At 60.7% G+C, this 57,671-nt stretch carries 46 protein-coding genes; 17 read left to right on the top strand and 29 right to left on the bottom strand.

Going from position 1 to position 57,671, the window contains the following annotated elements:
• Nucleotides 1–57: 57 nt before the first annotated feature.
• The 3 genes from ACTJK7_RS24825 to ACTJK7_RS24815 form a co-directional block, all read right to left on the bottom strand.
• On the bottom strand, nucleotides 58–1,302 hold the full coding sequence (locus tag ACTJK7_RS24825) for a lipoprotein-releasing ABC transporter permease subunit (RefSeq protein ID WP_108562847.1): 1,245 nt from the start codon (nucleotides 1,300–1,302) through the stop codon (nucleotides 58–60).
• Nucleotides 1,303–1,365: 63 nt separating this feature from the next.
• Nucleotides 1,366–2,049, bottom strand: a complete 684-nt coding sequence (gene lolD, locus ACTJK7_RS24820; RefSeq protein WP_162831788.1) for a lipoprotein-releasing ABC transporter ATP-binding protein LolD — start codon at nucleotides 2,047–2,049, stop codon at nucleotides 1,366–1,368.
• 7 nt (nucleotides 2,050–2,056) lie between these two features.
• Nucleotides 2,057–3,307, bottom strand: coding sequence for a lipoprotein-releasing ABC transporter permease subunit (locus ACTJK7_RS24815; RefSeq protein ID WP_011335182.1), 1,251 nt, complete (start codon nucleotides 3,305–3,307; stop codon nucleotides 2,057–2,059).
• A 94-nt stretch (nucleotides 3,308–3,401) separates the two neighbouring features.
• On the opposite strand from ACTJK7_RS24815, the gene ACTJK7_RS24810 reads away from it, so the two are divergent.
• A complete protein-coding gene (locus ACTJK7_RS24810; RefSeq protein WP_007968195.1) occupies nucleotides 3,402–3,983 on the top strand; it encodes a PilZ domain-containing protein in 582 nt (193 codons plus the stop codon).
• A 14-nt stretch (nucleotides 3,984–3,997) separates the two neighbouring features.
• Nucleotides 3,998–4,720 carry a glycerophosphodiester phosphodiesterase gene (locus ACTJK7_RS24805; protein WP_064381085.1) on the top strand — a complete coding sequence of 241 codons (723 nt, stop codon included), beginning with the start codon at nucleotides 3,998–4,000 and terminating at the stop codon, nucleotides 4,718–4,720.
• Nucleotides 4,721–4,762: 42 nt separating this feature from the next.
• On the opposite strand, the gene sthA is transcribed toward ACTJK7_RS24805, so the two are convergent.
• Nucleotides 4,763–6,157: a Si-specific NAD(P)(+) transhydrogenase gene (gene sthA / locus ACTJK7_RS24800; RefSeq protein ID WP_007953019.1), complete on the bottom strand. Its 1,395-nt coding sequence runs from the start codon at nucleotides 6,155–6,157 to the stop codon at nucleotides 4,763–4,765.
• A 197-nt stretch (nucleotides 6,158–6,354) separates the two neighbouring features.
• Entirely contained in the window at nucleotides 6,355–7,404 is a 1,050-nt protein-coding gene (locus ACTJK7_RS24795) for an FAD:protein FMN transferase (RefSeq protein WP_234420581.1), read from the bottom strand.
• A gap of 53 nt (nucleotides 7,405–7,457) precedes the next feature.
• On the opposite strand from ACTJK7_RS24795, the gene ACTJK7_RS24790 reads away from it, so the two are divergent.
• Nucleotides 7,458–8,750 (top strand): MFS transporter, encoded by a 1,293-nt coding sequence (locus tag ACTJK7_RS24790; protein ID WP_085654378.1) that lies wholly within the window; start codon nucleotides 7,458–7,460, stop codon nucleotides 8,748–8,750.
• A 65-nt stretch (nucleotides 8,751–8,815) separates the two neighbouring features.
• Here ACTJK7_RS24790 and ACTJK7_RS24785 read toward each other — a convergent pair whose 3' ends face one another.
• On the bottom strand, nucleotides 8,816–10,279 hold the full coding sequence (locus ACTJK7_RS24785) for a glyceraldehyde-3-phosphate dehydrogenase (protein ID WP_011335187.1): 1,464 nt from the start codon (nucleotides 10,277–10,279) through the stop codon (nucleotides 8,816–8,818).
• Nucleotides 10,280–10,633: 354 nt separating this feature from the next.
• On the opposite strand from ACTJK7_RS24785, the gene mfd reads away from it, so the two are divergent.
• Genes mfd through ACTJK7_RS24770 form a run of 3 tightly spaced genes read left to right on the top strand, consistent with a single transcriptional unit; the run spans nucleotide 10,634 to nucleotide 17,362 of the window.
• Complete coding sequence (gene mfd, locus ACTJK7_RS24780) at nucleotides 10,634–14,083, top strand: transcription-repair coupling factor (protein WP_108562849.1); 3,450 nt, start codon at nucleotides 10,634–10,636, stop codon at nucleotides 14,081–14,083.
• 10 nt (nucleotides 14,084–14,093) lie between these two features.
• Nucleotides 14,094–14,660, top strand: a complete 567-nt coding sequence (locus tag ACTJK7_RS24775; protein WP_007953029.1) for a CsiV family protein — start codon at nucleotides 14,094–14,096, stop codon at nucleotides 14,658–14,660.
• Between the two features lie 11 nt (nucleotides 14,661–14,671).
• Nucleotides 14,672–17,362, top strand: a complete 2,691-nt coding sequence (locus ACTJK7_RS24770; protein ID WP_440780717.1) for an SNF2-related protein — start codon at nucleotides 14,672–14,674, stop codon at nucleotides 17,360–17,362.
• Nucleotides 17,363–17,476: 114 nt separating this feature from the next.
• Here the strand turns inward: ACTJK7_RS24770 and ACTJK7_RS24765 are convergent, their stop codons facing one another.
• The 3 genes from ACTJK7_RS24765 to ACTJK7_RS24755 form a co-directional block, all read right to left on the bottom strand.
• Entirely contained in the window at nucleotides 17,477–18,214 is a 738-nt protein-coding gene (locus ACTJK7_RS24765; protein ID WP_007953033.1) for an S-methyl-5'-thioinosine phosphorylase, read from the bottom strand.
• 12 nt (nucleotides 18,215–18,226) lie between these two features.
• On the bottom strand, nucleotides 18,227–19,225 hold the full coding sequence (gene nagZ / locus ACTJK7_RS24760) for a beta-N-acetylhexosaminidase (RefSeq protein WP_169432674.1): 999 nt from the start codon (nucleotides 19,223–19,225) through the stop codon (nucleotides 18,227–18,229).
• A gap of 170 nt (nucleotides 19,226–19,395) precedes the next feature.
• Nucleotides 19,396–20,103, bottom strand: coding sequence for a TetR/AcrR family transcriptional regulator (locus ACTJK7_RS24755; protein WP_064381100.1), 708 nt, complete (start codon nucleotides 20,101–20,103; stop codon nucleotides 19,396–19,398).
• Nucleotides 20,104–20,333: 230 nt separating this feature from the next.
• On the opposite strand from ACTJK7_RS24755, the gene lexA reads away from it, so the two are divergent.
• Together lexA and sulA are read left to right on the top strand one after the other, a co-directional pair.
• On the top strand, nucleotides 20,334–20,942 hold the full coding sequence (gene lexA / locus ACTJK7_RS24750; RefSeq protein WP_007953044.1) for a transcriptional repressor LexA: 609 nt from the start codon (nucleotides 20,334–20,336) through the stop codon (nucleotides 20,940–20,942).
• Nucleotides 20,943–20,952: 10 nt separating this feature from the next.
• Nucleotides 20,953–21,426 carry an SOS-induced cell division inhibitor SulA gene (gene sulA / locus ACTJK7_RS24745; protein ID WP_064381103.1) on the top strand — a complete coding sequence of 158 codons (474 nt, stop codon included), beginning with the start codon at nucleotides 20,953–20,955 and terminating at the stop codon, nucleotides 21,424–21,426.
• 86 nt (nucleotides 21,427–21,512) lie between these two features.
• Here sulA and ACTJK7_RS24740 read toward each other — a convergent pair whose 3' ends face one another.
• From ACTJK7_RS24740 to ACTJK7_RS24710, 7 genes are all read right to left on the bottom strand, one after another.
• Nucleotides 21,513–21,746, bottom strand: a complete 234-nt coding sequence (locus ACTJK7_RS24740) for a hypothetical protein (protein ID WP_007953047.1) — start codon at nucleotides 21,744–21,746, stop codon at nucleotides 21,513–21,515.
• 106 nt (nucleotides 21,747–21,852) lie between these two features.
• Nucleotides 21,853–22,377 carry a DUF6586 family protein gene (locus ACTJK7_RS24735; protein WP_108562851.1) on the bottom strand — a complete coding sequence of 175 codons (525 nt, stop codon included), beginning with the start codon at nucleotides 22,375–22,377 and terminating at the stop codon, nucleotides 21,853–21,855.
• Nucleotides 22,378–22,551: 174 nt separating this feature from the next.
• Nucleotides 22,552–25,182, bottom strand: a complete 2,631-nt coding sequence (gene topA, locus ACTJK7_RS24730; RefSeq protein ID WP_108562852.1) for a type I DNA topoisomerase — start codon at nucleotides 25,180–25,182, stop codon at nucleotides 22,552–22,554.
• 114 nt (nucleotides 25,183–25,296) lie between these two features.
• A complete protein-coding gene (locus ACTJK7_RS24725) occupies nucleotides 25,297–25,533 on the bottom strand; it encodes a DUF1653 domain-containing protein (RefSeq protein ID WP_007953059.1) in 237 nt (78 codons plus the stop codon).
• Nucleotides 25,534–25,632: 99 nt separating this feature from the next.
• Nucleotides 25,633–26,808: an acetyl-CoA C-acyltransferase FadA gene (gene fadA, locus ACTJK7_RS24720; RefSeq protein ID WP_007953060.1), complete on the bottom strand. Its 1,176-nt coding sequence runs from the start codon at nucleotides 26,806–26,808 to the stop codon at nucleotides 25,633–25,635.
• A gap of 29 nt (nucleotides 26,809–26,837) precedes the next feature.
• Nucleotides 26,838–28,985, bottom strand: a complete 2,148-nt coding sequence (gene fadB, locus ACTJK7_RS24715) for a fatty acid oxidation complex subunit alpha FadB (RefSeq protein ID WP_064381107.1) — start codon at nucleotides 28,983–28,985, stop codon at nucleotides 26,838–26,840.
• 540 nt (nucleotides 28,986–29,525) lie between these two features.
• On the bottom strand, nucleotides 29,526–29,963 hold the full coding sequence (locus tag ACTJK7_RS24710) for a hypothetical protein (protein ID WP_064381109.1): 438 nt from the start codon (nucleotides 29,961–29,963) through the stop codon (nucleotides 29,526–29,528).
• 103 nt (nucleotides 29,964–30,066) lie between these two features.
• Between ACTJK7_RS24710 and ACTJK7_RS24705 the strand changes: the two genes are divergently transcribed.
• Complete coding sequence (locus ACTJK7_RS24705) at nucleotides 30,067–30,504, top strand: universal stress protein (RefSeq protein WP_064381112.1); 438 nt, start codon at nucleotides 30,067–30,069, stop codon at nucleotides 30,502–30,504.
• Between the two features lie 77 nt (nucleotides 30,505–30,581).
• Here the strand turns inward: ACTJK7_RS24705 and ACTJK7_RS24700 are convergent, their stop codons facing one another.
• The gene (locus ACTJK7_RS24700) at nucleotides 30,582–32,504 is read right to left on the bottom strand and encodes an ATP-binding cassette domain-containing protein (protein WP_064381114.1); all 1,923 of its coding nucleotides are present in this window, start codon (nucleotides 32,502–32,504) and stop codon (nucleotides 30,582–30,584) included.
• A gap of 215 nt (nucleotides 32,505–32,719) precedes the next feature.
• Here ACTJK7_RS24700 and ACTJK7_RS24695 point away from each other — a divergent pair, with 215 nt between their 5' ends.
• Nucleotides 32,720–34,648 (top strand): transglycosylase SLT domain-containing protein, encoded by a 1,929-nt coding sequence (locus tag ACTJK7_RS24695; RefSeq protein WP_440780716.1) that lies wholly within the window; start codon nucleotides 32,720–32,722, stop codon nucleotides 34,646–34,648.
• 93 nt (nucleotides 34,649–34,741) lie between these two features.
• On the opposite strand, the gene ACTJK7_RS24690 is transcribed toward ACTJK7_RS24695, so the two are convergent.
• Entirely contained in the window at nucleotides 34,742–36,535 is a 1,794-nt protein-coding gene (locus ACTJK7_RS24690; RefSeq protein ID WP_440780715.1) for an ABC transporter transmembrane domain-containing protein, read from the bottom strand.
• A 259-nt stretch (nucleotides 36,536–36,794) separates the two neighbouring features.
• Here ACTJK7_RS24690 and ACTJK7_RS24685 point away from each other — a divergent pair, with 259 nt between their 5' ends.
• Nucleotides 36,795–36,974: a PA1571 family protein gene (locus tag ACTJK7_RS24685; protein ID WP_085654383.1), complete on the top strand. Its 180-nt coding sequence runs from the start codon at nucleotides 36,795–36,797 to the stop codon at nucleotides 36,972–36,974.
• A gap of 57 nt (nucleotides 36,975–37,031) precedes the next feature.
• Here the strand turns inward: ACTJK7_RS24685 and pdxB are convergent, their stop codons facing one another.
• Nucleotides 37,032–38,174, bottom strand: a complete 1,143-nt coding sequence (pdxB, locus tag ACTJK7_RS24680; RefSeq protein ID WP_440780714.1) for a 4-phosphoerythronate dehydrogenase PdxB — start codon at nucleotides 38,172–38,174, stop codon at nucleotides 37,032–37,034.
• A 179-nt stretch (nucleotides 38,175–38,353) separates the two neighbouring features.
• Between pdxB and ACTJK7_RS24675 the strand changes: the two genes are divergently transcribed.
• Entirely contained in the window at nucleotides 38,354–39,763 is a 1,410-nt protein-coding gene (locus ACTJK7_RS24675; protein WP_041475594.1) for an MATE family efflux transporter, read from the top strand.
• Between the two features lie 50 nt (nucleotides 39,764–39,813).
• On the opposite strand, the gene tusA is transcribed toward ACTJK7_RS24675, so the two are convergent.
• Both tusA and rlmM read right to left on the bottom strand, forming a co-directional pair.
• Nucleotides 39,814–40,065 carry a sulfurtransferase TusA gene (gene tusA / locus ACTJK7_RS24670; RefSeq protein WP_007953079.1) on the bottom strand — a complete coding sequence of 84 codons (252 nt, stop codon included), beginning with the start codon at nucleotides 40,063–40,065 and terminating at the stop codon, nucleotides 39,814–39,816.
• Between the two features lie 65 nt (nucleotides 40,066–40,130).
• Nucleotides 40,131–41,204 (bottom strand): 23S rRNA (cytidine(2498)-2'-O)-methyltransferase RlmM, encoded by a 1,074-nt coding sequence (gene rlmM / locus ACTJK7_RS24665; RefSeq protein WP_323151128.1) that lies wholly within the window; start codon nucleotides 41,202–41,204, stop codon nucleotides 40,131–40,133.
• Between the two features lie 221 nt (nucleotides 41,205–41,425).
• Between rlmM and acnA the strand changes: the two genes are divergently transcribed.
• On the top strand, nucleotides 41,426–44,167 hold the full coding sequence (gene acnA, locus ACTJK7_RS24660; RefSeq protein WP_440780713.1) for an aconitate hydratase AcnA: 2,742 nt from the start codon (nucleotides 41,426–41,428) through the stop codon (nucleotides 44,165–44,167).
• Between the two features lie 353 nt (nucleotides 44,168–44,520).
• On the opposite strand, the gene ACTJK7_RS24655 is transcribed toward acnA, so the two are convergent.
• Nucleotides 44,521–45,009 carry an SRPBCC family protein gene (locus ACTJK7_RS24655; RefSeq protein ID WP_007953087.1) on the bottom strand — a complete coding sequence of 163 codons (489 nt, stop codon included), beginning with the start codon at nucleotides 45,007–45,009 and terminating at the stop codon, nucleotides 44,521–44,523.
• A 196-nt stretch (nucleotides 45,010–45,205) separates the two neighbouring features.
• Here ACTJK7_RS24655 and ACTJK7_RS24650 point away from each other — a divergent pair, with 196 nt between their 5' ends.
• Together ACTJK7_RS24650 and ACTJK7_RS24645 are read left to right on the top strand one after the other, a co-directional pair.
• Nucleotides 45,206–46,126 carry an ADP-ribosylglycohydrolase family protein gene (locus tag ACTJK7_RS24650; RefSeq protein ID WP_323151130.1) on the top strand — a complete coding sequence of 307 codons (921 nt, stop codon included), beginning with the start codon at nucleotides 45,206–45,208 and terminating at the stop codon, nucleotides 46,124–46,126.
• A 55-nt stretch (nucleotides 46,127–46,181) separates the two neighbouring features.
• The gene (locus ACTJK7_RS24645) at nucleotides 46,182–46,586 is read left to right on the top strand and encodes a lysozyme inhibitor LprI family protein (RefSeq protein WP_323151131.1); all 405 of its coding nucleotides are present in this window, start codon (nucleotides 46,182–46,184) and stop codon (nucleotides 46,584–46,586) included.
• A 139-nt stretch (nucleotides 46,587–46,725) separates the two neighbouring features.
• Here the strand turns inward: ACTJK7_RS24645 and ACTJK7_RS24640 are convergent, their stop codons facing one another.
• The 3 genes from ACTJK7_RS24640 to ACTJK7_RS24630 are packed head-to-tail and all read right to left on the bottom strand — an operon-like array spanning nucleotide 46,726 to nucleotide 50,326.
• Nucleotides 46,726–47,751: a histone deacetylase family protein gene (locus ACTJK7_RS24640; protein WP_064381128.1), complete on the bottom strand. Its 1,026-nt coding sequence runs from the start codon at nucleotides 47,749–47,751 to the stop codon at nucleotides 46,726–46,728.
• A 3-nt stretch (nucleotides 47,752–47,754) separates the two neighbouring features.
• Complete coding sequence (locus ACTJK7_RS24635; RefSeq protein ID WP_323151132.1) at nucleotides 47,755–48,993, bottom strand: Zn-dependent hydrolase; 1,239 nt, start codon at nucleotides 48,991–48,993, stop codon at nucleotides 47,755–47,757.
• Nucleotides 48,994–49,015: 22 nt separating this feature from the next.
• A complete protein-coding gene (locus tag ACTJK7_RS24630; protein WP_323151133.1) occupies nucleotides 49,016–50,326 on the bottom strand; it encodes an MFS transporter in 1,311 nt (436 codons plus the stop codon).
• Nucleotides 50,327–50,488: 162 nt separating this feature from the next.
• On the opposite strand from ACTJK7_RS24630, the gene ACTJK7_RS24625 reads away from it, so the two are divergent.
• Entirely contained in the window at nucleotides 50,489–51,424 is a 936-nt protein-coding gene (locus tag ACTJK7_RS24625) for a LysR family transcriptional regulator (RefSeq protein ID WP_064381135.1), read from the top strand.
• Here the strand turns inward: ACTJK7_RS24625 and ACTJK7_RS24620 are convergent.
• The 3 genes from ACTJK7_RS24620 to ACTJK7_RS24610 are packed head-to-tail and all read right to left on the bottom strand — an operon-like array spanning nucleotide 51,418 to nucleotide 54,397.
• Entirely contained in the window at nucleotides 51,418–52,347 is a 930-nt protein-coding gene (locus tag ACTJK7_RS24620) for a 2-hydroxyacid dehydrogenase (RefSeq protein WP_108562866.1), read from the bottom strand. The two genes, ACTJK7_RS24625 and ACTJK7_RS24620, sit on opposite strands and share 7 nt — an antisense overlap.
• On the bottom strand, nucleotides 52,344–53,099 hold the full coding sequence (locus tag ACTJK7_RS24615; RefSeq protein WP_011335215.1) for a class II aldolase/adducin family protein: 756 nt from the start codon (nucleotides 53,097–53,099) through the stop codon (nucleotides 52,344–52,346). The genes ACTJK7_RS24620 and ACTJK7_RS24615 overlap by 4 nt, the downstream gene beginning before the upstream one ends.
• A complete protein-coding gene (locus ACTJK7_RS24610) occupies nucleotides 53,096–54,397 on the bottom strand; it encodes an MFS transporter (protein WP_108562867.1) in 1,302 nt (433 codons plus the stop codon). The genes ACTJK7_RS24615 and ACTJK7_RS24610 overlap by 4 nt, the downstream gene beginning before the upstream one ends.
• A gap of 144 nt (nucleotides 54,398–54,541) precedes the next feature.
• Here ACTJK7_RS24610 and ACTJK7_RS24605 point away from each other — a divergent pair, with 144 nt between their 5' ends.
• A complete protein-coding gene (locus ACTJK7_RS24605) occupies nucleotides 54,542–55,501 on the top strand; it encodes a LysR family transcriptional regulator (protein ID WP_064381145.1) in 960 nt (319 codons plus the stop codon).
• 12 nt (nucleotides 55,502–55,513) lie between these two features.
• On the opposite strand, the gene mrdA is transcribed toward ACTJK7_RS24605, so the two are convergent.
• Nucleotides 55,514–57,406 carry a penicillin-binding protein 2 gene (gene mrdA / locus ACTJK7_RS24600; protein WP_011335218.1) on the bottom strand — a complete coding sequence of 631 codons (1,893 nt, stop codon included), beginning with the start codon at nucleotides 57,404–57,406 and terminating at the stop codon, nucleotides 55,514–55,516.
• Nucleotides 57,407–57,671: the final 265 nt, after the last annotated feature.

The raw sequence follows: 57,671 nt of genomic DNA, 5'->3' as shown, positions 1-57,671 counted from the left end.
CGCGGAGCGTCCGTTGATGCATTCCCACGCGGAGCGTGGGAACGAGCATCAGGATGCTTAGGAATAACGCAACGCGTGCGCCGGTTCGATCTTCGCCGCCCGCCACGCCGGGTAAACGGTAGCCAGGAAGCTGAGGAAGAAGCCCGCCGAGCAGATCAGCAGCACGTCGCCGCCCTGCAATTCCGATGGCAGGTTGCTAACGAAGTACACATCCGAACTGAAGATGTGCTGCCCGGTCACTCGCTCGACCCAACCGACCATCTCACTGACATTCAGCGCAGCAATCACGCCCAGCACGCCACCAATGATGGTGCCGACGATGCCGATCACCGTGCCCTGCACCATGAAGATCGCCATGATCTGCCGTGGTGTGGCGCCGATAGTGCGCAGGATCGCAATGTCCGCGCCCTTGTCGTTCACCACCATGATCAGGGTCGCGATGATGTTGAACGCCGCCACCGCGACGATCATCAGCAGCAACAGGCCGATCATCGTTTTTTCCATCTTCATCGCGCTGAACAGGCTGCCCTGGGTGTGGGTCCAGTCGTCCGCCTTGAAGTCGGCGCCGAGGCCGGAGGCAATGTCCGACGAAACCTTCGGCGCGGCGTACAGATCCTTCACCGCCAGACGCACGCTCTGCACCTGATTCGGCTCCCAGTGCTGCATGGTGGCGGCGTCGGAGACGTGGATCAGGCCCATGGAACCGTCGAGTTCGGCTCCGACCTTGAACACGCCGACCACGTTCAGACGCTGCATGCGCGGGGTGATGCCGCCCGGTGCGGTGCTGACTTCCGGCACGATCAGGGTGATCTTGTCGCCGACATTGAGACGGAAACGCCGGGCGGTGATTTCACCCAGCACTACGCCGAATTCACCCGGTTTCAAGGCATCGAGACGGCCCTGAACAATATGCTGGGCAACGATCGACACCTTGCCTTCCTGGGCCGGATCGACACCGCTTATCTGGATCGGCTGCATCATGCCCTTGTAGGACAGCATGCCTTCCATCTCGGTGAACGGCACGGCGGCCGTCACTTCCGGGTTCTTCATCGCGGCGGCGGCCACTGGCTGCCAGTCGTCGATCGGCTTGACGCCGACGATGGTCGCGTGCGGCACCATGCCGAGGATGCGCGAGCTCATTTCACGCTGGAAGCCGTTCATCACCGACAGCACCACGATCATTGCCAGCACGCCGAGGGCGAGGCCGATCATCGAGGTCATCGAAATGAACGAAACAAAGCGATTGCGGCGCTTGGCGCGGGTATAGCGCGTGCCGATAAAGATCGATAACGGTCTGAACATTCGCTGGGGCACCGTATAAAAATAAAAGACCCGATGCCTTTTCAGGCACCGGGTTTCAAGCCGTCAGATGGGGGTCAGGCAACCTTCCTGCAGCTGCAGGACGCGGTCCATCTGGCGAGCCAGGTTCATGTCGTGAGTCACCACCAGAAACGCCGTGCGCATCGAAGTGCTGAGTTCCAGCATCAGATCCTGAATGCCTTCGGCGGTGTGGGAGTCGAGGTTGCCGGTCGGCTCATCGAGCATCACCAGCCCTGGATTGTTGACCAGAGCACGGGCGATGGCCACACGCTGGCGTTCGCCACCGGACAGCTCTGCCGGTTTGTGCTCCAGACGATGGCCCAGACCCACTCGCTCCAGCAAAGCGGTGGCACGCTGACGGGCTTCCGGGATCGCGGTCTTGCCGATCAGCAGCGGCATGCAGACGTTTTCCAGCGCGGTGAATTCCGGCAGCAGGTGATGGAACTGGTACACGAACCCGAGGGCGCGGTTACGCAGCAGGCCACGCTTCTTCTCGCTCAGCGCTGAGAGTTCTTCACCGTCGAGCCAGACACCGCCCTTGGTCGGCGTGTCGAGACCGCCCAGCAGGTTGAGCAAGGTACTTTTGCCCGAACCGGATTTGCCGACGATCGCCACCCGCTCACCCGGATGCAGCTCCAGTTGCAGGTTGGCCAGCACTTCCACCGACTCCGGGCCTTCCTCGTAGGATTTGCCCAGGTTGCGGCAGCTCAAGATTGCTTTTTCACTCATGCCCGACTCACTCATAACGTAGCGCCTCCGCCGGCTGGGTGCGCGCGGCACGCCAGGCTGGATACAGGGTGGCGAGGAAACTCAGGACCAACGCAGCGGCGCAGACCATGACCACGTCCTGGCTCTGCACCTGCGACGGCAGGTAATCGATGAAATACACGTCGGCGTTGAGGAATTTGTGTCCGATCACGCCTTCGAGGGCCGAAATCGCGGCGCTGACGTTCAGCGCGGCGAAGATCCCGACCACGGCGCCGATGGCCGTGCCGACCACGCCGATCACCGTGCCTTGCACCATGAACGTGCGCATGATCGTGCCCGGTGTGGCGCCCAGTGTGCGCAGAATGGCGATGTCGCCCTTCTTGTCGTTCACCACCATCACCAGCGTGGAAATGATGTTGAACGCCGCCACGGCGACGATCAGCAGCAACAGCAGGCCGATCATGGCTTTTTCCATGCGGATCGCCTGATACAGGTTGCCGTGGGTACGGGTCCAGTCGCGGGCGTAGTAACGGTCTTCGCCGAGGCGCTGGGCGATGTTCCACGCTTCACGCGGCGCCTGGAACAGATCGTCGAACTTCAGGCGCAGACCCTGGACCTGATCAGGCTTCCAGCGGTGCATCTTCGCCAGATCCTGCAGGTTGGTGACGCCCAGATAGCCGTCCAGTTCGCCAGCGCCGACATGGAAGATGCCGACCACAGTGAAGCGCTTCATGCGCGGGAACATCCCGGCCGGGGTCACACTGACTTCCGGTGCGACGAAGGTGATCTTGTCACCGATGCCCACGCCGAGCTTGGTCGCGGCCTTGTCGCCGATCACGATGCCGAAGCTGCCCGGCGTCAGATCGTCGAGTTTGCCCTGCTTCATGAAGTTGTCGATGATCGAGACGTTGCGCTCCAGCGCAGGGTCGATGGCATTGAGCAACACCTTGGACACCTGGCCGTTGTTGGTCAGCAACCCCTGCATCTGGGTGAAAGGCGCGACGGCCGCCACCTGCGGGTTCTGCTTGACCTTGGCGGCCAGGCTCGGCCAGTCGTTGATGGCCTCACCGGACTCGATGGTCGCGTGGGGCACCATGCCCAGCACGCGGGTGCGCATCTCATGATCGAAGCCGTTCATCACCGACAGCACCACGATCATCACGACCACGCCAAGGGCGAGCCCGATCATCGAAGTCAGGGAAATGAATGACACAAAATGATTGCGACGTTTTGCACGGGTATAACGCGTGCCGATAAATACGAAGAGAGGTCTGAACATGTCGGGGCTTGTTCGGAGGGAAAAGGAACGTCCTTGTGGCGGGGGTCGATAACCAGCTTTACACTCAGACCACCGCCGCTACCATGGGTTCGCCATGTCGACATTAGATGAAGAAGATCGCCGCGAATACTACCGTATCGAGGACATGATCGCACTGGAAATTCGGCCCCTGTCCGCTCCCGAAGCCGCAGGCCAGGAAGTGTTGCAGGATGCTTCTCCACTGTTCAACCTGCTCAGCGAACTGCACCTGAGCGAATTCGAGTCGCAGCACCTGCTGCGCCAGATCAGCGAACGCGACCGCGCCATCGCGGCGTTCCTGAAATCCCAGAACAAACGCATCGACCTGCTCAGCCAGGTGGTCGCCCTGACCGTGCTCGGCCATATCGGCGAGCCGCAGCCAGTGATCATCTCCGAGGGCGGCATCGACTTTCAGCACCCGACCCCGATCGCCACCGGCGCTCACCTGTCGGTGAAACTGGTGCTGATGCCCCAGGCCCTCGGCCTGTTGCTGCGCGCCCGCGTGACCCATTGCGACCGCAAGGGCGACGGCTACGACGTCGGCACCGAGTTCGAGCACCTGACCGACGCCCAGCGCCAGTTGCTCGCCCGCTATATCTTGCAGAAGCAGGCCCAGGAACGACGTCTGGCCCGCGAACAGAACGAATCAGGCATCTAAATTAAGGAAGAACCGTGACCCTTATCTACGGCCACCGCGGCGCCAAGGGCGAAGCACCGGAAAACACCCTGAGCAGCTTTCAGGAATGTCTCAAGCACGGCGTACGCCGTTGCGAGCTGGACCTGCACCTGTCCAAGGACGGCGAGTTGATGGTCATCCACGACCCGACCCTCAAGCGCACCACCGACCGGCGCGGCAAGGTGGTCGAGCACACCGCCGCCGAGCTGGTGACCTACGACGCGCGCAAGGGCGGCCCGGGCTGGATCAAGCCATGCCCGATTCCAACGCTGGAAGAACTGTTCGAAAAGTGTGATTTCGAGCACTGGCAGCTGGAAGTCAAAAGCGCTTCGCGCACCCGCGCCGCGACCACCGTGCTGGCGATCCGTGAAATGGCGGTCAGACACGGACTGCTCGACAAGGTGACGATCACCTCGAGTTCGCGGGAAGTGTTGAAGGCTGCGCTGGATCTGGTGCCCGACGTATCACGCGGCCTGGTGGCCGAGTACGCCTGGCTCGACCCGCTGAAGGTCGCGCAAAGTTACGGTTGCGAGATTCTGGCGTTGAACTGGACGCTGTGTACGCCGGAACGCCTGCAAAAGGCGCAGCGTCAGGGGCTGCATGTGTCGGTGTGGACCGTCAACGAGCCTGCGCTGATGCGCAGACTCGCCGACTTCGGCGTTGACAGCCTGATTACAGACTTTCCCGGTTTGGCCACTGCCACCCTCGGGAATGGCTGAAATCGGTCTCCCCGGCCGGCTCAGGCCACCGGCCGGAGCCCGTCAAAAAAGCCGGTTGAGGCCGTCGTACGCCGCTACCCGATAGGCTTCGGCCATGGTCGGGTAGTTGAACGTCGTGTTGACGAAGTACTTCAGGGTGTTCAGTTCGCCCGGCTGGTTCATGATCGCCTGACCGATGTGCACGATCTCCGACGCCTGATAACCGAAGCAGTGAACGCCCAGCACTTCCAGGGTTTCACGGTGGAACAGGATCTTCAGCATGCCTTGCGGCTCGCCGGCGATCTGTGCCCGCGCCATGCTCTTGAAGAACGCCTTGCCCACTTCGTACGGCACTTTGGCCTGGGTGAGCTCCTGCTCGTTCTTGCCGATCGAGCTGATCTCAGGAATGGTATAGATGCCGGTCGGCACGTCATTCACGAAACGCCAGCTGCCATTGTCGACGATGCTGCCGGCGGCCGAACGGCCCTGGTCGTGGGCGGCACTGGCCAGGCTCGGCCAGCCGATCACGTCACCGGCGCCATAGATGTTCTGCACACAGGTGCGGTAGTTCTCGTCGACTTCGATCTGGCCACGGCTGTTGACCTTGACCCCGATGTTTTCCAGACCCAACTGGTCGGTGTTGCCGGTACGACCGTTGCACCAGAGCAAGGCGTCGGCCTTGATCTTCTTGCCGGACTTCAGGTGCAGGATCACGCCGTTGTCCACGCCTTCGACGCGGTCATATTCTTCGTTGTGACGCACGGTGATGTTGTTGTTGCTGAAGTGGTAGCTCAACGCCTGGGAAATTTCCGAGTCGAGGAAGCTCAGCAACTGACCGCGGTTGTCCACCAGTTCGACCAGCACGCCCAGACCGCTGAAGATCGAGGCGTATTCACAGCCAATCACGCCGGCGCCGTAAACGATCAGTTTGCGCGGGGTGTGGCCGAGGCTGAGGATGGTGTCGCTATCGTAGATACGCGGGTGGTGGAAATCGATGTCCGCCGGGCGATAAGGACGCGAACCGGTGGCGATGATGATGTGCTTGGCCACCAGTTTCTCGACCACGCCGTTGGCGCAGACCACTTCGATGGTTTGCTCGTCGGCGAAGCTGCCGGTGCCAAAAAACACGTCCACACGGTTACGAGCGTAGTAGCCGGTACGCGAAGCGACTTGTTTGGAGATGACTTTCTCGGCGCTTTTCAACACGTCCGGAAAGGAGAACCAGCGCGGCTCGCCGATCGCCCGGAACATCGGGTTGGTGTTGAACTGCATGATCTGCCGCACCGAATGACGCAGGGCCTTGGACGGGATGGTGCCCAGGTGGGTGCAGTTGCCGCCGACCTGGCGACGGCTGTCGACCATCGCCACCTTGCGCCCTGCTTTGGCGGCGTTCATTGCCGCGCCTTCTCCCGCCGGGCCGGAACCCAGCACCACCACGTCGTAGTTGTAGACAGCCATGCGTACTCCTCAGAACAGGCCGCGGTGCCAGCAGCACCGGCGGCTAAATCACGCCGAACGACGGCGCGAAGGAACAATTGGGGGCCAGTAGAAAACCCGGACACAGTCTATAGAAGCGTCAACGCCGCGCACATTAACCCTTGGTCGCGTCGTAGGCTACTTTTGCCTGCACTACAACGCCAGCTTTCGTACTGTTCTCAGTCAACTTTTGCACGACTGAGCCGTTCAAAAGCGTGACTGGTGCGTGTGACGAAACCTGTATCGGCACGAATCACAAAGAATGCACCAATGTCGTGTTTTTCGGCATAGTCCCAGGCCCTTTCAGGCCCGAGAATCAGCAACAGAGTCGATAGTCCATCAGCCATCAGCGCTGAAGGATGAATCACCGTGACCGACGCCAGGTCATGTAGGACGGGCGCACCGGTCCGGGCATCGAAAGTGTGGGAATAGCGCCGGCCATCCTGCTGAAAATAGTTGCGGTAGTCACCGGAGGTGGACAGGCCGTAGCCATCCACATTAATGACGCGCTCTGCCACCTGCTGATCGTCTTGCGGTTCTTCCAGAGCGATACGCCACGGCGAACCATCAAGCTTCTTGCCGGACGCCTTGAGCTCGCCGGTGGCTTCCGCGAGATAGTCATGGATGCCCAGGGCCTCGAGCCGCGCAGCAATGGTGTCGACCGCGTAACCGGCGGCGATGCTGTTGAAATCCACCTCGACCGCCGCATCCTTGCACAACCGGTCGCCGTCGATGTGCAGGTGTTGATGACCGACTCGCTGGCGCACTTCGGCCAGCGCCGCCTTATCCGGGACTTTTTCTTCCCGCCCCTGCGGGCCGAACCCCCACAGATTCATCAGCGGTTCGACGGTGAGGTCGTAGGAGCCTTCGCTTTGTTGCGACAGCTGCTCGCCCACACGGACCAATTGAAGGATCGGCGCGGGCATGACCTGACAGCGATCAGCCGGCAATGCGTTGAAGCGCGAGATGTCGGAGTCTGCGCGGTAAGTCGACATCTGCCGGTCGACATCCGCGAGGATTTTTTCCACTTCGACACGCACCTCCTGCGGCGCAGGCAGATTGGCGTGGCGCACGTACTTGATCGAATAGGTGCTGCCCATCGTCGGGCCGTCGAAAGTCTCCAGGGAATCACCGTTGCCGCAGCCGGACAAAAAAACGCTCAGCAGCACGAGAATCCCCCAGCGTCCAGTTAACAATTCTTCATCTCCCCGCAAAACCGCGCCGGCCATTATGGGCTACGAGCGCAACGCTTTCTTACAAGATTTAGAGCGAGTACCTACCCATGTCCTCCACGACCGGCAAAGGCAAGGCGATTTTTCGCGTTGTCAGCGGCAACTTTCTCGAGATGTTCGACTTCATGGTCTACGGCTTCTACGCCACGGCCATTGCCAAGACCTTCTTCCCCACCGACAGCGCCTTCGCATCCCTGATGCTTTCTCTGGCCACTTTCGGCGCCGGCTTCCTGATGCGTCCGTTGGGGGCGATTTTTCTCGGTGCCTATATCGACCGTCATGGCCGCCGCCAGGGCTTGATCATCACGCTGGCCCTGATGGCGGCCGGCACCGTGCTGATTGCCTGCGTGCCGGGCTACGCCACCCTTGGGGTTGCCGCGCCACTGATCGTGCTGTTCGGCCGCTTGCTGCAAGGCTTCTCGGCCGGTGTGGAACTGGGCGGCGTGTCGGTGTATCTGGCGGAAATCGCCACGCCGGGCCGCAAGGGCTTTTTTGTCAGCTGGCAGTCCGCCAGCCAGCAAGCCGCCGTGGTGTTCGCCGGCCTGCTCGGTGTCGGCCTCAACCATTGGCTGAGCCCCGAGCAGATGGGCGAATGGGGCTGGCGTGTGCCGTTCCTGATCGGCTGCATGATCGTCCCGGTGATTTTCGTCATCCGCCGATCGCTGGAAGAAACACCGGAGTTCCAGGCGCGTAAACATCGCCCTACCCTGCAGGAAATCGTCCGCTCGATCGGTCAGAACTTTGGCATCGTCATCGCCGGCATGGCGCTGGTGGTCATGACGACGGTGTCGTTCTACCTGATCACTGCCTACACACCGACCTTCGGCAAGGCGGAATTGCACCTGTCGGACTTCGATGCGTTGCTGGTGACTGTGTGCATCGGCCTGTCGAACTTCTTCTGGTTGCCGGTGATGGGCGCAGTGTCCGACAAGGTCGGGCGTAAACCCCTACTGTTGGCGGCGACGATTCTGGCGATCCTGACCGCTTATCCGGCGCTGTCGTGGCTGGTGGCGAACCCGAGCTTCAGCCATTTGCTGATCGTCGAATTGTGGCTGTCGTTCCTGTACGGCTCGTACAACGGGGCAATGGTGGTGGCGCTCACCGAGATCATGCCGGTAGAAGTTCGTACGACCGGATTCTCGCTGGCCTACAGCCTGGCGACCGCAACCTTCGGCGGATTTACGCCGGCGGCCTGCACTTATCTGATCCATGTGCTGGACAACAAGGCGGCACCGGGGATCTGGCTCAGTGGTGCAGCGGTATTGGGCCTGATCGCCACGCTGGTGCTGTTCCGTGGCAACAGGCACGAACTGCGCACGGCACAAGCCGCCATCCCCCGCTAAGGCAAATCGCGCACAAACAAAAACGCCCCGACCAAAGTCGGGGCGTTTTCATTTGCAGCTAAGGCTTAGCGCGGGAACGCTGGCGGGTTTACACCGGCCATGTCTTCCATTACGCGAACCACCTGGCAGCTGTAACCGAACTCGTTGTCGTACCAGACGTACAGAACAACGCGGTTGTCCTGAACGATGGTCGCTTCAGCGTCGACCACACCGGCGTGACGCGAGCCCACGAAGTCGGTCGAAACCACTTCCTGCGAATTGACGAAGTCGATTTGCTTGTGCAGATCGGAGTGCAGCGCCATGTAACGCAGGTACTCGTTCATCTCTTCACGGGTGGCGGCTTTCTCGAGGTTCAGGTTGAGAATGGCCATCGACACGTTCGGCGTCGGAACACGGATCGCGTTACCGGTCAGCTTGCCGGCCAGCTCAGGCAGGGCCTTGGCAGCAGCGGTGGCAGCACCGGTCTCGGTGATGACCATGTTCAGCGCGGCGCTACGGCCACGGCGATCGCCCTTGTGGAAGTTGTCGATCAGGTTCTGGTCGTTGGTGTACGAGTGAACGGTTTCGACGTGACCGTTGATGATGCCGAACTTGTCATTCACGGCTTTCAGCACCGGCACGATGGCGTTGGTGGTGCAGGAAGCGGCGGACACGATCTTGTCGTCAGCAGTGATTTCGTTGTGGTTGATACCGTGAACGATGTTCTTCAGCTTGCCCTTGCCAGGCGCGGTCAGAACAACGCGGTCGATACCCGGACACGCTAGGTGCTGACCCAGACCATCGGCATCACGCCATACACCGGTGTTGTCCACCAGCAGCGCATCTTTGATGCCGTACTGGGTGTAATCCACTTCGGTAGGGTTCTTCGCGTAGATAACCTGGATCAGGTTGCCGTTGGCGGTGATGGTGTTGTTTTCTTCATCGATGGTGATGGTGCCGTTGAACGAACCATGTACCGAATCGCGACGCAGCAGGCTGGCACGCTTGGTCAGGTCGTTTTCGGCGCCCTTGCGCACCACGATGGCACGCAGACGCAGGCCGTCGCCGCCACCGGTTTTCTCGATCAGGATACGCGCCAGCAGACGGCCGATACGACCGAAGCCGTACAGTACAACGTCGGTGCCTTTGCGTGCCGAAGCGTTTTGCTGGCCAACCACGTCAGCCATTTCTTCGCGAACGAATTGCTCGGCGGTGCGGCCGTTGCCTTCGTTGCGGAATTTGTACGCCAGCTTGCCCAGATCTACCGAGGCCGCGCCGAGCTTGAGTTCGCTCATGGCCTTGAGCAGTGGGAATGTTTCGTGGACGGAGAGTTCGCTGTCGTCGGCAGAACGGTGGCGAGCAAAGCGGTGAGCTTTGAGAATCGCGATGACAGACTGGTTGATCAGGCTGCGGCCATAGATCGAGCTCACCACGTTGTTGTTGCGGTAGAGCTGACCGATAAGCGGAATCATCGCTTCTGCGAGTGCTTCACGGTCGATCCATTCACCAAGACACTGGTCGGGCTTCTGAGTCACGGTAACCTTCCACATGTAGGGGCAGAAAAAAGGGGCTACATTATGCCGCCGAGAACCTCTTGTAGCAATGCGCGCTTGTCGCGCAATCGGTAACAAAAATCCGTCCAAAAAAATAACGCTCTCCGCCAGCCCAGTAAAACCGGGGCTTCCAGCGCAGTCAGTTTTTCGACGACTGTTAGACGATGTCTGTAACCCTCCGTAACACCACCGACTTTTGGCACTACATAACCGTAAAAAAAGCGCTGGTTTTTATGGTTACCACTACATTTTTCTCAAACAGCGCAGATAGACGCATCCTGCAACTGACAGGCGGCACCGGACGCCGCTACAATTACCGACTTTGTCGCAACGCCTGGAGCTCAACCTTCCGTGCCTGTTCTGCGTCTACCGCTTCTCCCTGCTGCGGCAGGTAAACAGCACTGGGGCAACCTCCCCGGTGCCGCCCTGAGCCTGGCGATTGCCGAGGCTGCCAGCGCTGCCAAGCGCTTCACGCTGCTTTTGACCGCCGACAGCCAGAGTGCCGAACGGCTGGAGCAGGAGCTGAGTTTCTTCGCCCCGGATTTGCCGGTGCTGCATTTCCCGGACTGGGAAACCCTGCCCTACGATCTGTTTTCGCCGCACCAGGACATCATCTCCCAGCGCATCGCCAGCCTTTATAGACTGCCGGAGCTGGAACATGGCGTGCTGGTAGTGCCGATCACCACCGCCCTGCATCGCCTGGCGCCGACCAAATTCCTGCTCGGCAGCAGCCTGGTACTGGATGTCGGGCAAAAACTCGATGTCGAGCAAATGCGCTCGCGGCTCGAAGCCAGCGGCTATCGCTACGTCGACACGGTTTACGAACACGGCGAGTTCACGGTGCGTGGCGCGTTGATCGACCTGTTCCCGATGGGCAGCAAACTGCCGTATCGCATCGATCTGTTCGACGACGAAATCGAAACCCTGCGCACCTTCGATCCGGAAAACCAGCGCTCCATCGACAAGGTCGATTCGGTCAAGCTGCTGCCGGCCAAGGAATTCCCGCTGCAGAAAGACGCGGTCACGCGCTTCAAGGCGCGCTTTCGGGAGCGTTTCGACGTGGACTTCCGTCGCTGCCCGATCTTTCAGGACCTGAGCAGCGGCATCACACCGGCCGGTATCGAGTACTACCTGCCGCTGTTCTTCGAAGAAACCTCGACGCTGTTCGATTACCTGCCGCAGGACACGCAAGTGTTCTCGCTGCCGGGCATCGAGCAGGCGGCGGAAAACTTCTGGAACGATGTGCGCAATCGGTATGAAGAACGCCGCGTCGATCCATCGCGACCTTTATTGCCTCCGGCCGAACTGTTCCTGCCGGTGGAAGACTGCTTTGCCCGCCTGAAGAACTGGCCGCGGGTGGTCGCCAGTCAGCAGGACGTGGAAACCGGCGCCGGCCGCGAGCGCTTTCCGGCGCAGGCCTTGCCGAATCTGGCGATCGAAGCCAAGGCTACCCAGCCGCTGGCCGCGCTGTCGGCATTCCTCGACGAATTCCCCGGACGCGTGCTGTTTACCGCCGAATCCGCAGGCCGCCGCGAAGTGCTGCTGGAGCTGCTGGACCGCCTGAAGCTGCGACCGAAAACCGTCGACAGCTGGCCGGACTTCGTTGCGAGCAAGGATCGCCTGGCGATCACCATCGCCCCGCTCGACGAAGGCCTGATGCTCGACGACCCGGCGCTGGCACTGGTCGCGGAAAGTCCGCTGTTCGGCCAGCGCGTGATGCAGCGTCGCCGTCGCGAAAAACGCGCCGACGCCAACAACGATGCGGTGATCAAGAACCTCACCGAGCTGCGCGAAGGCGCGCCGGTGGTGCACATCGACCACGGCGTCGGCCGTTATCTCGGCCTGACGATTCTGGAAATCGACAATCAGGCTGCCGAATTCCTGACCCTCGAATACGCCGAGAACGCCAAGCTCTACGTGCCGGTGGCCAACCTGCATCTGATCGCCCGTTACACCGGCAGCGACGATGCGCTGGCCCCGCTGCACCGCCTCGGCTCCGAAACCTGGCAGAAAGCCAAGCGCAAGGCCGCCGAGCAAGTGCGCGACGTCGCTGCCGAATTGCTCGACATCTATGCCCGCCGCGCCGCCCGCGAAGGTTATGCGTTCGCCGACCCGAAGGCCGATTACGCAACCTTCAGCGCCGGTTTCCCGTTCGAAGAAACACCGGATCAGCAATCCACCATCGAAGCCGTGCGCGAGGACATGCTTTCGCCGAAACCGATGGATCGCCTGGTCTGCGGCGACGTCGGTTTCGGCAAGACCGAAGTCGCCATGCGCGCCGCGTTCATCGCGGTGCACGGCGGCAAGCAAGTGGCGATCCTGGTGCCGACCACCCTGCTCGCCCAGCAGCACTACAACAGTTTCCGCGACCGTTTCGCCGACTGGCCGGTGACCGTGGAAGTGATGAGCCGATTCAAGTCGGCCAAGGAAGTGAACGCTGCGGTGGCCGAACTGGCCGAAGGCAATATCGACATCGTCATCGGCACCCACAAGCTGCTGCAGGACGACGTCAAAATCAAAAACCTTGGACTGGTGATCATCGACGAAGAGCACCGCTTCGGTGTCCGTCAGAAGGAACAGCTCAAGGCCCTGCGCAGCGAAGTCGACATTCTTACGCTGACCGCCACGCCGATTCCGCGCACGCTGAACATGGCGGTGTCGGGCATGCGCGACCTGTCGATCATCGCCACGCCACCGGCGCGACGCCTGTCGGTGCGCACCTTCGTCATGGAGCAGAACAAGAGCACGGTCAAAGAGGCTTTGCTGCGCGAGCTGCTGCGTGGCGGTCAGGTTTACTACCTGCACAACGACGTGAAGACCATCGAGAAGTGCGCCGCTGACCTCGCCGAACTGGTGCCGGAAGCGCGGATCGGCATCGGCCACGGGCAGATGCGCGAGCGCGAACTCGAACAGGTGATGAGCGACTTCTACCACAAGCGCTTCAACGTGCTGATCGCCTCGACCATCATCGAGACCGGCATCGACGTGCCGAGCGCCAACACCATCATCATCGAGCGTGCCGACAAGTTCGGCCTGGCGCAGTTGCACCAGTTGCGCGGTCGTGTTGGTCGTAGCCACCACCAGGCTTACGCCTACCTCCTGACCCCGCCACGCCAGCAAATTACTGGTGACGCGGAAAAACGTCTGGAGGCGATTGCCAATACTCAGGATCTGGGTGCCGGTTTCGTGCTGGCCACCAACGATCTGGAAATCCGTGGCGCCGGCGAATTGCTGGGCGACGGTCAGAGCGGGCAGATTCAGGCTGTCGGCTTCACGCTGTACATGGAAATGCTCGAGCGCGCGGTGAAGTCGATCCGCAAGGGCGAGCAGCCGAACCTCGACCAACCGCTCGGCGGTGGCCCGGAAGTCAACCTGCGGGTGCCGGCGCTGATTCCGGAAGATTACCTGCCGGACGTTCACGCACGCCTGATCCTGTACAAACGCATCGCTTCGGCCACCGACGAGGAAGGTCTGAAGGATCTGCAGGTCGAGATGATTGACCGCTTTGGTCTGCTGCCGGAGCCGACCAAGAATCTGGTGCGCATCACGGCGCTTAAATTGCAGGCCGAGCAGTTGGGCATCAAGAAAGTCGATGGCGGCCCGCAAGGTGGCCGTATCGAGTTCGCGGCGCAGACGCCGGTCGATCCGATGACCCTGATCAAACTGATCCAGAGCCAGCCGAAACGCTACAAATTCGAAGGCGCCACGATGTTCAAGTTCCAGGTGCCGATGGAGCGCCCGGAAGAGCGCTTTAATACTGTGGAGGCGTTGTTCGAACGCCTCATCCCGAAAACTGCTTGAAGGACGCCGCATGCGCCTGTTTCGCTCTCTGACTTTGCTACTGACGCTCGTAGCACCGACGGCGTTTGCCGATGACCTGTATCAGGTCGAAATGATTCTGGTACGCCAGAACGCCGTGCCGGCAATTGTCAGCCGCGCCGCACCGGAAGACTGGGCGGCCGGCGCGCAACGCCTGGGCGATGACAGCAAACGCACCCCGGCGCTGAACGACGTTGTGACCAAACTCACCGCCAGCGGCGAGTACAGCGTGCTGATGCACAAAGCCTGGCAGCAGACGCTCGGCGAGACGCCGGCGAAGGTTGCAGTCAGCGAAGGTCAGGAGCAGTTCGGCCAATTCCCGATCGAAGGCACGATTGAAATGAAGCTCGGGCGCTTTACCGACGTGAACGCCGATTTCTGGGTCAACCAGATCGACGCCAACGGCATGGTCACCGCCAGCGAGCGCCTTAAACAGGACAGCCACACCAAGAACGGCCAACTCAACTACCTCGACAACGGCCATCTGGCCCTGCTGATCAAGATCACTTCACTGACGGCGCCCGCGCCTCGGGAAGCGCCTGAAGTCGTTCCGGACTGATCGAAGTCCTTATGCCCCCGCCACTGAGTAAACCGCTGGCCTCCTCCTGGGTCAGCCGATTCAAGGAACAAAGCCTGGAGCGTGGCCGTCGCTACGCGCTGGAAAACCGGGTGCGATTCGTGCAGGTCGGCGACGCGACCATTACCGCCAGCTGCGAAGGCTCTGGCGGTAACGTCTACCGTCAGACGATTCATCTGCGTGAGTCGGCCAAAGGCACGTTGCTGATGGTCGACGCCACATGCACCTGCCCGGTGCACAGCAACTGCAAACATTGCGCGGCGGTGTTGCTGCAAGTGCAGGAAACCCTCGAATACCCCGCTGCTGCCAAAGACGCTGAACTGCTGGAAAAACTCCAGGCCGTGCTGGAAAACCGCAGCCCGAAAGCGCCGCCGCAAGTGCTGGTGGACAATGTGCAGCCAGTGCCGCGCCTGTGGCTGGCCAGCGTCGAGTTCAGCGCGTTCGAGCCGCGCAACGGCAAGATGCAGCGTTACATCCAGCACCGTGCGGCGCTGTCCTTCAGTTACCTCGACGAATACGTCAGCGGGCAGAAAAACAGCGACATCCTGATTCGCCAGGAAGCCCAGACCCTGCGGGTCAAACGGCATCCGGACGTCGAACAGAGCTACCGCGAGCAGCTGCGAATTCTCGGTTTTCGCATCGCCACCCGGCAGAGCAAGGCCCTGCCGGAAAGCGCCGGCGAACTCTACGAGATGGTCAACGACAGCGCGTGGCTGACCTTCACCCTCAACGATCTGCCGAAGCTGCGCACCCAAGGTTGGGAGCTATTGATCGACGATGAGTTCGGTTTCGACCTGACCGCCGTCGACGATTGGTACGCCACCGTCGAGCAGACGCCGGAACGCGACTGGTTCGATCTGGAGCTGGGGATCATCGTCAACGGCGAGCGCCTGAGCCTGCTGCCGATCCTGCTCAACCTGATGCGTTCGCACACGGAAATCCTCAACCCGGAACGTCTCGCCCGCCGTCGCGACGATGAACTGATTCTGGTGAACATCCCGCAACGCAACAGCGAGCACGGGCCATTGCAGGTCGCCCTGCCCCTTGGCCGGCTGAAGCCGGTGCTGGCGACCCTTGGCGAGTTTTATTTGCAGGAGCCGGGCGAAACCACCCTGCGCCTGAGCAAGGCCGACGCCACACGCCTGAACTCGCTGGAAGGCATTCCCCTGCTCTGGGAAGGTGGCGAGCAGATCCGCAGCTTCGCCCAACGCTTGCGCGACATCCGCGACTACAGCGCCGAAACACCGAAGGGGCTTAATGCGACGCTGCGCCCTTATCAGCTCGAAGGCTTGAGCTGGATGCAGTCGTTGCGGCAACTGGAGGTCGGCGGGATTCTCGCGGACGACATGGGCCTGGGTAAAACCCTACAGACGCTGGCGCACATTCTCAGCGAGAAAAACGCAGGGCAACTGGATCGACCCTGCATGGTGGTGATGCCTACCAGCCTGATCCCCAACTGGCTGGACGAAGCGGCGCACTTCACTCCACAACTCAAGGTTGTCGCCCTGTACGGTGCCAGCCGTAAAAAGCATTTCGAGCATCTGGCCGATTACGACCTGATCCTCACCACTTATGCGCTGCTGCCCAAGGATGTCGAACGTCTGGCCCAGCAGCCGCTGCACGTACTGGTGCTGGACGAAGCGCAGTACATCAAGAACCCGAACAGCAAAGCCGCCCAGGCTGCCCGTGACCTCAATGCGCGTCAGCGTCTGTGCCTGAGCGGGACGCCGCTGGAAAATCACCTGGGCGAACTGTGGTCGCTGTTTCACTTCCTGCTGCCCGGATGGCTCGGCGACGTCAAAAGCTTCAACGCCGATTACCGTGTGCCGATCGAAAAACGCGCCAGCGAAGTCAGACTTCAGCACCTCAACGGTCGGATCAAACCGTTCCTGCTTCGTCGCACCAAGGAACAGGTTGCGACCGAGCTGCCGCCGAAAACCGAGATCATCCACTGGGTCGAGCTCAACGAGGCCCAGCGCGACGTGTACGAAACCATGCGCCTGGCCATGGATAAAAAGGTTCGCGACGAGATCACTCGCAAAGGCGTGGCGCGCAGCCAGATCATCATTCTTGAAGCGCTGCTCAAGCTGCGCCAGGTCTGTTGCGATTTGCGCCTGGTCAACGACGCCACCCTGCCCGCCCGCGGCAGCACCTCGGGCAAGCTCGACAGCCTGATGGAAATGCTTGAGGAGTTGTTTGAGGAAGGTCGGCGGATTCTGCTGTTTTCGCAGTTCACTTCGATGCTGACACTGATCGAGGACGAGCTGAAAAAACGCAATGTCGCGTATGCGCTGCTGACGGGACAGACCCGTGACCGGCGCACCCCGGTGAAGGAATTCCAGAGCGGCAAGCGTCAGATTTTTCTCATCAGCCTGAAGGCTGGTGGTGTGGGCCTGAACCTGACAGAAGCGGACACGGTGATTCACTACGATCCGTGGTGGAACCCGGCGACCGAGAATCAGGCAACCGACCGCGCCTATCGCATTGGTCAAGAGAAGCCGGTGTTCGTTTACAAGATGATTGCCCGGGGCACGGTCGAGGAGAAAATTCAGCTTCTGCAGCGGGAGAAATCCGACCTGGCGGCCGGCGTGCTGGATGGGCGCAAGGCCGGGGACTGGAAGTTGCAGAGTGATGATATCGAGGCGCTGTTTGCGCCGTTGCCGGACAAGTTTGAAAAGCGCTGAGATCTTTATCGGCTATCAGATCGATTCGCGGGCAAGCCCGCTCCCACAGGTTTAGCGTGACCTCTGTGGGAGCGGGCTTGCCCGCGAAAGGCTCGACTCGGTTTCGAGCCAGACTCAGCCCTTGAGCACGCGCGCCAACGTAGACTTCACCTTGCCCATGCCATCGTGCAACGCCTGCTCGATCTCAGCCATGGTGATCACTTCAGTGGTCTTGCCCGCAGCCGGGTTCACCACCAGCGACAGACAGGCGTAATCCAGATCCAGCTCACGGGCCAGCGCCGCTTCCGGCATGCCGGTCATGCCGACGATGTCGCAACCGTCACGTTCAAGACGCACGATTTCAGCAACGGTTTCCAACCGCGGGCCCTGGGTGCAGGCGTAAACGCCCTGATCGCTGTACTCGCAACCTTCGGCGGCCAACGCAGCAATCAGTTGCTGACGCAGCGGTTCGCTGTAGGGAAAGCTGAAGTCGATGTGAGTGACATGTTCCAGGTCATCGGCGAAATAGGTGTGCTCGCGACCACTGGTGTAGTCCACGATCTGATGCGGCACGCAGAAATGCCCAGTGCCCATTGCAGGATGGATTCCGCCCACGGCGTTGACCGCGATGATCGCTTCGGCCCCGGCCTGCTTCAACGCCCAAAGGTTGGCGCGGTAGTTGACCTTGTGCGGCGGGAAGCGATGCGGGTGACCGTGACGAGCGAGGAACAGCACTTCCTTGCCGGCGTATTCGCCAATCTGAACCTCGGCCGATGGCGCACCATAAGGCGTATCCACCGCCAGCGACTGACGAATGCTCAGGCCTTCCAGCTGGGTCAGGCCGGTGCCGCCAATGATTGCGTAAACCGTCATAGCGAAAAATCCTTAATCGATCAGTTGAGCGTCTTTGAGCGCGCCGACAGCGGTCAGCCAGCGCGGATCCTGACGGTATTCGGTATTGGCGAATGCCTGACCGCGCATGCGTGCGATGCGCGGCGACGGCTTGACCTTCATGCGCTGCGCGGCGCTCAGGGCAAGTTCAGCGGCGGCGCGGTCGTTGCACACCAGACCCATGTCGCAACCGGCACTGAGTGCCGCTTCGATACGGCTGGCGGCGTCGCCGACCACATGAGCGCCGGCCATCGACAGGTCGTCGCTGAAGATCACGCCATCGAACTGCAGCTCGCCGCGCAGGATGTCCTGCAACCAGCGCCGGGAGAATCCGGCGGGCTGTGCGTCGACTTGCGGATAAATAACGTGGGCGGGCATGACGGCGGCCAGTTGCTTGCTGAGTCTGGCGAACGGCACGAGGTCGTTGGCGCGGATCTCTTCAAGGCTGCGCTCGTCGTTGGGGATTGCGACGTGGGAGTCGGCTTCCGCCCAGCCGTGGCCAGGGAAATGCTTGCCGGTGGCGGCCATGCCGGCGCTGTTCATGCCTTTGATGAACGCGCCGGCGAGTAGCGCGGCGCGCTCCGGGTCACCTTCGAACGAGCGGGTGCCGACGACGGCGCTGCGCTGGTAATCCAGATCCAGTACCGGCGCGAAGCTCAGATCGAGTCCGACGGCCAGCACTTCGGTGGCCATGATCCAGCCGCATTGTTCGGCCAGGTATTCGGCGTTCGGGTTATCTGCGATGGCGCGCATGGCTGGCAAACGGACGAAGCCCTGACGCAGACGCTGAACGCGACCGCCCTCCTGGTCCACAGCGAGCAGCAAGTCCGGACGAATGGCCCGGATCGCCGCGCTCAGCTCGCGCACCTGACGCGGATGCTCGATGTTGCGAGCAAAGATGATCAGGCCGCCCACTTCGGGCTGGCGCAACAATTGGCGATCTTCGGCCGTCAGCCAGGTACCGGCGACGTCCACCATCAACGAGCCTTGCAGGCCAGCAGTCATAGAGATTCCTTGAAAACGAAAAACCCGTCGCCCACGAAACCACCACCTGGGGCATTGCCCGGCGGGTCGGTGATTTCAATGAGAAACGGGTTCAGAACGAGAGTCGACATGGGCGGCTAGCTTAGCGGATGTCAGCTGCCGCGCCCACCCATGGAGGGTTAAACCTTGGCAGGTGCCGGCGCGGATTTACTGCGTGGCCGCAACTGCGCTGTAGCCATCGCAGCATCGGTGACACCGGTTTCGGCACGCATGCCGGCCGCCAGGAACGGCACCATCAGACGCATCACCTGCTCGATGGAGGTGTTGACGCCGAAGTCGGTCTCGGCAATCGCACGCAGGGCCTTGATACCCGACATGCTGAATGCTGCGGCACCGAGCATGAAGTGCACACGCCAGAACAGTTCGATCGGAGGAATGCGCGGCGCGGCTTCGTTCACCAGCAACATGTAGCGACGGAATACCTTGCCATACATGTCTTCCAGATACCGACGCAGGTGGCCCTGGCTCTGACTGAAGGCCAGCCCAAGCAAACGCATGAAGATTGATAGATCATTGCCGCTGCGTGGCTGTACCACCAGCGCCTGCTCGACGAGGATTTCCAGCAGTTCTTCGAGCGAAGGCTTGTTCTCTGGCTTGGCTTGGCGGCGCTCCAGCTCTTTGTCGAGGCTGATGCAGAACGGACCGAGGAAGCGCGAGAAAACCGCCTGGATGAGCGCCTTCTTCGAGCCGAAGTGATAGTTCACCGCAGCGAGGTTGACCCCTGCCTTGCTGGTGATCAGACGCAATGAGGTTTCAGCGAAACCTTTTTCCGCGAACAGCTGTTCTGCAGCATCAAGAATGCGTTCAACGGTTTCCGACTGGGCCATGGCTACTCCGCCTGACAAACACTTGTTTGAAACATACGTTTCAGCCCATGCCTTGTCAAGCCTGCCCGTTCGTTTTGGGAATGGTCGGTCAGATATTTAACCACAACAAGGACGCGACATTAATCGGCGTCGTCACTGACCGTCCGGCGGCATGGCAAAAAACGATCATTGCCAAGACCGCTTCACTGTATATAATCCCAGTCACTGTATAAAAAGACAGAGCGATCAATATGCTTAAGCTGACGCCACGCCAAGCCGAGATTCTGGCCTTTATCAAACGCTGCCTCGAAGACAACGGCTACCCGCCGACCCGTGCGGAAATCGCTCAGGAACTGGGTTTCAAGTCACCCAATGCGGCCGAAGAGCACCTCAAGGCACTCGCCCGCAAAGGCGCGATCGAGATGACCCCCGGCGCCTCTCGCGGCATTCGTATTCCCGGCTTCGAAGCCAAGGTCGACGAATCCACCCTGCCGATCATCGGTCGAGTGGCTGCCGGCGCGCCGATTCTCGCCCAACAACACATCGAAGAGTCCTGCAACATCAACCCGGCCTTCTTTCATCCGCGTGCCGACTACCTGTTGCGCGTTCATGGCATGAGCATGAAGGACATCGGCATTTTCGACGGTGATCTGCTGGCGGTTCATACCACTCGCGAGGCACGCAACGGTCAGATCGTGGTTGCGCGGATCGGCGACGAAGTCACCGTCAAACGCTTCAAGCGTGACGGCAGCAAAGTCTGGCTGATTGCCGAAAACCCCGAGTTCGCCCCCATCGAAGTCAACCTGAAAGATCAGGAACTGGTGATCGAAGGCTTGAGTGTCGGCGTTATCCGCCGCTAAAGGAGGCTTTATGCAGTTCCCACACGTACCTCAGCAAACACAACTGCCGTTGTTCGAAGCGTTTCTGGCGCAACCGCTCGCCCCCATCCTCAAAGATGTCGTCGAGCGTCCGTGGAATCCCGAACCCGAAACGTTCAGTGAGCTGTCACTGCGCGGCGCGGCCGGGAACTGCCTGAACCTGCTGGCGCCTATTCTTCGCGAATTGAGTGATGATCAGGACGCACGCTGGCTGACCTTGATTGCACCACCAGCGAGTCTGACCCAGACCTGGCTGCGTGACGCCGGATTGAATCGCGAACGCATCCTGCTCCTGCAACCGCGCGGCGCTCAAAGCGCTCAGCAACTGGCCTGCGAAGCATTACGCCTGGGCCGCAGCCACACAGTCGTCACGTGGCTGAACCCGCTGAGCGCAGGATCACGGCAACAGCTGATCAGCGCCGCCCGTACCGGGGACGCTCAAAGCCTGAACATTCGTTTGGGGTGATTCAGCAACAATGTGCGCCATGTAAAGCGCAGGGCTTCTCCAGGGATAGAGAAGCCGATCTAGGGCAGTAACTGACAGACAGCGTATCAATGAAGAACCCGCGGCCCCTCATCCTTATCGAATTCGCCTTCAACCATACGTCCTGCCATTTGCACGCCAACGCTCAACATCGCTTTGGCAATTTCAACGTGCTGGCCCTGCAGAAACGCCTTGGCATCCTCGGAGAAATCCAGAGTCACCAGAGAACCCTCGTCCTCGGCCCTGCGCAGTTCGATTCGGCCGTCTGGTAGCTCGACAATTTCTAGAAAGGACGTTGGCATATGGGTCTGTTCTCCACGAAAGGCAGGGATTATATAGACATCATTCAGGCTTCGCTCGGGATCTTGACCAGCAGCACGCCTCTCGTCGCCGCCAGTCCAAAGTTCCTCAGCACTCGTTCAAGCCTTCACGGAAGCGGATCGCCAACCCCTTGAGGTTCTGCCGCCAGCTCTCGAGCTCTTCGCGGCTCAACTCTTCAATCACTTCTTTTTCATCCAGATTCACCGCCTGAATCAATGGTTGCGTCACATCGCCCTTCGGCTTGTGTGGCACCCGTGGCGGCTGGAACAGCGCCGAGTGCGCGGCCAGCAATTTAGCCAGCCAGGTCTCCGGATTGCCTGCCAGCTCGATCATCTCCGCCAGCTCAGGAATGGCAATCGACTCCAGCACTTCGCGGGTCAGCAAGGCTTCCGCCCGCGACGCATTGGCTTGCGGCAGACGATAGAAGCCGGCGATTTCATGACACAGCCCCAACAACGCACCGTAGAGATGAAACAGTGCGGATTCGCGCCCGGCCTGAATCAGCGCCAGCGAGTTCATCGCCCGCCCCTCTTCGGCCCTGGCCAGCGCTTCCAGCGACAAACCCGCGAAATAGATCTTCTGATTGGTACGGGTATAGAGTTCGTGGGCCATGTCGGCACTCTCCACAACGAAATAATTGCTTCACACAGGCCGGACAGTGTCATGGATCAGCCGATCCGACCGCAAGCTTTAAACAAAAAGGCCGCATGAAAACCCTAAGGTTGTCATGCGGCCTTTTGATGTGTTGGGCCGACAGCATCAGCCCAACACAAGGTCAGAGTCAGCTCAAGCCTTGGCTTTCGCCGGACGCTTGTCCTCGACCGTCCACTTGCCACCGTCAAAGAACGCTTTCCAGCCAGTCGGCTTGCCGTCGACTTCGGTCTGAACGTATTGCTCCTTGGTCTTGCGGCTGTAGCGGATCACGGCTGGCAGGCCATCCGGATCCTTCTGTGGCGCTTCGCACAGGAAGTGGTACTTCGGATCGATTTCGTCCTTGTGCGGCAGAATCTCGATCACCAGCGGAGCACGGGTCTCGCGGTTTTTCGGGAACTGGCTGGCCGCCAGGAACAGGCCGGACGCACCGTCGCGCAGGATGTAGGTGTCGTTGACCTTTTCGCATTTCAGCTCAGGCATCTTCACCGGATCCATCTTCGGCGGCGCCGCGTCACCGCTCTTCAGCAGCTTGCGGGTGTTCTTGCAGGTCGGATTGGTGCAACCGAAGAACTTGCCGAAACGGCCGGTCTTGAGCTGCATCTCGCTGCCGCACTTGTCGCATTCCAGGCTCGGACCTTCGTAGCCTTTGATGCGGTAGCTGCCTTCTTCGACTTCGTAGCCTGCGCAATCCGGGTTGTTACCGCAGATGTGCAGCTTGCGCTTCTCGTCGAGCAGGTAGGCGTCCATCGCCGTGCTGCAGATCGGGCAGCGGTGCTTGCCGCGCAGTACCAGGGATTCCGACTCACCTTCGTCGTCCGCCGCGATTTCATCGCCCGGCACCAGATTGACGGTGGCCTTGCAGCGCTCTTTCGGCGGCAGGCTGTAGCCCGAGCAGCCGAGGAACACGCCAGTCGAGGCAGTACGAATCTGCATCGGACGGCCGCAAGTGGTGCACGGAATGTCGGTCATCACCGGCTGGTTGGCACGCATGCCAGCTTCTGGGTTTTCAGCCACTTCGAGTTTTTTCTTGAAGTCGCCGTAGAACTCGTCCAGCACGTTTTTCCAGTCGCGCTCGCCCTGGGCCACGTCATCGAGGTTCTCTTCCATGCCGGCGGTGAAGCCGTAGTCCATGAGATTCGAGAAGCTTTCCGACAGACGCTCGGTAACGATATCGCCCATCTTTTCCGAATAGAAACGACGGTTGTGCAGGGTCACGTAGCCGCGATCCTGAATGGTCGAGATGATCGCTGCGTAGGTTGAAGGACGACCGATGCCACGCTTTTCCATTTCCTTCACCAGGCTGGCTTCCGAATAACGGGCCGGCGGCTTGGTGAAGTGCTGGGACGGATCGAGCTTGATCAGCTTCATCACGTCGCCCTGCGCCATGTCCGGCAGAACATCATCGTCGCCAGGCTTGGTGATTTGCGGCAGCACGCGGGTGTAACCGTCGAACTTCAGGATGCGGCCCTTGGCACGCAGCTCGAAGTCACCGGCAGCGACACTGACGGTGGTCGACAGATACTGCGCCGGCAGCATCTGGCAAGCCAGGAACTGACGCCAGATCAGCTCGTAGAGGCGCTCGGCGTCGCGCTCCATGCCGGCCAACTTGGCTGGCGTGGTGTTGGCGTCGGAAGGTCGAATCGCTTCGTGAGCCTCTTGTGCGCCTTCCTTGCTGCTATAGACGTTCGGCGACTCCGGCAGGTACTTCTTGCCGAACTCGGTTTCGATGTAGTCGCGCGCCATCGCCACGGCATCAGCCGAGAGGTTGGTCGAGTCGGTACGCATATAAGTGATGTAGCCGGCTTCATAGAGACGCTGGGCCATCATCATGGTTTTCTTCACGCCGAAGCCCAGGCGATTGCTCGCGGCCTGTTGCAGCGTGGAAGTAATGAATGGTGCCGACGGCTTGCTGCTGGTCGGTTTGTCTTCACGTTTGACGATGCTGTAGCTGGAGGACTTGAGCTTTTCCAGGGCCGCGGTGGCCTGGGCTTCGTTCAGCGGCTTGAAGGCTTCGCCTTTCTCGCGAGCCACTTCGAAACGCACGGTCGAGCCTTTGGCGGTGCCGAGGTCGGCATGCACTTCCCAGTACTCTTCCGGGTTGAACGCACGAATCTCACGCTCACGCTCGACCACCAGCTTCACGGCAACCGATTGCACGCGGCCGGCGGACAGGCCACGGGCGATCTTGGCCCACAGCAGCGGCGAAACCATGTAGCCGACAACGCGGTCGAGGAAACGACGGGCCTGCTGCGCGTTCACTCGATCGATGTCGAGTTCGCCCGGCTCCGAGAAGGCTTCCTGAATCGCCTTCTTGGTGATTTCGTTGAACACCACGCGCTTGTAGCGGCTGTCGTCGCCACCGATGGCTTCGCGCAGGTGCCAGGCAATGGCTTCCCCCTCGCGATCCAAGTCGGTTGCGAGATAGATGGTGTCAGCATCCTTGGCGAGCCGGCGCAGCTCTTCGATGACCTTTTCCTTGCCCGGGAGGATCTCGTACTTGGCTTTCCAGCCGTGCTCGGGATCGACCCCCATGCGCGAGACCAGCTGCTTGCGCGCCTTCTCTTTCGGCGACAGCGCTGGCGCTTCGCCCGCAGCAGCCTTGCCGCGCTTGGCGGCAGGCTCCTTGCTGGCGCTAGCCGAACCGCTGGTGGGCAGGTCTCGGATATGGCCGATACTCGACTTCACCACGTATTGGTTGCCCAGATACTTGTTGATGGTCTTGGCCTTAGCCGGGGATTCCACAATGACCAGCGATTTGCCCATGGATCAGAAAATTCCTGAATTCTAGAAGTGAAAGGCGGTTGGCGCCTGACGCGGCACCGCTATATATAGTGGCTACAAGGTGAGGTCAAGCGCAGGGTTTTGCGCGCACTCGCCTTATGGCTTCGAAAAAAGGCTCGGTTCGGCTTGCACCAAAGCAAAGCGTGGGACCTGCTCCCCGTCAACCTCGACGGACTCCAGGAACATGCTCAAGGGACGTACCCAAAAGCCGTAATCGCCATACAGGGCTTGGTAAAAGACCACTTCTTCTTCAGTCTCGGAATGCCGCGCGACACTGAATACGCGGTACTGCGGACCTTTGTAATGTTGGTAGAGCCCAGGTTGTATCGGCATGCTTCGGCCCTCACTCAAATTTTTTCAAAATAAAAACAAAAATAAATCCGCAAAAACAAAAACCGGGGCACTTGGCCCCGGCTTCCATCGACGAGACGCTTAAACGCGTTCGAAGACGGTGGAGATGCCTTGGCCGAGGCCAATGCACATGGTGGCCACCCCGAAGGTGCCGCCATTCTGCTTCATCACGTTCAGCAACGTGCCGGAAATACGGGCACCGGAGCAACCGAACGGGTGACCCAGGGCGATCGCGCCGCCGTGCAGGTTAACCTTCTCATTCATCTTGTCGAGCACTTTCAGGTCTTTCAGCACTGGCAGGGCCTGTGCGGCGAACGCTTCATTGAGCTCGAAGAAGTCGATATCGTTGATACCCAGGCCGGCACGTTTCAGTGCTTTCTGAGTAGCCGGTACCGGACCATAGCCCATGATGGCCGGGTCCACACCCGCTACCGCCATCGAGCGAATCACGGCCAGAGGCTGGATACCCAGGTCCTGTGCACGCTGTGCCGACATCACGATCATGCACGAAGCACCATCGGTGATCTGCGACGAAGTACCGGCGGTCACGGTGCCGCCCTTTGGATTGAATGCCGGTTTCAGAGCCGCCAGACTTTCCAGGGTGGTTTCCGGACGAATGGTTTCGTCGTAGTCGAAGGTTTTGAGGAAACCGTTCTCGTCGTAACCCTGCATCGGGATGATTTCGTCCTTGAACTTGCCCTCCACAGTCGCCTTGTGGGCCAACTGGTGGGAACGCACGCCAAAGGCGTCCTGCTGTTCGCGAGTGATGCCGTGCATTTTGCCCAGCATTTCAGCGGTCAGGCCCATCATGCCCGAGGCTTTCGCCGCGTACAGGGACATGTGCGGGTTCGGATCGACACCGTGCATCATGCTCACGTGACCCATATGCTCGACGCCACCAACCACGAACACGTCACCGTTGCCGGTCATGATCGCTTGCGCAGCAGTGTGCAGCGCACTCATCGACGAGCCGCACAGACGGCTGACGGTCTGGCCGGCCGAGGTGTGCGGGATCTGGGTCATCAGCGACGCCATGCGCGCGATGTTCCAGCCCTGTTCCAGGGTCTGGTTCACACAGCCCCAGATCACGTCCTCGACTTCGGCAGGATCGACCTTGGTGTTGCGTTCCAGCAGTTTGCTGATCAGGTGCGCCGACATGTCTTCGGCGCGGGTGTTGCGGTGCATGCCGCCCTTGGAGCGGCCCATCGGAGTACGACCGAAGTCGACAATCACGACGTCTCTAGGATTCAAGCTCATAAGTTCACTCTCACTCTAGTTGGGGGCGCTTAACCGAAGAAGCTCTGGCCGTTCTTGGCCATTTCGCGCAGCTTCGCGGTCGGGTGGTACAGCGCGCCCAAATCAGCGTACTGGTCGGCCAGGGCAACGAACTCGGCAACACCGATCGAGTCGATGTAGCGCAGCGCACCGCCACGGAATGGAGGGAAACCAATACCGTAGACCAGACCCATGTCGGCTTCGGCGGCGGTTTCGACGATGCCGTCTTCCAGGCAACGCACGGTTTCCAGGCACAGCGGGATCATCATCCAGTTGATGATGTCCTCGTCAGTGACTTCGCGCTGCTCGTAGACGATCGGCTTGAGCACTTCCAGTACCGACGGGTCGGCGACTTTCTTCTGCTTGCCTTTCTTGTCGGCCTCGTAGGCGTAGAAGCCCTTGCCGTTCTTCTGACCCAGACGTTTGGCTTCGTAAAGCACGTCGATGGCCGAACGACGGTCGTCCTTCATGCGGTCCGGGAAGCCTTCAGCCATTACGTCACGACCGTGGTGACCGGTGTCGATGCCGACCACGTCCATCAGGTATGCCGGGCCCATCGGCCAGCCGAATTTTTCCATGATCTTGTCGATACGGACGAAGTCCACACCGGCGCTGACCAGTTTGGCGAAACCGCCGAAGTACGGGAACAGGACGCGGTTGACCAGGAAGCCCGGGCAGTCGTTGACGACGATCGGGTTCTTGCCCATTTTCTTGGCATAGGCAACGGTGGTGGCGATGGCCAGCTCGCTGGACTTCTCGCCACGGATCACTTCCACCAGCGGCATCATGTGCACCGGGTTGAAGAAGTGCATGCCGACGAAGTTTTCCGGACGCTTGAGGGCCTTGGCCAGCAGGCTGATGGAAATGGTCGAAGTGTTGGACGCGAGGATGGTGTCCTCTTTGACTTGAGCTTCGACTTCCGCCAGAACGGCTTGCTTGACCTTCGGGTTCTCGACCACGGCCTCAACGACCAGGTCGACGTGACCGAAATCGCCGTAGGACAGCGTAGGGCGAATGCCGTTGAGCACTTCAGCCATCTTCGCGGCAGTCATGCGGCCTTTATCAACGCGACCGACCAGCAGCTTGGCGGCTTCCGCCAGACCTTGCTCGATGCCGTGCTCGTTGATGTCCTTCATCAGGATCGGCGTACCTTTGGAAGCCGACTGATAGGCGATACCGCCACCCATGATGCCGGCGCCCAGTACGGCAGCCTGCTTCACGTCCTTGGCGATTTCGTCGTAGGCCTTGGCCTTTTTCTTCAGTTCCTGATCGTTCAGGAACAGACCGATCAAGCTCTGCGCGGCAGAGGTCTTGGCCAGTTTCACGAAACCTGCGGCTTCGACCTCCAGCGCCTTGTCGCGACCGAAGTTCGCGGCTTTCTGGATGGTCTTGATCGCTTCGACAGGGGCCGGGTAGTTCGGACCGGCCTGGCCAGCCACGAAACCTTTGGCGGTTTCGAAAGCCATCATTTGTTCAATGGCGTTCAGCTTGAGCTTTTCCAGCTTCGGCTGACGCTTGGCCTTGTAGTCGAACTCGCCGGAGACGGCGCGCTTGATCAGCTCAAGGGCGGCATCCTGCAGCTTTTCGGGAGCAACCACGGCATCGACGGCGCCGACTTTCAGCGCGTCTTCAGGACGGTTTTCCTTGCCGGCGGCAATCCACTCGATGGCGTTGTCGGCACCGATCAGACGCGGCAGACGCACGGTACCACCGAAGCCCGGGTAGATGCCCAGCTTGACTTCCGGCAGACCGATCTTGGCCTTGGTGGACATGACGCGGTAGTCCGCTGCCAGGCACATTTCCAGACCGCCACCCAGAGCGATGCCATTGATCGCGGCGACGGTCGGAACGTTGAGGTCTTCGAAATCGCTGAAGATCTTGTTGGCTTCGAGATTGCCAGCAACCAGCTCGGCATCCGGCAGCTTGAAGTTGTCGACAAATTCGGTGATGTCGGCGCCGACGATGAACACGTCCTTGCCACTGCTGACGATCACGCCCTTGATCGAAGCATCTGCCTTGATGGTGTCTACGGCCTGACGCAGTTCGTTCAGGGTAAGACGGTTGAACTTGTTGACGGACTCACCCTTGAGGTCGAATTTCAATTCGACGATGCCACTTTCAAGAGCTTTAACCGTGATGGCTTTACCTTCGTAAATCATCAACTGATCTCCACGATATGGAAGCTGAACAGTACACGTCGGACGCAGGCAAATGGCTCGGCAGGACGTTTTTTCGTCGATGCTGACACCCATCCACCCGGCACACCCGCCAACGCGATAGTCGGGATTCTGTAGGAGCAGTCTGCAATACAAACGCTCAATTCATACGCCCGTTTGATTTGGGTACGCCACCTTCACGGAATTTCCGACAATTGTCAATCGCCCTAAATACGGGTTGAAATGCGACTTTGCGGTCATTTCTGTAGGACGCAGCCCGGCCACACATGCTTGCATGTGAGGGCATTCATAAGATTAATAGTTAGAAAAGTCGCCCTAATTCACCGCAAGCCTTGTTTAACAGGCTACGCTGGCTGGACTACGAAGGAAAACAGGTGCACGTTTGCTGACCGGATCACTCCGGGTCAACGCCAAGAAGAATTTCCGGCCTGCCTGGCCAACCCCGCCCGATGAATCATGTCGGGCTTTTTATTGCGCGTCTGCCGGACGTTTCGCACCGTTGCAGCGCGAAAAGTCCGTGAGTCATGCCAGCGCTTTCAGCGTGGCATCAATTTCCAGCAAAACCGAAGCGTCACCCTTCTCGCCCCAATAGAGCGCGATCATCTGCTTGTCCGCCTCGACCTTGAAAACGTTGCCCGGCAATTTTTCGAAATGATTGAGCAGCAGCGGATCCTCACAGACTTCCTGCCACTGATTCACCCAAACCCCCGGCGATTTCTGCCAATACGCCCAGCACGCCGGCTGCTTGCCACGGCGTGGCCGATGGTATTGCGCGCACGGGTTTGGCGGCTCCTGGCTCAGCCAGTGCGGCCACTCTTGAGGTGCCAGCTGCATGGCCAGCCCGATACGCCGGGCCTCCGTGCGCAAGGCTATCCGGCCACTCTGTGCACGGGACGGACGCAACCACGCCAGTGGACTCAACACCACCAGCAGGATTGACACCACCAGCCAGACCGTCATATCTCTACTCCCGAATCTTGATGAGCCCATTGCGTCACTTTGGAACCAATGCGCTTGAAACCAGCCATACTTACCAATATTGATCCCTCACGAGGAGCACCTCATGCCCTACCACCATGTCCTGGTCGCCGTAGATCTGACCGAAGAGTGCGACCCTGTGATCCACCGCGCCCGAGAGCTGTCGGTGAGCAATGGCGCCAAGTTGTCACTGGTGCATATCGTCGAACCGATGGCCATGGCCTTTGGCGGTGACGTGCCGATGGATCTGTCACAACTGCAACAGCAGCAGTTCGATCAGGCCAAGGAACGTCTCGAACGCCTGAAGCACAAATACACCGAACTCGAAGGCGCCAACTGCCATCTGACCTACGGCCAGCCACGTCAGGAAATCCACCATTTCGCCAAGGAACAGGGCTGCGACCTGATCGTGGTCGGCAGCCATGGCCGGCATGGTCTGGCGCTGTTGCTGGGCTCGACCGCCAATGACGTGCTGCACGGCGCACCTTGCGATGTGCTGGCGGTGCACCTGGTCAAACGCTGATCCCAGGCACTTGAAAAAAAACTAAAAAAGCCCGGCGCCCATCACTGGACGCCGGGCTTTTTCATGCCTGGAAACAATCAGGCGTCCAGCTCGGCCCAACGCTCCACCAGCGCATCCAGCTCAGCCTGCAACTGCTCCAGAGAAGCAATCACCTTGGCCGTCTCGGCCGGCGGACGCTGATAGAAGCCGGCCTCGGCCATTTCAGCCTCAACAGCAGCAATCTGCTGCTCCTTGGCATCGATGTCGCCCGGCAGCGCTTCCAGCTCGCGCTGAAGCTTGTAGCTCAGCTTCTTTTTCGCAGCCGGGGCCGCAGCAACCGGCGCGGCAACCGGAGCCGGTTCGGCAGTGACCACCGCCGAATTCAGGTCAGCCTTGCCGGATTTGCTTTCGGTCACGCCCAGCAGACGCGGCGAGCCGCCCTGACGGATCCAGTCCTGATAGCCGCCGACGTATTCGCGAACCTTGCCTTCACCTTCGAAGACCAGGGTGCTGGTAACCACGTTGTCGAGGAATGCCCGGTCGTGGCTGACCATCAGCACCGTGCCGTTGAAGGTCAGCAGCACTTCTTCGAGCAGCTCGAGGGTTTCCACGTCGAGGTCGTTGGTCGGTTCGTCGAGTACCAGCAGGTTCGCCGGCTTGCTGAACAATTTGGCCAGCAACAGTCGCGCACGCTCGCCACCGGACAACGCCTTCACCGGCGTGCGGGCACGCTGCGGGCTGAACAGGAAGTCGCCGAGGTAACTCAGCACGTGGCGGCTCTGGCCGTCGATATCGATGAAGTCGCGACCTTCGGCGACGTTGTCGATCACGGTCTTCTCCAGATCCAGCTGATGGCGCAACTGGTCGAAGTAGGCCACGTCGATCCTGGTGCCCTCCTCCACTTTGCCGCTGGTCGGTTGCAGACCGCTGAGCATCAGCTTCAGCAAAGTGGTTTTGCCGGTACCGTTGGCACCGAGCAGGCCGATCCGGTCACCACGTTGCAGCACCATGGAGAAATCGCGGATCAGGAACGGACCGCCCGGATGCGCGAAGCTCACGTTATCCAGCACCATCACCTGCTTGCCGGACTTCTCCGCGGTTTCCAGCTGGATGTTGGCCTTGCCGGTGCGCTCACGACGCTCACTGCGCTCCACACGCAATGCTTTCAGCGCACGTACGCGACCTTCGTTACGGGTGCGACGGGCCTTGATGCCTTGGCGAATCCACACTTCTTCCTGGGCCAGACGCTTGTCGAACAGCGCGTTGGCGGTTTCTTCGGCGGCCAGCGCGGCTTCTTTGTGAACGAGGAAACTGGCGTAGTCGCCGTTCCAGTCGATCAGGCCGCCGCGATCCAGTTCAAGGATGCGGGTGGCGAGGTTTTGCAGGAAAGAACGGTCGTGCGTGATGAACAGCACGGCGCCCTGGAAATCCTTCAGTGCTTCTTCAAGCCAGGCAATCGCACCGATGTCCAGGTGGTTGGTTGGCTCGTCGAGCAGCAGCAGGTCCGGCTCGGACACCAGCGCCTGCGCCAGCAACACGCGACGACGCCAGCCGCCGGACAGTTCGGCGAGGGTCTTGTCGGCCGGCAGTTGCAGGCGGCTCAGGGTGCTGTCGACCAGGGTCTGCAAGCGCCAGCCATCGCGGGCTTCAAGGTCGTGCTGGACGTGCATCAGTTTGTCCAGATCGGCGTCGGTGACGATATTCTGGCTCAGGTGGTGGTATTCGGCGAGCAAGGCACCCACGCCGTCGAGGCCTTCGGCGACCACATCGAACACTGTCCGCTCGTCGGCCACCGGCAATTCCTGCGGCAATTCACCGATTTTCAGACCGGGGGCACGCCACACCGAGCCGTCATCAGGCTTCTGGTCGCCCTTGACCAGTTTCATCATGCTGGATTTGCCAGTGCCGTTGCGGCCGATGATGCACACCCGCTCACCACGGGCGATCTGCCAGGACACCTTGTCCAACAACGGCATCGCGCCGAATGCAAGGGACACATCGCTGAATTTGAGCAGGGTCATGAGCTTCTCCAAAAACCGGGGGCGCATTCTACCTGAATCGGGGCCCGAGCAGGCCGGCAATTTCGCCGCTGACGCACTCTGCACAACATTTGTTGCGAACTTGTGCTGCGAGGCCGGCAAAGCTTTCGCCGCCTGCTGGCAAAAGGCTAAGCTACAGACAATTCAGTGCGGGTTTTGGGCCGGCACTTGTCATGATTTCTCTGCCCGGATGTCTCATGCGCAGTCGCCTCTTCAGTGTTTTGTCATGTTTGCTGCTTTCCGCCGCTGCCGTTCAATCCGCCCAGGCGGTGGACCTGTCCACCCAACGCCAGTATTACGATGAAGCCAAGCGCGCCCTGGCCAAGGGCGACAGCGGTCCCTATTTCCGTTACAGCCAGGCCCTCGCCGACTATCCACTGGAGCCGTACCTGGCTTACGACGAGCTGACTGCGCGGCTGAAAACCGCCAGCAACGCGGAGATCGAGAAATTCCTCGCCGAGCACGGTGACCTGCCGCAGGCCAACTGGATGAAATTGCGCTGGCTGCGCTGGCTGGCCGATCGCGGCGATTGGGCGACGTTCGTCAAGTATTACGACCCGAAACTGAATTTCACTGAACTTGACTGCCTCAACGCGCAGTACCAGATCAGCCACAACAAGAAGGCCGAGGGTTTCGCCAATGCCGATAAGCTCTGGCTGACCGGCAAATCCCAGCCTGCCGCCTGTGATGCGCTGTTCGGCATGTGGGCCGCCGAAGGTCAGTTGACCGAACAGAAACGCTGGGAACGCGCCAAACTCGCCGCCCAGCACCGTAACTATCCGCTGGCCAACAGCCTCGTCAACGGCCTGACCACCCTCGCCCCGCGCGGTCGACTGTTGGTGGATGTGGCGCAAAAGCCGGAACTGCTCAACCAACCCTCGCGTTTCACGCCGGCCGATGAGCCGATGTCCGATGTGGTCAGCCTCGGCCTGCGCCGCCTCGCGCGTCAGGACCCGGACAAGGCCATGGCCCTGCTCGACGGTTATGCCAGCAGCATGCATTTCTCCCGGGATGAAAAAGTCGCGATCGCCCGGGAAATCGGCCTGACCCTCGCCCGTCGCTTCGACAGCCGCGCGCTGGATGTGATGACCAAGTACGATCCGGAACTGCGTGACAACACCGTGTCCGAATGGCGTCTGCGTCTGTTGTTGCGTCTGGCGCGCTGGGATGACGCCTACCAATTGACCCGTCGTTTGCCACAGGACCTGGCCACCACCAACCGCTGGCGCTACTGGCAGGCCCGCAGCCTGGAACTGGCACAACCGCAAAACCCGGAAGCACAGACGCTGTACAAGAATCTGTCGCGGGAACGGGATTTCTACGGCTTCCTCGCCGCCGACCGCTCGCAATCGCCGTACTCGCTGAACAACAAGCCGCTGGTGCTCAGTCAGGCGCTGATCAACAAGGTGCGCAACACCCCGGGCGTGCGTCGTGCGCTGGAGTTCCACGCCCGTGGGCAGATCGTCGACGGCCGCCGCGAGTGGTATCACGTCAGCCGGCATTTCAGCCGCGATGAAATGGTCGCCCAGGCAAAACTGGCCTACGACCTGAAATGGTATTTCCCGGCCATCCGCACCATCAGTCAGGCGCAGTACTGGGATGATCTGGACATCCGTTTCCCGATGGCCCATCGCGACACTCTGGTGCGCGAAGCCAAGGTGCGTGGCCTGCATTCGAGCTGGGTATTCGCCATTACCCGCCAGGAAAGTGCGTTCATGGACGACGCCCGCTCCAGCGTCGGCGCCAGCGGCCTGATGCAACTGATGCCCGGCACCGCCAAGGAAACCGCTCGCAAGTTCAGCATTCCACTGGCCTCGCCACAGCAGGTGCTGGATCCGGACAAAAACATCCAGCTAGGCGCCGCTTATCTCAGCCAGGTGCACAGCCAGTTCAACGGCAACCGCGTGCTCGCCTCCGCCGCCTACAACGCCGGCCCCGGCCGCGTGCGCCAGTGGCTGCGTGGCGCCGACCATCTGAGCTTCGACGTGTGGGTGGAAAGCATCCCGTTCGACGAAACCCGCCAGTACGTACAGAACGTGCTGTCCTACTCGGTGATCTACGGCCAGAAACTCAACTCGCCACAACCGCTGGTGGACTGGCATGAGCGGTATTTCGACGATCAGTGATCGGGGCGCCTATCGCCGATAGATCGACGTAAACAAAAATGCCCGCATCGAGAGATGCGGGCATTTTTTATGGCGTTCCACTAGGTCGATTACTTAGTCGGTTACAGGGTCGGTTGAAACCTGACGACCATCATTGAACTGCAACGCCGCCAACCGCGCATACAGCGGATTGCTGGCGATCAACTCCTGATGCGTGCCGATCGCCACCAGTTTGCCCTGATCCATCACCGCGATCCGGTCGGCGTTTTTCACCGTGGCCAAACGGTGGGCGATGACCAGCGTGGTGCGGTTTTGCATCAGGCTCGGCAATGCTTGCTGGATCAGGTGTTCGCTTTGGGCGTCGAGGGCGCTGGTGGCTTCGTCGAGCAGCAGGATCGGCGCGTCGACCAGCAACGCCCGGGCAATGGCCAGGCGCTGGCGTTGCCCGCCGGACAGGCCGAGGCCGCCATCGCCCAGGTGGGTCTGGTAACCGTCGGGCATCTGTTCGATGAAGTCGTGGGCGTGGGCAATTCTGGCGGCCTCACGGACTTGTTCAAGGGTCGCCGACGGGCAGCCATAACGGATGTTCTCTTCGACACTGCCGAAGAACAGCGCCGGGGTTTGCGAGACCAGCGCGAAGCAGCGACGCAGGTCCAGCGGATCGAGGCTCGTCAGCGGTACGCCATCGATCAGAATCCGCCCTTCCCGGGGATCGTAGAAACGCAGCAGCAAGTCATACACCGTGGACTTGCCCGCGCCAGACGGTCCTACGAGCGCCAGGGTTTCGCCGGCGTTGATCGTCAGACTCAAGCCATCGACGGCGAGGCTTTCGGGACGCGAAGGGTAGGAAAAACGCACATCCTGCAATTCCAGCTCGCCTTTGACTCGTTCCGGCAGCGTCACCAATCCCGTGGTCGGTGGCTGGATGATGTTCTCCGACCGCAGCAATTCGGCAATGCGCTCGGCGGCGCCGGCCGCTCGCTGCAACTCGCCAATCACTTCGCTCAACGTGCCAAACGCACTGCCGACGATCAGGCTGTAGAACACGAACGCCGCCAGTTCACCGGCAGAAATCCGCCCCGCGATCACGTCCATGCCGCCGACCCACAACATCACCGCGACGGCGCCGAGCACCAGCACGATCACCAGCGTGATCAGCCAGGCCCGCTGGAAAATCCGTTTGCGCGCAGTCTCGAACGCCTGCTCGACGGTACTGGCGAAACGCTGTTCGTCCTGCACCTGATGGTTGTAGGCCTGTACGGTCTTGATCTGGCCGAGGGTTTCCGAGACGTAGCTGCCGATGTCGGCGATCCGGTCCTGACTCAGCCGGGATAGGTTGCGCACACGACGACCGAAAATCAGGATCGGCGCAATCACCAGCGGCAGTGCGATCACCACGATACTGGTGAGCTTGGCGTTGGTGATGAACAGCAGCACCACACCGCCAATGACCATCAGCAGATTACGCAGGAACAGCGACAGCGACGAGCCGATCACCGATTGCAGCAGCGTGGTATCAGCCGTCAGCCGCGACTGGATTTCCGAACTGCGGTTGTCCTCGTAAAACCCGGGATGCAGGTACACCAGATGGTTGAACACCTGCCGGCGGATATCCGCCACCACGCGCTCACCGATCCAGGACACCAGATAAAACCGCGCAAAGGTGCCGACCGCCAGACCGAACACCAACAACATGAACAGGCCGATGGATTGATTGAGCAAGTGCGGCGATTGAGTCATGAAGCCTTGGTCGACCAGCAGCTTGATGCCCTGCCCCATCGACAGGGTGATGCCCGCCGTGACGATCAGCGCCAGCAGTGCGCCGAAGGCCGGCCAGCGATAGGGAGCAAGGAAATGACTGGTCAGGCGCAAGGCCCGGCGGTGGCGCGAGGAAAGCATCGGGATCATTCAGGTTCACGTCGTGTGCGGGTGGATAGGGCCAGCCTACAGACTCAAATGGGGTGGAACTCTGTAAATCACAATGAGTCAGGTTAAATATGACCGGCTCGACTACCCTCTAGATGCTATTGGTCTAAGGTCCGGGTTGAGACGGACGGTCATTTCTGTTTGAGTGGAGATGCCGTTCCGATCCGACCGCAGGGAGTTGTCACAGCCTGGTCACCTGACGGTTTTAATCTAGGCACACAACCTGATGAGGAGACAGGCCATGTCCTTGCAACACAGCAGCGATGACAAGATTGAAGTGATCCGCACCAAGCCCGGCCAACCTCTGGGTTGCTCGATGATCGATAAGGATGGGCGCGAAGTGCCAATCACTGAAGACATGATCCAGAACGCCTGCCGCGAACTGGAGAAGCGATTGGTCAAGCCTGCCGAACAAAAGTGATATCGCCACCGTCTTCCTGACCCGGCCTCTGCAGGCCGGGTTTTTTCTGCCCGCTGTTTATACGGCCATTGCGCCCAGCGCGGTCACGATCTGGCGCAGGGCCGGCGAATCACCTTCGATCCGCACCTTCAAGCCTTCGATCTCGCGTCGCGACGGATACTGTTTGCGCAGCAGATCAAACGCGGCACGTTGCTCACCGACACTGCCCAGCAGCGTGCGACGGAAATCCGCGTCATCCCGGCGCGGGTCGTACACGCCACGGCACAACATCGCCAGTGCCCAGGCCGGATCGCTGTCGGCATGCAAAGAAACTACCGACAACCACGGCGCCGGCAGCAAATCGCCGAGCTGAATGATGGCGGGCTCACCGATAAAGTCGCAGTAAGCCTGATAGATCTGCGCCGTGCCGCGCTGCTTGCCGTCGAGGCTGTAACCGGCGATGTGCGGCGTCGCCAGCACGCAGAGCTCGGCCAGCGCCACATCGACTTGCGGCTCGGCCTCCCAGACATCGAGCACTGCTTGCAGGTCTTCACGCTCCAGCAGCACTTCGCGCAACGCGGTGTTATCCACCACCGAACCGCGAGCCGCGTTGATCAACCAGGCGCCGGGCTTGAGCTGCTGCAAACGCTGCTCGTCGAACAAATGCCAGGTCGCGTCATCGCCGTGGCGGGTCAACGGGGTATGCAGACTGATCACGTCGCACTGCGCGATGATCTGCTCCAGGCTGACATAGTCGCCGCCCTCGGCCGCCTGACGTGGCGGGTCGCAGACTTTCACGTTCCAGCCCAAGCCTTTCAGTACCTTGATCAGGCGGCCGCCGACTTCACCGGCACCGATCACGCCATAAGTGCGTTCACTCAACTCGACGCCTTCGATTTCGGCCAGGGTCATCAGACTGCCAAGCACGTAATCGACCACGCCCCGGGCATTGCAGCCGGGGGCGCTGGACCAGGTGATGCCGGCCTCGTTGAAATAGTCGAGATCCAGATGATCGGTGCCGATGGTGCAGGTGCCGACAAAACGCACCTTGCTGCCTTCGAGCAATGCGCGATTGACGTTGGTCACCGAGCGCACCAGCAATACATCGGCCTGTTCGACCGCGGCTCGGTCGATGGAGCGGCCAGGCACCCGGCGGATCTCGCCGAAACCGGCAAAAAAGGCATCGAGCAGCGGGATATTTTCGTCGGCGACAATCAGCATGGCGAGGCTCCTTGGGCGGATCGGCAGTGTAGGCGCTGGGACTGCGATGAGCCAGCAGGCTTTGATTTCTTGATGAGGCGCGGCGATTACAAATACGCAACAGAGGATTTTTCCTGACCGTTACGTCAGCGGCGTAGAATGCCCGGCCTTGCGCATCAACCCCTGTGGACGCTTTGCCTGTGAATTCCGTGACTGACCGCCCTGCTGCCGTTTCCCTCAACCGCCCTGCCCGGGTTCGCCTGGAGCTGAAGAATCTGCTCGGCCTGGCCCTGCCGATCATGATCGCGCAGCTGGCAACCACCGCCATGGGCTTCGTCGATGCGGTAATGGCCGGGCGCGTCGGGCCCAAGGATCTGGCGGCCGTGGCGCTGGGCAACTCGATCTGGGTGCCGGTGTTCCTGCTGATGACCGGCACTTTGCTGGCGACCACGCCTAAAGTCGCCCAGCGCTTCGGCGCCGGCACCCACAGCGAGATCGGCCCGATCGTGCGTCAGGCCTTGTGGCTGGCACTGGTGGTGGGCTTGATGGCTACCACCATGCTGTTCAGCGCCGAACCGATCCTGCACCTGATGAAGGTCGATCCGGAGCTGATCGGCCCGTGCATGCAGTACCTGCACGGCATCGCCAGCGGTCTGCCGGCTGTGGCCTTCTACCATGTGCTGCGCTGCACCAGTGATGGCCTCGGCCGCACGCGGCCGGCGATGGTGTTGGGCCTGTGTGGGCTGGCGCTGAACATTCCGTTGAACTACGTGTTCATTTACGGGCACTTCGGCGTGCCGGCCATGGGCGGCGTCGGCTGCGGCTGGGCCACGGCGATCGTGATGTGGGTGATGGCGCTGGGCCTGGCCGGTTATGAGCGCTGGGCCCCGGCCTACAAGTCGAGCGAACTGTTCAGCCGTTTCGACTGGCCGCAATGGGCGGTGATCAAGCGTTTGCTGGCCATCGGTCTGCCGATCGGCGTCGCAGTGTTTGCCGAGTCGAGCATTTTCGCGGTGATCGCGCTGCTGATCGGCAGCCTAGGCGCCACGGTGGTGGCCGGGCACCAGATCGCGCTGAACGTCAGCTCGCTGGTGTTCATGATTCCGTATTCGCTGGGCATGGCCGTGACCGTGCGGGTCGGTCAGGCGCTGGGCCGTGAAGAACCCCGTGAAGCGCGATTCGCCGCGGGTGTCGGCATGGGCACCGCGCTGGCTTACGCCTGCCTGTCGGCGAGCATGATGCTGCTGATGCGCGAGCACATTGCGGCGATCTATACCTCTGACCCGATGGTGATTCACATCGCGGCGATGCTGATCGTGTATTCGGCGCTGTTCCAGTTTTCCGACGCGATTCAGGTTACTGCCGCCGGTGCGTTGCGCGGATATCAGGATACTCGCGTGACGATGATCCTGACCCTGTTCGCCTATTGGGGCATCGGCCTGCCGGTAGGTTACGCCCTCGGCCTGACCGACTGGCTCGGCGAACCACGCGGCCCGAGCGGCTTGTGGGAAGGTTTGATCGTGGGCCTCAGCTGCGCGGCGCTGATGCTGTCGATCCGCCTGACGCGCAGCGCACGCAAACGCATTCGCATCAGTCGCTCGATGGGCTGACCGGCCATAAAAAAAAGACCTGCATTTGCAGGTCTTTTTTTGCCTTTCGATCAACCGGACTTCTTGCGGATCCAGTACAGATAGGTCCCGGCCTCTTCGTGCTGCCCCACCAGTTCATGGTCGAGAAACACGCAGAACTTGGGGATGTCGCGGCGGGTCGACGGGTCGGTGGCGATCACCTTGAGCAGGCCGCCAGGCACCAGGTCACGGATGTGCTGGTGCAGCATCATCACCGGCTCCGGGCAGTTGAGGCCCGTAGCGTCGAGGGTGCCGTCGACCGGCGTATCAATCATTTCACTCATGATTCACTCCTGAAACTGGCCGGCATTGTCGCCCAATGCCGGGTGTTCGGTCACCTGTCGTGCGCTCAGCGGGCTTTGGCTTTCTTCACGTCATGGCGGCGCAAATGGCAGGTCACTTCCTCGCGGTCGTGGTACAGCTGCTTGCAGCCGATGTCGACCTTGATCCCACGGGCCTTGAAACCGTCGGCGATGCGTTCGAGCAAGCGCTTCACTTCGGCGTAACGCTGCTTCATCGGCAACTTCAGGTTGACCACCGCTTCCCGGCAATGACCCTCGCCGATCCACTCTTCGAGCATCGCGGCGTTGCGCGCCGGTTTCTCGACGATGTCGCAGACCATCCAGTCCACCGGTTGCTTCGGTTTGAAAGTGAAACCGTCAGCCATCAAGTGCTGCACCAGACCGGTGTCCATCAGGCTTTCGGCCATCGGACCGTTGTCGATGGCGGTTACCAGCATGCCGCGGTTGACCAGTTGCCAGGTCCAGCCGCCCGGCGCTGCGCCGAGGTCAACGCCAGTCATGTCGCTGTGCAGACGATCTTCCCACTGGTCGCGGGGGATGAAGTGGTGCCAGGCCTCTTCCAGCTTCAGGGTCGAACGGCTCGGCGCCTCACGCGGGAACTTCAGACGCGGAATGCCCATCGGCCACATCGCCGAGTTACCGGCATCGGCCAGACCGAGAAACACTTCACGACCGCTCTTGAAGGTCAGCAGCAGACGCGGCTTGCTGGTGTCCTCCACCAGTTTGCCGGCGCCGGTCAGGGCCTTGCGCAGCGGGCCTTCGAACTTTTTGCAGAAGTTCGACAGCTCCTTGCCGTCGTTGGTGTCGACGACTTCCAGCCACAGGCTGCCGCACACCGGGAATTCACTCATGTGCGCGAGGATCACGCTGATACGGTCGTTTTCCGGCAGATCGATGAAAAACCCGCGCGCCCACTGGCGCGGGAAAATCAGCTCGGCGAAACGCTGGCCGCGCATCAGGCGTTCGGCGCCGTCTTCTTCGGTGCAGACAAACTCGGCGCAAGCGGTGGCCGGTTTGGCCTTGGCGTAGCCGGCCACGTTGAGTTGGGCGGCGAGGTCGGAAATCTCCGAGCAGACTTCGCCTTCGAAGCCTGGCCGGCAATGCATGAATAGGGTGTTCATTCTTACTCCTGGGCAGAGGGCGATCATTCATCCCCTGCGCGATGCCCAGACCTGCGCTGAAGCAAAGCCTGTCACGAAAACCGGCGCATGATAGCCCATGTCGGAACCTTGGACTTGCCCATAGAGTCCAGTTATTAGCCAGCTACTGAAAACAGGGCTACGTTGATAGCTCTGCCCGTCCCCTCAGTCCGTAGCCGTGCGGACTCAAAGGAGTGATCGTAATGCCGTCCCTCGATAGTCTGAATTCACTGAAAACCCTGAAAGTCGATGACAAGACTTACCACTATTTCAGCCTGCCGGATGCCGCCAAGACCTTAGGCGATCTCGACAAGCTGCCGATGTCGTTGAAAGTCCTGCTGGAAAACCTGCTGCGCTGGGAAGATGAAAAAACCGTCACCGGCGCCGATCTCAAGGCCATTGCCGCGTGGCTCAAGGAGCGTCGCTCCGACCGGGAAATCCAGTACCGCCCTGCCCGCGTGCTGATGCAGGACTTTACCGGCGTACCGGCCGTGGTCGATCTGGCCGCGATGCGCGCCGCCATGGCCAAGGCCGGCGGTGATCCGCAGCGAATCAACCCGCTGTCGCCGGTGGATCTGGTGATCGACCACTCGGTGATGGTCGACAAATTCGCCAGCGCCAGCGCCTTCGAACAGAACGTCGACATCGAAATGCAGCGCAACGGCGAACGCTATGCTTTCCTGCGCTGGGGCCAGAGCGCCTTCGACAACTTCAGTGTGGTGCCGCCAGGTACCGGAATCTGCCATCAGGTCAACCTCGAATACCTCGGCCGCACCGTGTGGACCAAGGACGAAGACGGCCGCACCTATGCCTTCCCCGACACGCTGGTCGGCACCGACTCCCACACCACCATGATCAACGGCCTCGGCGTACTTGGCTGGGGCGTGGGCGGGATCGAGGCGGAAGCCGCGATGCTCGGGCAACCGGTGTCGATGCTGATTCCGGAAGTGATCGGTTTCAAACTCACTGGCAAGCTCAAGGAAGGCATCACCGCCACCGATCTGGTGCTGACCGTGACCCAGATGCTGCGCAAGAAAGGCGTGGTCGGCAAATTCGTCGAGTTCTATGGCGACGGCCTCGCCGACCTGCCGCTGGCCGACCGCGCGACCATCGCCAACATGGCTCCGGAATATGGCGCGACGTGCGGCTTCTTCCCGGTGGATGACGTGACGCTGGATTACCTGCGCCTGTCCGGCCGTCCGCCGGAAGTGGTGAAGCTGGTCGAGGCCTACACCAAGGCTCAGGGTCTGTGGCGCTTGCCCGGTCAGGAACCGGTGTTCACCGACAGTCTGGCGCTGGACATGGGCAGCGTCGAAGCCAGCCTCGCCGGGCCGAAACGCCCGCAGGACCGCGTCTCGCTGCCGAATGTCGGTCAGGCGTTCAGCGACTTCCTCGACTTGCAGTTCAAACCCACCAGCAAGGAAGAAGGACGTCTGGAAAGCGAGGGTGGCGGTGGCGTGGCGGTGGGCAATGCCGATCTGGTCGGCGAAACGGATTACGAGTACGACGGCCATACCTATCGCCTGAAAAACGGCGCGGTGGTGATTGCCGCGATCACCTCGTGCACCAACACCTCCAACCCCAGCGTGATGATGGCTGCCGGCCTGCTGGCGAAAAAAGCCGTGGAAAAAGGCCTGACCCGCAAGCCGTGGGTGAAGAGCTCGCTGGCTCCGGGTTCGAAAGTCGTCACCGATTACTACAAAGCCGCCGGGTTGACGCAGTACCTCGATCAGCTCGGTTTTTCGCTGGTCGGCTATGGTTGCACCACTTGTATCGGCAACTCCGGGCCGCTGCCGGAACCGATCGAAAAAGCCATCCAGAAAGCCGACCTGACCGTGGCTTCGGTACTGTCCGGTAACCGCAACTTCGAGGGCCGGGTGCATCCGCTGGTGAAAACCAACTGGCTGGCCTCGCCACCGCTGGTCGTCGCTTACGCCCTGGCCGGCACTGTGCGCACCGACATCAGCAGCGAACCGCTGGGTAACGACCAACAGGGTAACCCGGTGTACCTGCGCGACATCTGGCCGAGCAGCAAGGAAATCGCCGACGCGGTAAATCAGGTCAACACGGCGATGTTCCACAAGGAATACGCCGAGGTGTTTGCCGGTGACGAACAGTGGCAAGCCATCGAAGTCCCGCAAGCCGCGACCTACGTCTGGCAAGCGGATTCGACCTACATCCAGCATCCGCCGTTCTTCGATGACATTGCCGGGCCTTTGCCGGTGATCGCCGATGTGAAAAGTGCTCGAGTGCTGGCGCTATTAGGCGATTCGGTGACCACCGACCACATCTCCCCTGCCGGCAACATCAAGGCCGACAGCCCGGCCGGACGTTACTTGCGCGAGCAAGGCGTCGAGCCACGGGACTTCAACTCCTACGGCTCGCGCCGGGGCAACCACGAAGTGATGATGCGCGGCACGTTTGCCAACATCCGTATCCGCAACGAAATGCTCGGCGGCGAGGAAGGCGGCAACACTATCTACATTCCGACCGGCGAGAAACTGGCGATCTACGACGCGGCCATGCGTTATCAGGCCTCTGGAACCCCGCTGGTGGTGATTGCCGGGCAAGAATACGGCACCGGTTCCAGCCGCGACTGGGCGGCCAAGGGCACCAATCTGCTGGGCGTGAAAGCGGTGATCGCTGAAAGCTTCGAGCGCATCCACCGCTCCAACCTGGTGGGCATGGGCGTGCTGCCGTTGCAGTTCAAGCTGGATCAGAACCGCAAGAGCCTGAACCTCACCGGCAAGGAAACCTTGGACATCCAGGGCCTGAGCGGTGTCGAGCTGACGCCACGGATGAACCTGACCCTGGTCATCACTCGTGAAGACGGACGGCAGGAGAAAATCGAAGTGCTGTGCCGCATCGACACCTTGAACGAGGTGGAGTACTTCAAGTCCGGCGGGATTCTGCATTACGTGTTGCGCCAGTTGATCGCCTCGTAGACCTGCAGATGCAGAAACACCGCCGGATCGGCGGTGTTTCTGTTTGAACGTGACACTTTTCTGCGGGCGAAAAAAAACCCGCCGAAGCGGGTTTTTCCCAAGACCATTATCGACTCCCTGTCGGCAGCGATCCTTGCTAATGGTCGATCATCCGTGATCCTGAAACACTCCCTGTGCTTCAGTTGATGAGGCTAGATTACGCTCTGGATCCAATCGGCAATAGTCGAAAAAGCTACCAGCGCGTGTAAGACATTCGCCATAGCAGGCCTTCCGAAAACCCTTAGACATGTCAGGCATCAAGCGCAAAAGCCGCCAGTTGCGCGACTTTCAGCCACGGACTGAACAGGTCGAGATCAGCCACCTTCACGCTCGCGGGCCCGGTCGCTCTCCGTGAGGAAATGTTCGAGCCGGCTCAACTGCTCCTCCCAGCCCCGACTGTCCATGTAGTACGCCTCTTTCTGGCGCACGTCGGGGATGTGCGCAAAGCCTGATTCGGAGACCTTCAGCAGCGTGCCGTTCTCGTAGTCCTGCAGTTCGAATTTGACCAGCGTGGTCGGTTCCTGGGAGTAGTCGATTTTCGGGTTCACCGCGTACGGGTGCCAGCGGAAGGAGAACAGCTGCTGCGGCTCGACTCGCTCCACCAGCACGTTCCAGAGCACATGTTCATAACCGGGGTAAGTGACCTGCCCCTGCGTCCATTCGCCGGCGATAAACCGCCGGCCCTCCAGCGCAACGCCGAACCACTGGCCGAACGCCTCGGCATCGACCAGGGCGCGCCAGACATGGGAGCGCGGCGACCTGAGCATGATCTTGCGTTCAAAGCTGTTGGGTACTGGTTTCATACGTCACCTCCTGTTTTGAACAGTAGGCTTGTATGACCACATGTCCAATGCGAAGTTGTATCAATCCAGTGCAACGATCAGGTCTGATTGAAATATCCGGCAGTATTTTGGATCACCGGTTCGTCAGAATGCGCACGGATCAGCGCGGCGAAACTGCTAACGTTCCCAGCGAATTGAACGACACAAGGACGTCATCATGCAGCTCTCCCTCCCCGAACGTTATCGTGGCGCCCTGCTCGGCCTGGCGTGCGGCGATGCCGTGGGAACCACTGTCGAATTCCAGCCTCGCGGCAGCTTCCAGCCCCTGACCGACATGGTCGGCGGCGGGCCGTTTCGCCTGAAGCCCGGTCAATGGACCGACGACACCTCGATGGCGTTGTGCCTGGCGGAAAGTCTGCTGAACAAAAACGGCTTCGATGCCGCTGATCAGATGGGCCGCTATCTGAACTGGTGGCAATGGGGTTATCTGAGTTCGACCGGCGAATGTTTCGATATCGGCATGACCGTGAGTCAGGCGCTGGATCGCTATCAACACACCGGAGAGCCGTTTGCCGGCGCCACCGATCCCTACAGCGCCGGAAACGGCTCGTTGATGCGCCTGATCCCCGTGGTGCTGTTTTATTTCCCCGATGCCCGGAAAATCAGGCGATTCGCCGCCGACAGTTCACGCACCACACACGCTGCGCCCGAGGCCATCGAATGCTGCCAACTGTTTGCCGAACTGCTCGGCAAGGCCCTGGAAGGTGCATCGAAAGCGGATCTGCGCACTCTGGCGCAAACAGTCTTCAGCCAGCCCAAGGTGGCGGCGATGGCCCGGGGTCACTACCTGCACAAGACCGAGCGCGAAATTCGCGGCAGTGGCTACTGCATTGAATCTCTGGAAGCGGCGTTATGGTGCTTCCACCACACCGACAGTTTTGCCGCAGCGGTCCTGCGAGCGGCCAATCTGGGCGATGACGCAGACACCACGGCCGCCATCGTCGGCCAGTTGGCCGGCGCCCATTATGGTGTGCAGGGAATCCCGTCCGGGTGGCTGGAAAAGCTGCATGACGGAGAAGAAATCGCCGCGACTGCCGAGCGGTTGCTCAACGCATCCAGACATCGCACACCTTCTTAGCGCCACGAAGTCGCTAAACTGCCCGGCACGTTCATTCATCAAAGCGAGATGACTCATGTCCCCACGCCTGCTTCTGGCCCTGACGCCTTTTCTTTTCACTTCCGTTGCTCACGCTGCCGTGGACTGCGCCAATGCCAGCGATCAGGCGACGATGAATCAATGTGCCGCACAGGAAAACAAGGCGGCGGACAAGGAGTTGAACGTGGTTTATCAGCAGATTACCGCCCGGTTGAAGGACAACCCTGATGGCAAGAAACTGCTGGTGAGCGCGCAACGGGCGTGGATCGGCTTTCGTGATGCCGAGTGCAAGTTTTCCGCATCCGGGGTGGCAGGCGGGAGTGTTTATCCGTTGATCTACAACAATTGCATCGCCTCGGTGACAAAGACGCGAACCGAGGCGCTCAAGCAGTACTTGAAATGTGAGGAAGGGGACATGAGCTGCCCGGTGCCCGGAGCCTGATTTTCCAGAGTTTTTGAAGGCCTCATCGCTGGCAAGCCAGCTCCCACAGGTTTTGTGTCGATCACAAAAAACTGCAACTGCACAAACCCCTGTGGGAGCTGGCTTGTCAGCGATGGCGACCTGTCGGATCACATCAATTTCAGATCTGCCACACCTCGCCATTCACGAAAAACGCTCGGGCATTGTCTTCGAGACTTTCCAGGTGATAGCCGCCTTCCTGTACGATCAGGCATGGCAGGCCCAGGCTGCGAACTCGCTGGCCCAGTGCTGCAAAACCTTCGCGGGTCACGGCGACCTTGCTTTGCGGGTCAAGCTCATAGATGTCGAAGCCCAGCGACAGCACCAGCACCTCGGCGCCGAACTCGCGCACCGCGTTCAATGCGACGTCCAGTTGCCCAAGAAAATCCGCTTCGCTTGAACCATGGGCCATCGGCAGGTTGAGGTTGAAGCCCTCCCCCGCGCCGCTGCCACGTTCGTCGGCGAACCCGGCGACGCCTGGATAGAAGTTGGTCGGATCGCCATGCACCGAGACGTAGAGCACGTCATCGCGGTCGTAGAAAATCTCCTGAATGCCCTGGCCGTGGTGCATGTCGGTGTCGAGCACCGCGACTTTTTCAAACTTGGCGCGCAGCACCTGCGCCGCCACCGCCGCGTTGTTCACGTAGCAGAAACCGCCGGCCGCTTCGGCCCGGGCATGGTGCCCCGGCGGACGGCACAGCGCGTAAGCGGCCGGCTCACCATCGATCAGCGCCTGAGCACCGGCCACTGCGCTTTGCGCCGACCAGTACGCCGAGCGCCAGGTCTGCTCGCCGACCGGGCAACTGCCGTCCGCCAGATACCGCGCCGCCTGAGCGAGGATGCCGCGCAAGGCGTTGGGCTCGCGGACGAAGATGTTCGACATCACTTCATCGCCCCAGTCTTCCGGGATTTCTTTCCAGCGTGCGTGCGCTTCCTGAAGAAAGGTCAGATACGGCGCGCCATGCACCGCCAGCAACGGTGCGAGGCCGGCATCGGCGGGCTGCTCGACACTGAAGCCCAGACCGTGGGCGGCCTGCACCAGACGCTGCGCACGCTCGGGGACTTCCTGCGGCGTACGCATCTGCCCCCGCGAGTAGTAACTGCGTGGATGGTGGAGCAATTGTTCGGGGTGGAAAAAACTGCGCATGGTTCAGGCTCCCTGTTCGATTCGACCGGCGCGAGCCAGCACGGCGTTGAGCAATACATCGGTGCCCTGTTTCACGTCTTCGGGCAACACGTCTTCGGCTTCGTTGTGACTCAGGCCGCCAACGCACGGGATGAACACCATCGCCGTCGGGCAGTAACGCGCGAGGTGAATCGCGTCATGCCCGGCGCCGCTGACAATCGACTGCTGAGCGTAGCCCAGTGCATCCACCGCCTCTCGCACGGCCGCCACACATTCGGCGTCGAACGGCGTGGCCGGGCTGATCCAGTGCGGGGTGATCGTCAGGTTCAGACCTCGGCCATCGGCGATCGCCTGTAAGCGGGCGCGGACTTGTTGCTCCATCGCAGCAATCGCTTCGTCGCGGTGATGACGCAGATCAACGGTGAAATTCACCAGACCCGGAATGGTGTTGCGCGAAGATTTGTTGATGCTCAACTCGCCGACCGTGGTCAGGCCTTCGGGGGCAAAATCTGCGGCCAGACCTTCGATTGCCTGAATCATCCGCGCCACACCGTACAGCGCGTCTTTGCGCAGCGGCATCGGCGTGGTACCGGCGTGGGCAGCCATGCCTTCCACCCGCACATCGAGCCAGCGGATCGCCTGACCGCCCGTGACTACGCCGATGCTTTTGGCGTTGTCTTCAAGGATCGGGCCTTGCTCGATGTGCGCTTCAAAATACGCATCCACCACGCCGCCCAACGGACGCTCACCGGCGTAACCGGTACGCTGCAAAGCCTCGGCAACGCTGATGCCATCGATATCGCGCACCGCCAGCGCAGCATTCAGACCCATGATCCCGGTGAACACCGCCGAGCCGAACATGGCCGGGGTGAAGCGCGCACCTTCTTCGTTGGTCCACACCGCCACTTCCAGCGGTTTGCGGGTCTGGATGTTCTGGTCGTTGAGGCAACGTACCACTTCCAGCCCGGCGAGCACGCCGTAGACGCCGTCGAAACGCCCGCCTTCGGGCTGGGTGTCGAGGTGGCTGCCCATCATCACCGGCGCGGCGTCCGGATCGGTGCCGGCGCGACGGGCGAACAGGTTGCCGATGGCGTCCACGCTCAGGGTCATGCCGGCTTCGCGGCACCAGTGGGCGAACAGTTCGCGGCCGGCCTTATCTTCGTCGCTCAATGCCAGACGGCAGCTGCCGCCTCGGGCTGTCGCACCGATTTCGGCCATGGCCATCAGGCTCGCCCACAGGCGTTCGCCATTGATTTTCAACATGAGGTTCTCCTGAAATTCCGGGTCAGGCGCGGGCCATTTCCGCGCGATGGGCACTGGCGTGGCGACGGGCGAGGGACAGCACGCAGACCAGCGAAATGCCGGCGATCAGGCTGTAGAACACCGCCATCGGCCACCACTGCCCGGTGAACTTGTGCGCCAGCATCGTGCCGACCAACGGCGTCAATCCACCGGCCACCGCGCCGCAGATCTGATAGGCCAGCGAGATCGCGGTGTAGCGCACGCGGGTCTCGAACATGCCGCTGACGTAGCCGGCAATCACCGCGTAGAACGAGGCCATGCACACCACCGCCAGCGCAATGCCGAGGATGATCAGCGGCGTCTGGGCCGAGCTGACCAGTACGAACATCGGGTAAGGCGAGGCCATCGCCAGCAGCGATACCAGGCACAGGAATCGCGTCGCGCCGATCTTCTCCGCCGCCCACGCGGCCAGCGGCTGAATGCAGAACTGGATGATCGCGACGAAGAACAGGCATTCGAGAATCAGCGAACGCGGCAGTGCCAGTTGCTGAGTGGTGTAGGCGATCATGAAGGTGTTGGTGAAATACACCCCGGCGATGCCCAGCGTGTTGGCACCGATGCACAGCAACAGCGGACGCCACGCGGTGCGCAACACTTCCATCACCGGCGCTTGTTCATTCTTGATTTGCTTGCTGGCCTGCTCACGGCTGGCGAGAAATTCCGGCGACTCATTCACACCCAGACGAATTGCCAGGCCCACCAACAGCAACAGCGCACTGGCGAGAAACGGCAGACGCCAGCCCCAGCTCATCAGGTCTTCTTCCGGTAAACGGGTCACCGCGCTGAAGGCGAGCAGCGACAGGATCAAACCTGCCGGACTACCCAGTTGCGCGAACGAAGCGAAGAAATTGCGCCGACCCTTTGGCGCGTGCTCGCCAGCCATCAACACCGCCCCGCCCCACTCGCCACCGACGGCGATGCCCTGGACGATGCGCAGCAGAATCAGCAGCACCGGCGCCGTCGCGCCGATCTGCGCGTAGGTCGGCAGCAGACCGATGCACACCGTGACCACGCCCATCATCAACAGCGTGATGATCAGTGATTTCTTGCGGCCGATACGGTCGCCGATATGACCGAAAATGATCCCGCCCAATGGCCGGGCAAAGAAGCCCACCGCGAAGGTGCCGAATGCGGCCATGGTGCTGAACAGCGGATCGTCGGAGGGAAAGAACAGCGCGCCGAACACCAGCGCGGCGGCGGTGGCGTAGATGTAAAAGTCGTACCACTCGATCATGGTGCCGATGAAGGCTGCGGCCGCCGCACGGCGCGGCTGGTTCGAAGCGTGGGGCTTCATGGGTCGGGCTCCTTTGATTGTTTTTTTGGCAGGAGGAAAACGCTGAATCCGAGGCGCTCTGGCGGCGCCTGTCGTGGGGTGATTTATCGTCCCGGGGCTATGATTAGTCAATTTTCTATTTATTATTCCGAGTATTACTTCTTCTTATAATCGAGAGCCGCCATGGCCGAACGCGATGTGCAACGCCTGCTCAACGACCGCCTCGACTGGAACCTGCTGCGCACCTTCCGGGTGATCGGCCAGGAGCTGAGCATCAGCCGTGCCGCCGCGCGTCTGCATCTGACCCAACCGGCGGTGAGCCAGGCGCTCAAGCGTCTTGAGGAGCAACTGGGTCGCCAGTTGATCGCCCGACGCGGCCCACGATTTGCCCTCACCGAAGTCGGCGAGCAGATCTTCGAACTGGCCGGCGAGATCTACGGGCAGATGTCCCAGGTCAGCAGCCTGCTGGAGCAACCGGCCGACGAGGTGATCGGCAAGGTGCGACTGCTGATCATCAGCCGGATCTTCTCCGAGCGCTTCGATGACTTCCTCGCTGACTTTCATCGGCAGTATCCACGGGTGGATCTGGAGGTCGATGTGATGCGCAGTTCGGACATCGTCAGCGCGCTTCAGGAGAAAACCGCGACCCTTGGTCTGAGCCTCAATCGCCGCCCGCAACCGCGTCTGGAACAGCGTCTGTTTCTGCGTCAACGCTATGCGTTTTTCTGTGGCAAACACCACGCGCTGTTTGGCCGACAGGACATCGGCGAAGGCGATCTGCAGCGGGAGAACTTCGTCAGTTTCACCAGCGACCAGATTGGCGGCATGCTCTCGCCGCTGACGATTTTTCGCGATCAGCAAGGCTTCAGCGGGCGCATCGTTGCCTCCTCGCCAAGCCTGGAAGAGGTGCGGCGACTGGTGATCGCCGGGTTCGGTATCGGTTGTTTGCCGGAGCACGTGGTGGCGGCGGACGTCGAGGCCGGATTGCTCTGGCGCCTGCCGCCCCACGAAGGGATTGCCGATGTCGACATTCATCTGTTGTGGAACCGCGAGCAGCGCATGAGCCGCGCCGAGACGCTGTTCATCGAACGTTTGCAGGCCTGTCTGGCGGATCAGTAACCGAGCAGTCGATCCGCGCTGTTGAGCAAAGGCTCACCGGCATTCAGACGGCGGAAGTTCTCGGCGATCTGCTCGGCGATGCAATCGTGGGAGGCCGCCGAAGCCATGTGCGGGGTGATGGTCACGCCCGGGGTTTTCCACAGTGGATGATCGGCGGGTAACGGCTCCTGTTCGAAGACATCGAGCAGTGCACCGCGCAGTTTTCCACGGGCCAGTGCCTGTTGCAGATCCTCGATGTTCAGATGCCCACCGCGACCGACGTTGACCAGTGCCGCGCCGTTGGCCAGACGTTCGAACGTCTGGTGATTGAGGATGCCGCGCGTCTCGTGAGTCAGCGGCAACAGGTTGATCAGCAACTCCAGGCCGTTCAGAAACGGGCTGAAAGCTTCACTGCCGGCAAAGGTCTGCACACCCGGTAAATCCTTGCTGCTGCGCGCCCAGCCACGCACCTCGTAACCGGCGCTGGCCAGGTCTAGCGCAATCGCGCTGCCGAGCGAGCCGAGACCCATCACACCGATCCGGAATTCATGGGCCGGGCGTTGCAGCGGTCGCTCCCAATGCTGTTGGCGCTGTTGCTCCAGCACTTGATCGAAGCCGCGATGAAAGTGAATCACCGCCCAGCGCACGAACTCGGTCATGCCTTGGCGATGCCCGGGATCAACCACCCGGCACACCGGCAGATCCGGGCATGAGGGATCGTGCTCCAGATGATCGATGCCGGCGGCGACCGAGTGAATCACTTGCAGATTGGGCAACGCGGCGAGGCTGTCCGGCAGCGGAAACCAGCACGCCGCGATCTGCGCATTCGCCGCTTGGGGATCGTCGGCCAGCACCACAGAAAGCTGCGGTGCACGGCGGGCAAAGGCTTCCTGCAATTGTTTGAGCAACAGCGTGTCGCGGGACATCAGTGCAACGGTGTTCATGACAGATAGGACTCGCGCTGGGATTCGATCAGGGTCAGTGCGGCCTCCCAGGCCAGGTCGATGATGTTGTCCTGTTCATCGCGGTCGAACTGTTCGGCGGTGTGGGCGCAGACTTCCGGCGACGGGAAATGCAGCTCGCAACCGCCGGCCAACGCCTGAACCTGAGCCTGGCAGGCACGTTCCAGAAAGTGGATTTCCTGGAACGCCTGGGCCACCCCGGAGCCACCGACCAGCAAACCGTGATTGCGCAGGATCATCGCCCGATGCGGGCCGAGGTCGGCGATCAACCGCTCGCGCTCGTCCAGCGACAAGGCGATGCCTTCGTAGGTGTGGTAAGCGAGTTTTCCGTAGAACTTCAGCGCGTGCTGACTGATCGGCAGCAGGCCTTGTTTCTGCGCGGCGACGGCCATGCCGGCAGCGGTGTGGGTGTGAATCACGCAGTTCAGATCCGGCCGCGCCATGTGGATCGCCGAATGGATCACGAAACCGGCGGCGTTGACCCGATGCCCGGCGTATTCAGGGTCGACGATGCGCCCGTCCTGATCGATACGCACCAGATCCGAGGCGCGCATGCGGTCGAAAATCACCCCGTAGCGATTGATCAGGAAATGATGCTCTGGCCCCGGAATCCGCAGGGTGATGTGGGTGTCGATCAGGTCGGTCATGCGAAAGTGCGCGATTAAGCGGTACAGCGCGGCGAGCTCGCAACGGGCTTGCCATTCGATCGGGTCAATGTGGGCGGGCTTACTCACGAATACACCTCTTTGTTGGTATGAAGGACGACCGGGTTGGCCCGCAGACGCGCGAGGCCGCAGACACCGATCAGAGACAGGGCCGACAGCAGCGTGAAGAACACCGCCAATGGCAGCCACTGCCCGGAGAACTTGCTGGCCAGCAGCGTACCGATCAGCGGCGTGGTGCCGCCGGCTACTGCGCAGCTCAATTGGTAAGCGATGGAGATGCCCGAATAGCGCAGATGCACCGGGAAGGCTTGGGTCATGTACCCGGCGATCACCGCGTACAGGGCCGAGAGAATCACCACCGCGACGGCGATGCCGAGGGTCATCAACAGAATGTTCTGAGTGCCGACCAGCAGGAACATCGGGTACGGCGTGACCGTGCACAGCAACGCCACCAGCATCAGGAATCGGCCCTCGCCGATGCGCTCGGCGAGCAGCGCCGAAAACGGTTGCGAGAGCAATTGAATGACCGTCACCAGGAACAGGCAGTCGAGAATGGTTGCGCGCGGTATGCCCTGATATTGAGTGACGTAGGTGATCATGAAGGTGTTGGTGAAGAAGAACCCGGCCGAGCCGATGGTGACGGCGGCGGCCGCGAACAGGATCTGCCGCCAGCACTGACGGAACACGTCTTTCACCGGGTATTTCGCCGTCTCGTTGTTGTCCCTGGCCTTGGCGAACTCCGGCGATTCATGCACCCCGGAACGGATCATCAGACCGACCATCATCAGCACGCCGCTGGCGAGAAACGGCAGACGCCAGCCCCAGACGAGGAAGTCTTCCGGCGACAGCGACGTCACCAGTCGGAACGCGATCAACGCCAGCAGCAAACCCGCCGGGCTGCCGAGCTGGGCGAACGAGGCGTAGAAGGTTTTGCGTTTGGCCGGCGCGTGCTCACTGGCCATCAACACCGCCCCGCCCCACTCGCCGCCGACGGAGATGCCCTGGATCAGGCGCAATACAATCAACCCGATCGGCGCCCAGATGCCGACGCTGGCATAGCTCGGTAGCAGACCGATGCCGGCGGTGGCCAGGCCCATCAGCGCCATGGTCACCAACAGCATTTTCTTGCGACCCAGACGATCGCCCAAATGACCGAACACCATCCCGGCCATCGGGCGGGCGATGAAGCCGACGGCGAAACTGCCGAATGCGGCGAGGGTGCTGGTCACCGGGTCGCTGCTGGGAAAGAACACTTGCCCGAGCACCAGTGCGGCGGCGGTGGCGTAGATATAGAAATCGTAGAACTCGATGGTCGTGCCAATGAAGGCAGCGGCCGCGGCGCGACGCGGCTGAGCGGTGGAGTGCATGCAAGAACCCTGTGTATTTATAGTTTTGGGCAGGTGTCGAAGCGGCTGACGGTCGCGCTCTGTGGCGCTTGTGGGCTTTATCGCTTCCGTGACAGGATTAGTCAATTTTCAAAAACTTATCTTTACTATTAGCGTGACTACTAGATGACCTCCTCCGCAAATCCCTGGATTGGCCGGCGTTTTCTCAATGACCGGCTGGATTGGAACCTGCTTCGCACGTATCTGGTGATCGGGCAGGAAGGCAGCATGAGCCGCGCCGCTGCGCGATTGCACATCACCCAGTCGGCAGTCAGCCAGGCGTTGAAACGTCTCGAAGAGCAACTGGATTGTGTACTGATTGCGCGCAGCGGACGGCGCTTTGATCTGACGGAAACCGGGGAGGAAGTCCTGCGGATTGCGGCGGATATCTACGGCGATATTTCCCGTCTGGGCACCGTGGTCGAGAATCGCCATGATGACGTAGTGGGCAAGATACGTATCCTCACCGTCAGTGGCGTGCAGGCGCGGCATTACGACGAGTTTCTTGCGGATTTCCACGAAACTCACCCGAAAATCGAGCTGGAAGTCGAGGTGATGGGCAGCTCGAACATCATCAGTTCATTGCTGCAGAAGACCGCTACGGTCGGCGTCGGACTTTGCCGTCTACCACAGCCTCGGCTGGAGCAGCGGGTACTGTTCCGAGAGCGCTACGCCTACTTTTGCGGGCAACGGCATCGACTGTTCGGACAACAGAATCTGACGCTGGAACAGCTCGCGGCGGAGAACTTCGTCAGCTTCACCAGCGATCAGCTCGGCGGCAATCTTTCGCCATTGACACTGTTTCGCGATCAGCAGGGGTTTACCGGCAAGATCGTCGCCTCCTCCACCAGTTTCGAAGAGATTTACCGCCTGATCTGTGCAGGGTTCGGGATTGGTTGCTTGCCGATTCACTTGGTGCGACGGGATGTCGAACAGGGTTTGCTGTGGCGCTTGCCGCCGGAGGACGGGGTGGTGGATTTCGATATTCAGCTGCTGTGGAACCGCGAGCAGAAGATGACTCAGGCGGAAACGGTATTCCTCGACAGCTTCCAGCACATGCTCAGCTTGCGTGAGCCTGTGCTGTGAAGCTTTAGCGGGTTACACGTGAGGATCGCCCGGCGCTTTGGTCGGCGCCGCGTATTGCGGCTTGAGGTGACCGTCCTGGTCGAGTAGCCAGGCGTCCATGATCTGCCGCACCACCGGACCTGCAACTCGGCCACCGGCCTCGCCGTTTTCGATCATCACCGAGATCGCGATTTTCGGATGCTCGGCCGGGGCAAACCCGACAAACAGGGCGTTGTCACGATGTCGCTCGAGGGTTTTCTCGCGGTTGTAACGCTCACCCTGTTTGATCGCCACCACCTGCGCCGTACCACTCTTGCCGGCGATGCGGTATTGCGCACCGGCCGCTGCCGCACGAGCAATGCCTCGGGCATCGTGCATCACCATCTGCATGCCGTGGTTGACCTGCTCCCAGTCCCGCGGATCCTTGAGCAGGATGTTCGGCATCGGGTGCTCGTCCACCGGTGCCACACCATCCACGGTCTTGGCCAGGTGCGGACGGTTCCAGACGCCCTTGTTGGCGATCAGTGCGGTGGCTTGAGCCAGTTGCAGCGGCGTGACCTGCATGTAGCCCTGGCCGATACCGAGGATCACGGTTTCGCCGGGGAACCAGGCCTGACGCCGGGTGGCGCGCTTCCACGCCTGGGACGGCATCAAGCCCGGTGACTCCTCGAACATGTCGAGCGAGACTTTCTCGCCAAGGCCGAACATCGCCATGTAGTCGTGAAGGCGATCGATGCCGAGCTTGTGCGCCAGGTCGTAGAAGTAGGTGTCGTTGGACCGCATGATCGCTGCATCCATGTCTACCCAGCCGTCGCCGCTGTGGTTCCAGTTGCGATACTTGTGGTCGAAATCCGGCAGTTGGTAGTAGCCCGGATCGAAGACTCGGGTTTGTGGAGTGACGACACCGGCGTCGAGGCCAGCGATGGCCACTTCCGGCTTGATCGTCGAACCGGGTGCATACAGGCCGCGCAGCACGCGGTTGAATAGCGGACGGTCGATGGAGTCTCGCAGCGCGGAATATTCCTTGGAGCTGATACCAGTCACGAACAGGTTAGGGTCGAAGCTCGGATTGCTGACCATGGCCAGCACTTCGCCGGTCGATGGATCCAGCGCAACCACTGAGCCACGGCGGTCGCCCAATGCAGCTTCGGCGGCCTCCTGGAGTTTGACGTCGAGACTTAGAACAATGTTTTTGCCTGGTATCGGATCGGTGTGTTTCAGAACCCGTAGTACTCGACCTTGAGCGTTGGTCTCTACCTCCTCGTAACCGACGTGGCCGTGCAGCTGTGGCTCGTAGAAGCGTTCGATACCCGTCTTGCCGATGGATTGGGTGCCACGGTATTCGACGGAGTCGAGGGTTTTGGATTCTTTTTCGTTGATACGGCCAACGTAACCGATCGAGTGTGCGAAGTGCGCACCCAACGGGTAGTTACGAACGAATTGTGGCTCGACATCCAGGCCCGGTAGACGGAACTCGTTAACTGCCAGCACGGCGATCTGTTCTTCGGTTAGCTCATAGAACAGCGTTACGGGTGTAAACGGATGACGCGACTGCTTCATGGCTTTGTCAAAGACTGCGCGGTCTTCGGCGGGCAGGTGCAGGAGGTTGATGACTTCATCCAGCTCTTGATTGACGTCAGTCGCCCGTTCGCGGGTGATGGTCAGGTTGTAGCTGGGACGATTATCAGCCAGCAACACGCCGTTGCGATCGTAAATCAGGCCGCGTGTCGGCGGGATCGGCAGGACATGGACGCGATTGTTTTCGGAGATGGTCGAGTGGTAATCGAACTCGACGACTTGCAGGATGTACAGGCGCACCACCAGGGCACAACTGATGGCGAAGACGAACAAGGCACAGGCGATCAGGCGTTTGTTGACCAGCCGCGTCTCTTTTTCGTGGTCCTTGATAGGGATGGGTTCAGGCATTTCTGCAGCCACTCTTTGACAAAAAATGAGCGCCGATCCTTGGGCATGACATCAGTCCGTTAAAAAACGAGCTGCACCATACCAAAAACCAGGCGGTCATTTCAGAAGGATTTCCCCAATGGTTCCGGTCGAGACGGCTGGAGGTTTCTCCAGGCACTTTCCTGCGGGCAAAACAAAACCCCAACTGCTTTCGCAATTGGGGTTTCGGAATTTAATCTTGACGATGACCTACTCTCACATGGGGAAACCCCACACTACCATCGGC

Source organism: Pseudomonas sp. 22085 (assembly GCF_052045815.1).
Classification (GTDB): domain Bacteria; phylum Pseudomonadota; class Gammaproteobacteria; order Pseudomonadales; family Pseudomonadaceae; genus Aquipseudomonas; species Aquipseudomonas glycinae.
Note: the sequence above shows the minus strand (reverse complement) of the source record. Positions and strands in the feature narration are given on the sequence as shown.

Coding starts and splice junctions, on each gene's coding strand:
- ACTJK7_RS24755 (WP_064381100.1), bottom strand. CDS start 20,103: ATGGCCCAGTCGGAAACCGTTGAACGCATTCTTGATGCTGCAGAACAG.
- rlmM (WP_323151128.1), bottom strand. CDS start 41,204: ATGAACACCCTATTCATGCATTGCCGGCCAGGCTTCGAAGGCGAAGTC.
- ACTJK7_RS24815 (WP_011335182.1), bottom strand. CDS start 3,307: ATGTTCAGACCTCTCTTCGTATTTATCGGCACGCGTTATACCCGTGCA.
- sthA (WP_007953019.1), bottom strand. CDS start 6,157: ATGGCTGTCTACAACTACGACGTGGTGGTGCTGGGTTCCGGCCCGGCG.
- ACTJK7_RS24790 (WP_085654378.1), top strand. CDS start 7,458: ATGTCCTCCACGACCGGCAAAGGCAAGGCGATTTTTCGCGTTGTCAGC.
- ACTJK7_RS24620 (WP_108562866.1), bottom strand. CDS start 52,347: ATGAACACCGTTGCACTGATGTCCCGCGACACGCTGTTGCTCAAACAA.
- fadA (WP_007953060.1), bottom strand. CDS start 26,808: ATGAGCTTGAATCCTAGAGACGTCGTGATTGTCGACTTCGGTCGTACT.
- ACTJK7_RS24695 (WP_440780716.1), top strand. CDS start 32,720: ATGCGCAGTCGCCTCTTCAGTGTTTTGTCATGTTTGCTGCTTTCCGCC.
- ACTJK7_RS24610 (WP_108562867.1), bottom strand. CDS start 54,397: ATGCACTCCACCGCTCAGCCGCGTCGCGCCGCGGCCGCTGCCTTCATT.
- ACTJK7_RS24700 (WP_064381114.1), bottom strand. CDS start 32,504: ATGACCCTGCTCAAATTCAGCGATGTGTCCCTTGCATTCGGCGCGATG.
- ACTJK7_RS24645 (WP_323151131.1), top strand. CDS start 46,182: ATGTCCCCACGCCTGCTTCTGGCCCTGACGCCTTTTCTTTTCACTTCC.
- ACTJK7_RS24735 (WP_108562851.1), bottom strand. CDS start 22,377: ATGGCCCACGAACTCTATACCCGTACCAATCAGAAGATCTATTTCGCG.
- ACTJK7_RS24785 (WP_011335187.1), bottom strand. CDS start 10,279: ATGTGGAAGGTTACCGTGACTCAGAAGCCCGACCAGTGTCTTGGTGAA.
- ACTJK7_RS24710 (WP_064381109.1), bottom strand. CDS start 29,963: ATGACGGTCTGGCTGGTGGTGTCAATCCTGCTGGTGGTGTTGAGTCCA.
- ACTJK7_RS24625 (WP_064381135.1), top strand. CDS start 50,489: ATGGCCGAACGCGATGTGCAACGCCTGCTCAACGACCGCCTCGACTGG.
- ACTJK7_RS24740 (WP_007953047.1), bottom strand. CDS start 21,746: ATGCCAACGTCCTTTCTAGAAATTGTCGAGCTACCAGACGGCCGAATC.
- lolD (WP_162831788.1), bottom strand. CDS start 2,049: ATGAGTGAAAAAGCAATCTTGAGCTGCCGCAACCTGGGCAAATCCTAC.
- ACTJK7_RS24685 (WP_085654383.1), top strand. CDS start 36,795: ATGTCCTTGCAACACAGCAGCGATGACAAGATTGAAGTGATCCGCACC.
- tusA (WP_007953079.1), bottom strand. CDS start 40,065: ATGAGTGAAATGATTGATACGCCGGTCGACGGCACCCTCGACGCTACG.
- ACTJK7_RS24775 (WP_007953029.1), top strand. CDS start 14,094: ATGCGCCTGTTTCGCTCTCTGACTTTGCTACTGACGCTCGTAGCACCG.
- ACTJK7_RS24655 (WP_007953087.1), bottom strand. CDS start 45,009: ATGAAACCAGTACCCAACAGCTTTGAACGCAAGATCATGCTCAGGTCG.
- ACTJK7_RS24705 (WP_064381112.1), top strand. CDS start 30,067: ATGCCCTACCACCATGTCCTGGTCGCCGTAGATCTGACCGAAGAGTGC.
- topA (WP_108562852.1), bottom strand. CDS start 25,182: ATGGGCAAATCGCTGGTCATTGTGGAATCCCCGGCTAAGGCCAAGACC.
- ACTJK7_RS24630 (WP_323151133.1), bottom strand. CDS start 50,326: ATGAAGCCCCACGCTTCGAACCAGCCGCGCCGTGCGGCGGCCGCAGCC.
- lexA (WP_007953044.1), top strand. CDS start 20,334: ATGCTTAAGCTGACGCCACGCCAAGCCGAGATTCTGGCCTTTATCAAA.
- ACTJK7_RS24635 (WP_323151132.1), bottom strand. CDS start 48,993: ATGTTGAAAATCAATGGCGAACGCCTGTGGGCGAGCCTGATGGCCATG.
- sulA (WP_064381103.1), top strand. CDS start 20,953: ATGCAGTTCCCACACGTACCTCAGCAAACACAACTGCCGTTGTTCGAA.
- ACTJK7_RS24810 (WP_007968195.1), top strand. CDS start 3,402: ATGTCGACATTAGATGAAGAAGATCGCCGCGAATACTACCGTATCGAG.
- ACTJK7_RS24825 (WP_108562847.1), bottom strand. CDS start 1,302: ATGTTCAGACCGTTATCGATCTTTATCGGCACGCGCTATACCCGCGCC.
- acnA (WP_440780713.1), top strand. CDS start 41,426: ATGCCGTCCCTCGATAGTCTGAATTCACTGAAAACCCTGAAAGTCGAT.
- fadB (WP_064381107.1), bottom strand. CDS start 28,985: ATGATTTACGAAGGTAAAGCCATCACGGTTAAAGCTCTTGAAAGTGGC.
- ACTJK7_RS24795 (WP_234420581.1), bottom strand. CDS start 7,404: ATGGCCGGCGCGGTTTTGCGGGGAGATGAAGAATTGTTAACTGGACGC.
- pdxB (WP_440780714.1), bottom strand. CDS start 38,174: ATGCTGATTGTCGCCGACGAAAATATCCCGCTGCTCGATGCCTTTTTT.
- ACTJK7_RS24690 (WP_440780715.1), bottom strand. CDS start 36,535: ATGATCCCGATGCTTTCCTCGCGCCACCGCCGGGCCTTGCGCCTGACC.
- ACTJK7_RS24725 (WP_007953059.1), bottom strand. CDS start 25,533: ATGCCGATACAACCTGGGCTCTACCAACATTACAAAGGTCCGCAGTAC.
- ACTJK7_RS24770 (WP_440780717.1), top strand. CDS start 14,672: ATGCCCCCGCCACTGAGTAAACCGCTGGCCTCCTCCTGGGTCAGCCGA.
- ACTJK7_RS24605 (WP_064381145.1), top strand. CDS start 54,542: ATGACCTCCTCCGCAAATCCCTGGATTGGCCGGCGTTTTCTCAATGAC.
- mrdA (WP_011335218.1), bottom strand. CDS start 57,406: ATGCCTGAACCCATCCCTATCAAGGACCACGAAAAAGAGACGCGGCTG.
- ACTJK7_RS24640 (WP_064381128.1), bottom strand. CDS start 47,751: ATGCGCAGTTTTTTCCACCCCGAACAATTGCTCCACCATCCACGCAGT.
- ACTJK7_RS24765 (WP_007953033.1), bottom strand. CDS start 18,214: ATGACGGTTTACGCAATCATTGGCGGCACCGGCCTGACCCAGCTGGAA.
- ACTJK7_RS24650 (WP_323151130.1), top strand. CDS start 45,206: ATGCAGCTCTCCCTCCCCGAACGTTATCGTGGCGCCCTGCTCGGCCTG.